General features: G+C 69.8%; 55 protein-coding genes (1 of these 55 only partly in view). 46 read left to right on the plus strand and 9 right to left on the minus strand.

All coding sequences use genetic code 11. The features are described from left to right. Positions 1–90: 90 nt before the first annotated feature. The 4 genes from INT51_RS05140 to INT51_RS05155 all read right to left on the minus strand — a co-directional run bounded on the left by INT51_RS05140 (position 91) and on the right by INT51_RS05155 (position 4,286). Entirely contained in the window at positions 91–1,107 is a 1,017-nt protein-coding gene (locus INT51_RS05140; RefSeq protein WP_193104144.1) for an ATP-binding cassette domain-containing protein, read from the minus strand. Continuing rightward, positions 1,104–1,985: an ABC transporter permease gene (locus tag INT51_RS05145; RefSeq protein WP_304502081.1), complete on the minus strand. Its 882-nt coding sequence runs from the start codon at positions 1,983–1,985 to the stop codon at positions 1,104–1,106. The genes INT51_RS05140 and INT51_RS05145 overlap by 4 nt, the downstream gene beginning before the upstream one ends. Then, positions 1,978–2,772, minus strand: coding sequence for an ABC-2 family transporter protein (locus INT51_RS05150; protein WP_193104145.1), 795 nt, complete (start codon positions 2,770–2,772; stop codon positions 1,978–1,980). The genes INT51_RS05145 and INT51_RS05150 overlap by 8 nt, the downstream gene beginning before the upstream one ends. A 134-nt stretch (positions 2,773–2,906) precedes the next feature. Beyond that, entirely contained in the window at positions 2,907–4,286 is a 1,380-nt protein-coding gene (locus INT51_RS05155; protein ID WP_226831999.1) for a DUF222 domain-containing protein, read from the minus strand. Between the two features lie 680 nt (positions 4,287–4,966). Between INT51_RS05155 and INT51_RS05160 the strand changes: the two genes are divergently transcribed. The 7 genes from INT51_RS05160 (at position 4,967) to INT51_RS05190 (ending at position 11,836) form a co-directional block, all read left to right on the plus strand. After that, positions 4,967–5,698 (plus strand): HAD family hydrolase, encoded by a 732-nt coding sequence (locus INT51_RS05160; RefSeq protein ID WP_304502082.1) that lies wholly within the window; start codon positions 4,967–4,969, stop codon positions 5,696–5,698. A 280-nt stretch (positions 5,699–5,978) separates the two neighbouring features. Further along, positions 5,979–7,244, plus strand: coding sequence for a dicarboxylate/amino acid:cation symporter (locus INT51_RS05165; protein WP_193104147.1), 1,266 nt, complete (start codon positions 5,979–5,981; stop codon positions 7,242–7,244). A 76-nt stretch (positions 7,245–7,320) separates the two neighbouring features. Beyond that, positions 7,321–7,749, plus strand: coding sequence for a helix-turn-helix transcriptional regulator (locus INT51_RS05170; RefSeq protein ID WP_193104148.1), 429 nt, complete (start codon positions 7,321–7,323; stop codon positions 7,747–7,749). Continuing rightward, entirely contained in the window at positions 7,746–8,657 is a 912-nt protein-coding gene (locus INT51_RS05175; protein ID WP_193104149.1) for a cation diffusion facilitator family transporter, read from the plus strand. The genes INT51_RS05170 and INT51_RS05175 overlap by 4 nt, the downstream gene beginning before the upstream one ends. Positions 8,658–8,698: 41 nt before the next feature. After that, a complete protein-coding gene (locus INT51_RS05180) occupies positions 8,699–9,472 on the plus strand; it encodes an SDR family oxidoreductase (protein ID WP_193104150.1) in 774 nt (257 codons plus the stop codon). Continuing rightward, positions 9,472–11,418: an ABC transporter ATP-binding protein gene (locus INT51_RS05185; RefSeq protein WP_193104151.1), complete on the plus strand. Its 1,947-nt coding sequence runs from the start codon at positions 9,472–9,474 to the stop codon at positions 11,416–11,418. The genes INT51_RS05180 and INT51_RS05185 overlap by 1 nt, the downstream gene beginning before the upstream one ends. Before the next feature lie 193 nt (positions 11,419–11,611). Further along, positions 11,612–11,836: a hypothetical protein gene (locus INT51_RS05190; RefSeq protein ID WP_193104152.1), complete on the plus strand. Its 225-nt coding sequence runs from the start codon at positions 11,612–11,614 to the stop codon at positions 11,834–11,836. A 121-nt stretch (positions 11,837–11,957) separates the two neighbouring features. Here the strand turns inward: INT51_RS05190 and INT51_RS05195 are convergent, their stop codons facing one another. Both INT51_RS05195 and INT51_RS05200 read right to left on the minus strand, forming a co-directional pair. Further along, entirely contained in the window at positions 11,958–12,230 is a 273-nt protein-coding gene (locus tag INT51_RS05195; RefSeq protein ID WP_193104153.1) for a 2Fe-2S iron-sulfur cluster binding domain-containing protein, read from the minus strand. A 129-nt stretch (positions 12,231–12,359) separates the two neighbouring features. Continuing rightward, a complete protein-coding gene (locus INT51_RS05200; RefSeq protein ID WP_193104154.1) occupies positions 12,360–12,668 on the minus strand; it encodes a hypothetical protein in 309 nt (102 codons plus the stop codon). A gap of 422 nt (positions 12,669–13,090) precedes the next feature. On the opposite strand from INT51_RS05200, the gene ileS reads away from it, so the two are divergent. The 3 genes from ileS to INT51_RS05215 all read left to right on the plus strand — a co-directional run bounded on the left by ileS (position 13,091) and on the right by INT51_RS05215 (position 18,637). Next, on the plus strand, positions 13,091–16,387 hold the full coding sequence (ileS, locus tag INT51_RS05205) for an isoleucine--tRNA ligase (RefSeq protein WP_193104155.1): 3,297 nt from the start codon (positions 13,091–13,093) through the stop codon (positions 16,385–16,387). A gap of 224 nt (positions 16,388–16,611) precedes the next feature. Next, positions 16,612–18,093: an S-layer homology domain-containing protein gene (locus tag INT51_RS22115; RefSeq protein ID WP_226832000.1), complete on the plus strand. Its 1,482-nt coding sequence runs from the start codon at positions 16,612–16,614 to the stop codon at positions 18,091–18,093. Between the two features lie 103 nt (positions 18,094–18,196). Beyond that, on the plus strand, positions 18,197–18,637 hold the full coding sequence (locus tag INT51_RS05215; RefSeq protein WP_193104156.1) for a hypothetical protein: 441 nt from the start codon (positions 18,197–18,199) through the stop codon (positions 18,635–18,637). A gap of 88 nt (positions 18,638–18,725) precedes the next feature. Here the strand turns inward: INT51_RS05215 and INT51_RS05220 are convergent, their stop codons facing one another. Together INT51_RS05220 and INT51_RS05225 are read right to left on the minus strand one after the other, a co-directional pair. Further along, entirely contained in the window at positions 18,726–20,312 is a 1,587-nt protein-coding gene (locus INT51_RS05220; RefSeq protein ID WP_193104157.1) for a WXG100 family type VII secretion target, read from the minus strand. Beyond that, on the minus strand, positions 20,309–21,079 hold the full coding sequence (locus tag INT51_RS05225) for a hypothetical protein (RefSeq protein ID WP_193104158.1): 771 nt from the start codon (positions 21,077–21,079) through the stop codon (positions 20,309–20,311). Before INT51_RS05225 ends, INT51_RS05220 begins: the two co-directional genes overlap by 4 nt. 216 nt (positions 21,080–21,295) lie before the next feature. Between INT51_RS05225 and INT51_RS05230 the strand changes: the two genes are divergently transcribed. The 26 genes from INT51_RS05230 to INT51_RS05355 all read left to right on the plus strand — a co-directional run bounded on the left by INT51_RS05230 (position 21,296) and on the right by INT51_RS05355 (position 47,249). Continuing rightward, positions 21,296–22,645, plus strand: a complete 1,350-nt coding sequence (locus INT51_RS05230) for a folylpolyglutamate synthase/dihydrofolate synthase family protein (RefSeq protein ID WP_193104383.1) — start codon at positions 21,296–21,298, stop codon at positions 22,643–22,645. A gap of 2 nt (positions 22,646–22,647) precedes the next feature. Then, the gene (locus INT51_RS05235) at positions 22,648–23,067 is read left to right on the plus strand and encodes a DUF4233 domain-containing protein (RefSeq protein ID WP_193104159.1); all 420 of its coding nucleotides are present in this window, start codon (positions 22,648–22,650) and stop codon (positions 23,065–23,067) included. A gap of 64 nt (positions 23,068–23,131) precedes the next feature. Beyond that, the gene (ndk, locus tag INT51_RS05240) at positions 23,132–23,557 is read left to right on the plus strand and encodes a nucleoside-diphosphate kinase (protein ID WP_193104160.1); all 426 of its coding nucleotides are present in this window, start codon (positions 23,132–23,134) and stop codon (positions 23,555–23,557) included. Between the two features lie 82 nt (positions 23,558–23,639). After that, complete coding sequence (locus INT51_RS05245; RefSeq protein ID WP_193104161.1) at positions 23,640–23,810, plus strand: hypothetical protein; 171 nt, start codon at positions 23,640–23,642, stop codon at positions 23,808–23,810. 113 nt (positions 23,811–23,923) lie between these two features. After that, positions 23,924–25,525, plus strand: a complete 1,602-nt coding sequence (ftsY, locus tag INT51_RS05250; RefSeq protein WP_193104162.1) for a signal recognition particle-docking protein FtsY — start codon at positions 23,924–23,926, stop codon at positions 25,523–25,525. A 238-nt stretch (positions 25,526–25,763) separates the two neighbouring features. Then, positions 25,764–27,170 (plus strand): ammonium transporter, encoded by a 1,407-nt coding sequence (locus INT51_RS05255; RefSeq protein WP_226832015.1) that lies wholly within the window; start codon positions 25,764–25,766, stop codon positions 27,168–27,170. Continuing rightward, positions 27,167–27,505, plus strand: a complete 339-nt coding sequence (locus tag INT51_RS05260; RefSeq protein ID WP_193104163.1) for a P-II family nitrogen regulator — start codon at positions 27,167–27,169, stop codon at positions 27,503–27,505. The genes INT51_RS05255 and INT51_RS05260 overlap by 4 nt, the downstream gene beginning before the upstream one ends. Then, complete coding sequence (locus INT51_RS05265) at positions 27,495–29,840, plus strand: HD domain-containing protein (RefSeq protein WP_193104164.1); 2,346 nt, start codon at positions 27,495–27,497, stop codon at positions 29,838–29,840. Before INT51_RS05260 ends, INT51_RS05265 begins: the two co-directional genes overlap by 11 nt. 273 nt (positions 29,841–30,113) lie before the next feature. Then, positions 30,114–31,712, plus strand: coding sequence for a signal recognition particle protein (gene ffh / locus INT51_RS05270; protein WP_193104165.1), 1,599 nt, complete (start codon positions 30,114–30,116; stop codon positions 31,710–31,712). 1,171 nt (positions 31,713–32,883) lie between these two features. After that, positions 32,884–33,195, plus strand: a complete 312-nt coding sequence (locus INT51_RS05275) for a DUF559 domain-containing protein (protein ID WP_193104166.1) — start codon at positions 32,884–32,886, stop codon at positions 33,193–33,195. A 347-nt stretch (positions 33,196–33,542) separates the two neighbouring features. Beyond that, positions 33,543–34,670, plus strand: a complete 1,128-nt coding sequence (locus INT51_RS05280; protein ID WP_193104167.1) for an amidohydrolase family protein — start codon at positions 33,543–33,545, stop codon at positions 34,668–34,670. Positions 34,671–34,765: 95 nt separating this feature from the next. After that, positions 34,766–36,136: an Nramp family divalent metal transporter gene (locus INT51_RS05285; protein ID WP_193104168.1), complete on the plus strand. Its 1,371-nt coding sequence runs from the start codon at positions 34,766–34,768 to the stop codon at positions 36,134–36,136. 267 nt (positions 36,137–36,403) lie between these two features. Further along, a complete protein-coding gene (gene rpsP / locus INT51_RS05290; protein ID WP_193104169.1) occupies positions 36,404–36,889 on the plus strand; it encodes a 30S ribosomal protein S16 in 486 nt (161 codons plus the stop codon). 1 nt (position 36,890) lies between these two features. Further along, on the plus strand, positions 36,891–37,133 hold the full coding sequence (locus tag INT51_RS05295; protein WP_193104170.1) for a KH domain-containing protein: 243 nt from the start codon (positions 36,891–36,893) through the stop codon (positions 37,131–37,133). A gap of 37 nt (positions 37,134–37,170) precedes the next feature. Continuing rightward, complete coding sequence (locus tag INT51_RS05300; protein WP_226832001.1) at positions 37,171–38,091, plus strand: hypothetical protein; 921 nt, start codon at positions 37,171–37,173, stop codon at positions 38,089–38,091. Further along, positions 38,088–38,675, plus strand: coding sequence for a ribosome maturation factor RimM (gene rimM, locus INT51_RS05305; protein ID WP_193104171.1), 588 nt, complete (start codon positions 38,088–38,090; stop codon positions 38,673–38,675). Before INT51_RS05300 ends, rimM begins: the two co-directional genes overlap by 4 nt. After that, a complete protein-coding gene (trmD, locus tag INT51_RS05310) occupies positions 38,662–39,432 on the plus strand; it encodes a tRNA (guanosine(37)-N1)-methyltransferase TrmD (RefSeq protein ID WP_304502084.1) in 771 nt (256 codons plus the stop codon). Before rimM ends, trmD begins: the two co-directional genes overlap by 14 nt. A 349-nt stretch (positions 39,433–39,781) precedes the next feature. Then, the gene (gene rplS, locus INT51_RS05315; RefSeq protein WP_193104172.1) at positions 39,782–40,129 is read left to right on the plus strand and encodes a 50S ribosomal protein L19; all 348 of its coding nucleotides are present in this window, start codon (positions 39,782–39,784) and stop codon (positions 40,127–40,129) included. 7 nt (positions 40,130–40,136) lie between these two features. Then, the gene (lepB, locus tag INT51_RS05320; RefSeq protein WP_193104173.1) at positions 40,137–40,715 is read left to right on the plus strand and encodes a signal peptidase I; all 579 of its coding nucleotides are present in this window, start codon (positions 40,137–40,139) and stop codon (positions 40,713–40,715) included. Between the two features lie 30 nt (positions 40,716–40,745). Beyond that, a complete protein-coding gene (lepB, locus tag INT51_RS05325; RefSeq protein ID WP_193104174.1) occupies positions 40,746–41,519 on the plus strand; it encodes a signal peptidase I in 774 nt (257 codons plus the stop codon). Further along, positions 41,516–42,277: a ribonuclease HII gene (locus INT51_RS05330; protein WP_193104175.1), complete on the plus strand. Its 762-nt coding sequence runs from the start codon at positions 41,516–41,518 to the stop codon at positions 42,275–42,277. Before lepB (INT51_RS05325) ends, INT51_RS05330 begins: the two co-directional genes overlap by 4 nt. After that, positions 42,274–42,576 carry a DUF2469 domain-containing protein gene (locus INT51_RS05335; RefSeq protein WP_076810501.1) on the plus strand — a complete coding sequence of 101 codons (303 nt, stop codon included), beginning with the start codon at positions 42,274–42,276 and terminating at the stop codon, positions 42,574–42,576. The genes INT51_RS05330 and INT51_RS05335 overlap by 4 nt, the downstream gene beginning before the upstream one ends. A 426-nt stretch (positions 42,577–43,002) precedes the next feature. Next, positions 43,003–43,356 carry a YraN family protein gene (locus INT51_RS05340; RefSeq protein WP_193104176.1) on the plus strand — a complete coding sequence of 118 codons (354 nt, stop codon included), beginning with the start codon at positions 43,003–43,005 and terminating at the stop codon, positions 43,354–43,356. Continuing rightward, a complete protein-coding gene (locus INT51_RS05345; protein ID WP_193104177.1) occupies positions 43,356–44,906 on the plus strand; it encodes a YifB family Mg chelatase-like AAA ATPase in 1,551 nt (516 codons plus the stop codon). Before INT51_RS05340 ends, INT51_RS05345 begins: the two co-directional genes overlap by 1 nt. Then, positions 44,903–46,159, plus strand: coding sequence for a DNA-processing protein DprA (dprA, locus tag INT51_RS05350; RefSeq protein ID WP_193104178.1), 1,257 nt, complete (start codon positions 44,903–44,905; stop codon positions 46,157–46,159). Before INT51_RS05345 ends, dprA begins: the two co-directional genes overlap by 4 nt. Before the next feature lie 40 nt (positions 46,160–46,199). Beyond that, entirely contained in the window at positions 46,200–47,249 is a 1,050-nt protein-coding gene (locus tag INT51_RS05355) for a tyrosine recombinase XerC (protein ID WP_193104179.1), read from the plus strand. A gap of 94 nt (positions 47,250–47,343) precedes the next feature. Here the strand turns inward: INT51_RS05355 and INT51_RS05360 are convergent, their stop codons facing one another. Beyond that, positions 47,344–48,090, minus strand: coding sequence for a murein hydrolase activator EnvC (locus INT51_RS05360; protein WP_193104180.1), 747 nt, complete (start codon positions 48,088–48,090; stop codon positions 47,344–47,346). Positions 48,091–48,502: 412 nt separating this feature from the next. Between INT51_RS05360 and rpsB the strand changes: the two genes are divergently transcribed. From rpsB to INT51_RS05410, 10 genes are all read left to right on the plus strand, one after another. After that, entirely contained in the window at positions 48,503–49,507 is a 1,005-nt protein-coding gene (gene rpsB, locus INT51_RS05365) for a 30S ribosomal protein S2 (protein ID WP_193104181.1), read from the plus strand. 109 nt (positions 49,508–49,616) lie between these two features. Then, positions 49,617–50,441: a translation elongation factor Ts gene (gene tsf / locus INT51_RS05370; protein ID WP_193104182.1), complete on the plus strand. Its 825-nt coding sequence runs from the start codon at positions 49,617–49,619 to the stop codon at positions 50,439–50,441. A 134-nt stretch (positions 50,442–50,575) separates the two neighbouring features. Beyond that, the gene (gene pyrH, locus INT51_RS05375; RefSeq protein ID WP_193104183.1) at positions 50,576–51,331 is read left to right on the plus strand and encodes a UMP kinase; all 756 of its coding nucleotides are present in this window, start codon (positions 50,576–50,578) and stop codon (positions 51,329–51,331) included. 150 nt (positions 51,332–51,481) lie between these two features. Beyond that, entirely contained in the window at positions 51,482–52,048 is a 567-nt protein-coding gene (frr, locus tag INT51_RS05380; RefSeq protein WP_193104184.1) for a ribosome recycling factor, read from the plus strand. 28 nt (positions 52,049–52,076) lie between these two features. Then, a complete protein-coding gene (locus tag INT51_RS05385) occupies positions 52,077–52,982 on the plus strand; it encodes a phosphatidate cytidylyltransferase (RefSeq protein ID WP_304502085.1) in 906 nt (301 codons plus the stop codon). Then, on the plus strand, positions 52,979–54,262 hold the full coding sequence (gene rlmN / locus INT51_RS05390) for a 23S rRNA (adenine(2503)-C(2))-methyltransferase RlmN (RefSeq protein WP_193104185.1): 1,284 nt from the start codon (positions 52,979–52,981) through the stop codon (positions 54,260–54,262). Before INT51_RS05385 ends, rlmN begins: the two co-directional genes overlap by 4 nt. A gap of 10 nt (positions 54,263–54,272) precedes the next feature. Beyond that, positions 54,273–54,485, plus strand: coding sequence for a hypothetical protein (locus INT51_RS05395; RefSeq protein WP_193104186.1), 213 nt, complete (start codon positions 54,273–54,275; stop codon positions 54,483–54,485). Then, the gene (locus INT51_RS05400) at positions 54,482–55,030 is read left to right on the plus strand and encodes a DivIVA domain-containing protein (protein ID WP_193104187.1); all 549 of its coding nucleotides are present in this window, start codon (positions 54,482–54,484) and stop codon (positions 55,028–55,030) included. The genes INT51_RS05395 and INT51_RS05400 overlap by 4 nt, the downstream gene beginning before the upstream one ends. Continuing rightward, the gene (dxr, locus tag INT51_RS05405; RefSeq protein WP_193104188.1) at positions 55,027–56,232 is read left to right on the plus strand and encodes a 1-deoxy-D-xylulose-5-phosphate reductoisomerase; all 1,206 of its coding nucleotides are present in this window, start codon (positions 55,027–55,029) and stop codon (positions 56,230–56,232) included. The genes INT51_RS05400 and dxr overlap by 4 nt, the downstream gene beginning before the upstream one ends. Continuing rightward, positions 56,229–57,414, plus strand: the 5' portion of a protein-coding gene (locus INT51_RS05410; protein WP_193104189.1) for an RIP metalloprotease. 164 nt of this gene lie beyond the right edge of the window; the window shows 1,186 of its 1,350 coding nt (coding positions 1–1,186); it begins with the start codon at positions 56,229–56,231; its stop codon lies beyond the right edge, outside the window. Before dxr ends, INT51_RS05410 begins: the two co-directional genes overlap by 4 nt.

A 57,414-nucleotide genomic window follows, 5' to 3' on the forward strand; every position in this document is an offset into this window, starting at 1 on the left:
TGGCTCCGTGGCTCCGTGGCTCCGTGGCTCCGTGGCTCCGTGGCTCCGTGGCTCCACCGGCCCACCGGCCCGTCGTCCCGTCGGCAGGGCTCAGGCGCGTCCTCCATGCGAGTAGATCTGCCGTACTAGGTCCTCGATGGCGGGCTCGGTCAAGGACAGGTCCCGCACCTCGCTCTGGGCGTTGATCAGGGAGAGCAGGGCAGGCACGGTCAGCTCGGCGCCGGAGAACCTGATCCGGTGCCGGATCCCTCCGGCCTCCACTGCCGCCGTCTCGGCAGAGCTGGGCAGGGTCAGCGCAGTGGACGGCTCGGCGAGGTCGACGATCAGCTCGCGTGGCGCCCCGAGGTGCTCGCGGAAGGAATCCAGCGCCCCGTCATAGGCGATGGTGCCGTCGTTGACCACCACGATCCGTTCGCACAGACGCTCGACGTCACCCATGTCGTGCGTGGTCAGGAACAGTGTCGTACCGCGTTCGGCGCGATCGGTGCGCAAGAAATGCCGCAACCCCTCCTTGGAGACCATGTCCAGCCCGATCGTCGGCTCATCCAACACCACCAGCTGGGGGGAGTGCAGAAGCGCTGCCGCCACCTCACCGCGCATGCGCTGTCCCAACGAGAGCTGCCGCACCGGGCGACCCAGGAAACCGCTCAGGTCCAGTCCGTCCACCAGACGCTCCAGCCGCGCCTCCCGCTGTCGGTCCGTGAGGCGATGCATCGCGCCGAGGATGGTGTAGCTGTCGCGCAGGGGCAGATCCCACCACAGCTGGGAGCGCTGACCGAAGACGACCCCGATCTCCCGCGCCAGGTGTCGCCGTTCGGGCACGGGGTCCCGGCCGAGTACGCGCACGTCCCCCGACGTGGGCTGCAGGATCCCGGTCATCATCTTGATGGTCGTGGACTTGCCGGCGCCGTTCGCGCCGACGAAGCCCACGGACTCCCCGCGGTCAATCCGAAGACTGATGTCGTCGACAGCACGGACCACCTGGCGGCGGCGTCGACGCGAGCCGGGCACAGGGGCACGGACCACGTAGTCCCGGCGCAGGGAGGTCAGGGCGAGTGCCGGGCCGAGTGCTCCGGGGGTCGCGGGGAGAGATTCTGTCGTGGTCATCCACCGGCTCCTGTGTATCTGCGGACCCCCGTGCGCCAGAGCAGCCCGGCGATGATCCAGGCCAGGACCGCTGCGGGCAGTCCCATCCAGCCGGCCCACGAGGGGATCAGCAGCGGACCGGGCAGATCGAGCAGCGCGAGGGTGGGGGCGTAGGCGATCAGCGTCGCCGGGATCACGAAGGTGAAGAAGGCGCGCATGGGCAGCGCGAAGACGGCACCCGGGGTGGTGGCGACGTAGTTGCCGCCGTAGGTGAAGGCGTTGGCGAACTCCCGGCCGTCCACGAGCCAGAACTGCAGAGCGCCGGCCATGGTGAACAGCGCGCCGAACAGCAGCGCCCCGGCGAACGGGGCCAGGGCTGCCAGGACCAGCGTGGCCGGCGTGGGCTGGAACCCGGAGATCCCGAGCGCAGTCACATACATCGCCAGACCGACGATGATTCGGCCGATGCGCCGCAACGACAGATCCAGGCTCGAGATCTGCAGGAGCAGGGGGACCGGCCGGATCAGCAGGGTCTCGAGCTTGCCGGACCTGATGGACGAGGAGAGCCCGTCGATCTCCCCGAAGAACAGGTCCCCGATTCCGAACGCGAGCGCTCCGAGCCCGTAGACCACGGCTACCTGCGCCAGCGTCATCCCACCCAGGGTGCTGACCTGCGAGAGGATCACCCACAGCTCGAGAAACTCGGTACCCACGATCAGGACCTGCCCCAGGACGTCCGTCACGAAACTGGTGCGGAACGTGGCCTGGGAACGGATTCGGGAGCCGTAGAGGGTCGCGACCATACGGGCCGTCGAGACCGGACGGTCCGCGGAGTCGGCTCGACGCGGGCGTACTGGCCGCGCGGTGCGCGCGGGCCCGGTGCGGGAGGAGTCAGCCACCTTGGACCTCCACACTGCGCACGCCGACGCGGAGCATCAGCTGGGCCGCGAGAGCGAGCACTCCGAGCCACGCGAGCTGCGTCCCCAGCAGGGGGAGCGCCTCGAGGGGTGGGACCCGGCCCGAGAGGGTGTCGATCGGAGTCTGGATCATCGAGGGGAACGGGGTGGCGCGGGCGATCGTGAGCAGCCAGTCCGGGAACCACAGGATCGGGATCAGGAATCCCGAGAGCAGATTCATCAGCGCGTTGTAGACGATCGTCAGGCCACGGGTCTCCAGCAGCCAGAACGCGGCGAGGTTCACCATCATGTCCGCGAGGAAGGCGACCGTGATGGCCAGCAGCAAGGAGACGGCGCCCAGGAGGTAGGACACCGGGTTCTCGGGCAGCGCGAGGCCGGTGACGATCGCTCCCACCAGCAGGGGCGGGATGCCGCGGCCCAGCAGCAGGAAGCTCGAGCGACCCAGCTTCTGTGCGTAGTAGAGGCCGAGGAACGAGGTGGGGCGCAGCAGGTCGATGGCCACGTCGCCCTGGTGGACGCGCTGGGACACCTCGCGGGTGCCGAAGGCCTCGATCGGGGCGAGCAGCGCCTGCCCGAGCCATACGTAGGTCGCCGCCTGGGCGACGGTGTACCCGCTGAGCTCTCCGCCCGCGGTGGTGATGGCCGCGAACATGATGGAGGCGCGGATGAAGCCGAAGATCGTGTTGGTGAAGATCCCGGCGGCCGTCGCCATCCGGTAGGTCGAGTACTGGCGGAAGGATGCCGAAGCGATCGACCAGTACGTAGGCACTCGCGCGAGCTTAGTGGTCTGTGGGGCCGGCCACAAGGATTCGTCGAGATACCTGGCGGCCGACGCCGGCAGAACGGCGCCGGGCGTGGGTCAGCGCCGACGTGACCAGGGTGGTGGGAACATGCGGAGCCGTGTCAGAACGGAGGGTCGTCTTCGGCGGTGAGGTCTGGGAGGGGCAGCGCGTCGTCGAGAGCGGGGTCCTCGGGCCCGCCCTCGAGGAGGAACTGTTCGAGGTAGCCGGATCGCTGGAGGGCATCGAGCTCGAGGGTCCACTGGTAGCGGTCCCACGATTCCTGGAGGGCGGTGGCGACGATCGGTGTCACCAGGTCCCGCCGGGACGCGACGGCGATCCGGGCGCGTGCGACTGTGCCGATGGTCCAGGTGGTGGATCCGTCGGCGGTGCGTTCGGGGTCGATGATCCGCCGGGTCTTGTCATCGTGGTGGCCCCAGTCCAGGCGGTGGAGGTTCGCGATGCTGGTCGGTCCACCCCGTTCAGGATGAGCGTGGTCGAACTCTTCGATGTGGTCGTTCTCCGCATCGCTGCTCGTGGTTCTCGTACAGGTCGGGACCGCGCAGACGGGGTCCCGCACTCTGAGGTGTTCGACCATGGCGGCGGTGGGTCGGTACTGATCGGCAGGCAGGGGGAGGAACTCTCCACTGGTGGGGTCGGTCAGGACGCGGTGCCAGACCTCCTCGCCGGCGGCGAGCCGACGTGCCATATCGGCGGGCAGGGGGATGATCCCGTCGTACGTGGCGGGTGCGTCGGACAGTCCCATCAAGGTCAGGACGGGTACGACCACGTTGACCCGGTGCGCCGGTGCGGGCACCTCGACCCCGGCGGTGTCGAGCAGGGTGCGATGGATGATCGCGTACCGCAGCTCGGCCAAAGTCATCGTGGTGTGGTGGCGGGCCACATCTCCGTCGAGGTCGAAAGGGATCGGCGACCCATCTTCCAGGGCGTGGCGCTGCTGGGCCTGCACCGACTTCGCGGCGGCGTCGAGCCGCGCGGCGAGGGAGTGGATCTCGGGGATCGGACCGGTGATTCGCAGGCAGGCTGTGCCGTCATCGTCGGGGGAATGCTCAAGGGCGACGTCGCGGGTGTCTTCGGGGAGAGGCCGGGCCCCGTCGATGTCATACCAGGCGCGCAGCAGACGCAACTCATCGAAGAACCGGTCCGCAGGAATCGACGCAAGGTCCCAGGCGGAGACGAGTTCATCGATTTCTGTCCGTTGGAAAGGCGTGAGGTTGCGAACTTCTTTGACGAGTTTATCGAACCATTCGCTGGGCATATCCCCGCACGCGAGTCGCTCGAACGTCGCGGGGAGCTCATCGACCGCGAGGTGAGCATCGCGCAGCAGATAGGTGGCTTTCGGTGTGGTGGTGCGCAGGGCGATGGCGACTGCGAGGTCTGCTGCCGCACGGTCGTCGGCCTGGTCGGGATCCTCGTGATCCACCCAGAAGGCGGCGGCCTGAGCCAGGAGGGCGGCGCGCGCCCGGGAGGCATCCCGTTGCATCTCCAGCAGGCGCCCCGCCGCGACTGCATCTGCAGATCTCGACTCGAGCTTGCCCCGCCTCACCAGTGACTTCTCTGTCAGAGGGGAGCGGGCGCGCACCGGCCGACGAGGTGGCCGTTGTGGCGATCCGCTCGTGTCGGGGCGGCCTGATCCGACGGCGGAGTCGGTGCGGCTGGACGGAGCGGCGCCGTCCGCGCTCGACGAAGAGGGCCCGGAGGGTGTGGACGAAGTGGGGCTCTGGACCCTGGAGGATGCGGAGGGCGTCGTGGCAGGGTTGCTCACCGTCATGGCATCCACCTCCTCGTCGAGAGCTCGTGCGGGTGTCACGCCGAATTGCGCCAGAACACCACTGGCGCTTGTCATCGAACGTCCATCCGATTGCTCCTCTCAGTTTAGAGCAAGCATTCGTCCAGAACAAGGGTTCGGTCGAAACTGAAGGGAAATGTGGATAACTTCGAGTGGGGAGGGAAGAGTTCGCCGGATGGCGGTGGACGCCCGCGTCTGGGGCGTGCGCGGAGGACGGCGCGGATGGGGTGCAGGCGCCCGGAAGCCGAAGGGCGCCGCGGGCAGGTGCGGCGAAAGTGCGCGCCAGCGGCGAGGAGTCACGTGCGATGCACCGACCGCACCCGCGCGCTCTGCTCGGCAGGCCGGCGTCCAGTCGCCGACGATAGGGTCGTGTTGTGACCGTGCCTGCGAAAACCATGCCTGCTCCCGCGTTTCGGGCGGTCTTGCTCGACTGGCGGGGGACGCTTGTCGTCGCGCCGACCTACCGATGGCTCGTCGTGACGGCCCTGACGCGGCTGGGTCGGCGCGCGGGCGATGCGGACGTGGAGCGGGTGTTGGTCGCGCTGGGGGGTGTCGACAGTGCCCGGGTCGACTCGTCGCAGATCGATGCAAACGTCGTAGAGCACCGTGCGGCGTACGCGGAGTGGTTCCGGGCCGCGGGGCTTGACGGCGAGTTGGCGGCGGCGCTCTATGCCGTCGAGTCGGACATCTTTCTCAACGCGTTCGCGCAGGATGTCGAGCCTTTGCTCGTGGGGCTTGCGTCCGCCGGCGTGCGCGTCGGTGTGGTGAGCGACATCCACGTCGATCTGCGACCGGCGTTCGCGGCCCACCAACTGCCCGACGGCCGCTCGTGGGCAGACCTCGTCCATACCTGGACGCTCTCGTTCGAGTTGGGGGTCGCGAAGCCGGACCCGGCGATCTTCCGGGCCGCCCTCGACGGGCTCGATATGCCCGCATCTGACGTCCTGATGGTCGGAGATCGGGGCGGTTGGGACGGCGCCGCGGTCGACGTGGGTATGACGACGCTGCTACTGCCACCGCTCACGGATCCGACGGACGAGCGGCTGCAACGAGTGCTGGACCTCGTGCTCGCTGGCGGTCCTCGGGCCGGTCACGGACGCGACTGAAGGATGTGTCGCTCGGGCATCGGCCCTGGCCCCACTGCACACAACGACCGGTCGGGATTGGGTCGTGGGATCGGCTCCGCCGGTTGTCCCGAACGGATGCACACGCTTGCCCTTGTTCGACGGAAGCAGCGGCTCGATCCGAGCTCACTGCTCGTCAGAGTGCACCTGATACCGCGAAGACGATGTCACCCACACAGGCTCCCGCGAGCCCCACCCCGAATCAGGGAGACGCGCCCTAGTCTGTCCCGGTCCCCACCCCCGCACATGAACCGGACATCCTATGAACACCGTCGTTGACCACGTGCCCGCAGAGCGAGCGGCCGACGCCGCCGGCCCTCGTCGCCCCCGATTCGGCCTGCTGCCGCGCATCGTCGTCGCCATCGTGCTGGGCATTCTGCTGGGGCTGGTGATGCCCGAGGCGATCGCCCGCGTCTTCACCACGTTCAACGGGCTGTTCTCCGGGTTCCTCGGCTTCCTCATCCCGCTGATCATCGTGGGCCTGGTGACGCCGGCGATCGGCGAGCTCGGCCGCGGAGCCGGGAAGATGCTGGCCGCCACTGCCGGGATCGCCTACCTCTCGACGGTCCTGTGCGGCCTGTTCGCACTGGTCCTCTCCCTGCTTCTGCTGCCGCGGATGCTGGGCGGCGCGAGCATCGACTCACTGGAGAACCCCGAGGACTCTGCGATCGCCCCGTACTTCGAGCTCGCGATCCCGCCGGTGTTCGACGTGATGACGGCGCTGATCCTCTCGTTCTGCCTGGGCATCGGCCTGACGCTGGTGACGAAGGGGGCCCTGCAGGAGTCCTTCGTGCAGTTGCGCACCATCATCGTGCGCATCATCGAGGCGATCATCATCCCGCTGCTGCCGCTGTACATCTTCGGCATGTTCCTGGGGCTGACCATGAACGGCCAGATCTGGACCGTGATCGGCACCTTCCTCACCGTCATCCTGCTCGTGTTCGGGATGACCGTGGTGGTGCTGCTGGGCCAGTACGCCGTGGCCGGCTGGGCGATGGGACGCAACCCGCTCAAGATGCTGTGGACCATGGTCCCGGCGTACGCGACGGCACTGGGCACCAGCTCGTCGGCGGCGACCATCCCGGTCACCACCGAGTGCACCAAGCGCAACGGGATCCCGGATGCGATCGCGGACTTCGTGGTCCCGCTCGGTGCGACGATCCACCTCTCCGGTTCCACCTTGAAGATCACCACCTTCGCCGTGGCCATCATGATCGTCACCGGCATGGAGCTGAACGTCGGCGCGCTGGTGGGCTTCGTGTTCATGCTGGGCGTGGTGATGATCGCGGCACCCGGCGTCCCGGGCGGTGCGATCATGGCGGCGGCCGGGGTGCTGTCCTCCCTGCTCGGCTTCGGCGAGGCCGCCGTCGGTCTCATGATCGCGGCGTACATCGCCATCGACTCCTTCGGCACGGCCACCAACGTCACCGGCGATGGGGCCATCGCCGCCGTCATGACCAAGCTGTCCAAGGGTCGGGTCTCGGGGGACCTGAAGGTGCAGGGTCACCCGCACGTCCAGGGAGTCTGACCGAACGTCCACGGCGTCTGATCGGGTGGGGCCGGCAGGGCTGGCGGGGCGCCCAGTTCCATGTCACCATGAACATATGCGCAGACGTTCAGATGTTGTAGCCGGTGCCACAGAGCAGGGGGGCGAAGCCGGCGAGCCCAGGCCCGAGGAGATCCGTCGCCGCATCCCGGCCGCGGCCGACGTCACCGACCTCGCGGACATCTTCTCCCTGCTCGGAGACCCGGGCCGGTTGCGACTGCTGCTCGCGCTGCGCGACGGCGAGGTCAGCGTGGGCGAGCTGTCCGCTGCCACCGGGCAGTCGGATTCCGCGGTCTCCCATGCCCTGCAGCTGCTGCGCGCCCATCGCATCGTCGCCGTGCGCCGTGCGGGCCGTCGGGCCTACTACCGACTCGACGATCCGCACGTGCGGCTGCTGCTGGACGTCACCCTCCATCACGCCGAGCACAGCGAGATGGAGCATCCGGAGAAGACTCCCGAGGCGGCTCCTGCCGAGGTGACCTCATGACGCACTCCCATGGCTCCGGAGGCGCCACCGGGCACGCGGGCGCCATCCACCGCTGGCGCCTGCTCGTCGCAGTGGTGCTGATCGGCGTGTTCTTCGTCGTCGAGCTGGTCACCGGGCTCCTCATCGGCTCCCTGGCCCTGATCTCGGACGCCGGGCACATGGCCGCCGACGTCGTCACCCTCGCCGCCGCGCTCGCCGCGACACTCCTGGCCACGCGACCGGACAGCTCAGGCCGACGTACCTTCGGCAACTACCGCCTCGAGGTGTTCGCTGCACTTCTGGCGGTCCTGATCATGCTCGGCGTCGCCACCGGTGTGGTGATCGGAGGGATCGGACGCCTGGGGCGGGAGGTCCACGTCGAGACCGGACCGATGCTCGTCGTCGGCGTGCTCGGACTCGTCGTGAACCTCATCGTGCTGGGCATGCTGCGCGGCGGCGCAGGGGAGAGCCTGAACATCAAGGGCGCCTACCTCGAGGTCATGGCCGACACCATCGGCTCAGTCGGGGTGATCGCCGCCGCGATCCTGATCCGCGTCACCGGTGCCGGCTGGATCGACACCGCGGTCGCGCTCGCCGTGGGGGTCTTCATCGCCGTGCGCGCGGTGTTCCTGGCCAAGGAGGTGCTCGGAGTTCTCGGCCAGGCCGCCCCCGCGGGCATCGACCCGGACCAGGTTCGCGCGGACCTCGCGGCGATCGACGGGGTCCAGGACGCGCATGACCTCCACGTGTGGACCCTGACCTCGGGGATGGAGGTCGCCACCGTGCACCTCGTCATCGAGCCTGCCAGGGACCCGCACCCGGTGCTCGACGCCGCCCAGGAGCTGCTGACCACCCGTCATGGCATCGCCCACGCCACCGTCCAGACCGAGCCGACCGACCACCACGGGTGCCTCGAGATCGGCTGGTAGGCACCTCGATACCGTGCCTGCGCCCCGCGTACCCTGAGGTCATGACTGCTTCGAATGCTTCCCGGCTCACCGCCGTCGTCACCGGCGCCTCCTCGGGCATCGGTCGCGCCTCGGCCGCACGACTCGTCGCCGACGGCTGGCGCGTGCTCGCCGTCGCGCGACGCCTCGACCGGCTCCAGGCGCTTGCCGAGGAGACCGGCTGCGAGGTGCTCGAGGTGGACGTCACCTCGGACGAGTCGGTCGACGGCCTCGTGGCGCGGGTCGAGGAGCTGTTCGGCGGGTCGGTGAACGCGGTGGTCCACGTCGCCGGCGGGGCGCTCGGCATCGAGCCCGCCGCCGATGCCGATCTCGACAAATGGCAGCGCATGTACGACATCAACGTGCTCGGGGCCGTGCGCGTCACCCGCGCCCTGCTGCCGGCCGTACGGGAGAGCGATCGCGGTGATCTTCTGTTCGTCACCTCCGTCGCGGCGCAGGAGGCCTACCCCGGGGGATCCGGCTACAACGCAGCCAAGGCGGGGGAGCACATGCTCGCCGCCGCCCTGCGCCTCGAGCTCAACGGGGAGAAGATCCGCGTCATCGAGGTGGCCCCCGGCATGGTCCGCACCGAGGAGTTCTCCCTGGTGCGCCTCGAAGACCCGGCCGCCGCCGAGAAGGTCTACGACGGTGTCCAGGAGCCGCTGACCGCCGAGGACTGCGCCGACGTCATCTCCTATGCCCTGAACGCTCCGCACCACGTGAATCTGGACCTGGTCACTGTCCGGCCCCTCGCACAGGCCGCCGCGCACCGGGTCGCTCGCCACCAGGGAGTCTGATGACCCACGCGGGTATGGGAGGCCCCGGCGGCGGCATGGGCATGGGCGGCGGGGGCCGTGTGCCTCAGGACGACAGCGCACCTCCTCCGGGCCAGCGCCCCGACCTGCGTCGCGTGTTCGCGCTGTTCCGCCCCTACCGCGGCACGCTCCTGAGCGTCCTGCTCCTGATCGCGATCGGCGCCGCCACCGGCGTCGTCTCCCCGTTCCTGATCCGTGAGATCGTCGACGTCGCCCTGCCTGAGCAGCGCGCCGACGTGCTGGCCTGGACCGTCGGCGGCCTGATCGCCGTCACCATCGTCTCCAGCGCTCTCGGCGTCACCCAGGCGATGCTGTCCACCCGCGTCGGCCAGGCGGTCATGCACGACCTGCGGGTCTCGGTGTACTCGCACCTGCAGCGCATGGGCCTGGGCTTCTTCACCCGCACCCGCACCGGCGAGATCCAGTCCCGCATCTTCTCCGACATCGGATCCATGCAGGCCGTGGTGACCAGTGTGATGACGCAGATCGTGTCCTCCGCGGCCGGCGTGCTCATGGCCTTGGTCGCGATGGCCGCCCTCGATTGGCGGCTGACCCTGTTCTCCCTGATCGCGCTGCCGTTGGCGGTATGGATGAACCGCCGCGTGGGCCGCAGGCGCCGGGAGATCGTGCGCACCCGTCAGGAGAAGGCCGCCGACATGTCGGCGGGTATCCAGGAGTCGCTCTCGGTGTCCGGGATCCTGCTGGGCCTGACCATGGGCCGCTCCCAGGCGCTCACCGATGCCTTCACCACCGACTCCCGAGGACTCGCCGATCTCGAGGTGCGCTCGGAGATGGCCGGACGGTGGCACATGGCCGTGTTCACCACGCTCATGGCCCTGTTCCCGGCATTGACCTATCTGCTGGGCGGGCATCTGCTGTTCTCCGGGACCGGCGTCACGATCGGCACCCTCGTCGCCTTCATCGCCCTGCAGTCCGGCCTGTTCCCGCAGATCAACGGCCTACTGCGGGTCGCCACGCAGGTCAACAGCTCACTGGCCCTGTTCGCGCGGGTCTTCGAGTACCTCGACGCACCGATCACCATCCAGGACGCCCCCGACGCTCTCGCACCGGACGCTGCGAACGTGCGCGGCGAACTCCGATTCGAGGACGTCACCTTCACCTACCCCGGGGCCGACGCCCCCGCCCTGCGCGGAGTGGATCTCGTGGTCCGTGCCGGCGAGCACACCGCCCTGGTCGGGGCCACCGGATCCGGCAAGACCAGCACCGGCTACCTCATGGCTCGTCTGTACGACCCGGATTCCGGGCGGATCACGCTGGACGGCCACGATCTGCGCGAGATCACCATGGAGTCCCTCGCCGAGAGCCTCGGCGTGGTCACCCAGGAGACCTACCTGCTGCACGCCACGATCGCCGACAACCTGCGCTTCGCCCGCCCCGACGCGAGCGACGAGGACCTCGAGGATGCGTGTCGGATCGCCCAGATCCACGAGCACATCGCGGCCCTTCCCGAGGGGTACGCGACCGTGGTGGGGGAGCGCGGCTACCGGTTCTCCGGCGGCGAGAAGCAGCGACTCGCCCTTGCTCGCACGATCCTGCGCGATCCGCCCGTGCTGCTGCTGGACGAGGCGACCAGTGCCCTCGACGTCGCGACCGAGCGGGCCATGTCCGGGGCGCTGGACGCCGTCGCCCGGGGGCGCACCACGGTCTTGATCGCCCATCGTCTCTCGACGATCCGCGGCGCGGACCAGATCCTCGTCATGGCTCACGGGAACATCGTCGAACGCGGGACGTACGCGGAGCTGATCGCTCGCGGCGGCGTGTTCGCGGATCTCGCAGCGCAGGATGCCTCGCGCGACTCCGCACGGTCCCCGGGGAGCCCGCCCGAAAGGACGGACAGCGCCGTCGACGGGCGGGATGACCAGCGCCAGGAGAGGGCCTCGGGCCCTGCAGCGGGCCTGCGGCCCTGAGCGGCTGAGCAGGTCGAGGCCTTTCGGCGCACGACCGGATGTACGACCACACGACCGGATGTACGACCAAAGGTGGAGACGGATCTCCACCTCCCGCACGATGTGCGCACGCGGCGGCCGGGAGATGATCGGATAACCGGTCGGCGATATCGCCGATCGGGCACCGGAGCACCCGAGCGGACAGGACGTCACCATGACGACGATGCACCCCGACAGCTCCTCGCGCCGGCACCGCGAGGGCAAGCCTGCCGTCGGCCGCCCGGTGCTGTTCGTGGTCCTGCTCGCGATCGCCGCGATCGGCGTGCTGGGACTGCTCGTCGCCGGTCCGAGCATCGCTGTGCCGCTCGCGCTCGTCACCGCCGCTGGCCTGATGGGGCTGGTCGCGTTCGCCTGGGCCGTGGCCGGGCCGCGCCTCTGAGGGACGTGCAGCCGCTCACCGCGTCGTGAGCGTCGAAGGGCGGTGGCCGTGAGCCGTTGCCGGGCCACGGGCATATGCCGACCTGTGGGCGTCGGGTGAACTCAGATGTCGCCGGGCGACGTCAGATGTCGATCTCGATCTCGCCCTCGCCGCGGGAGACGCACGTGATCATCTGATCCTCGTGCTCGTCGTCCATGAGGAACTCGTCCATGTGCTCGACCTGCCCGGAGACCAGGGGCACCACGCAGGTGCCGCACACACCGCCCTCGCAGGAGTAGTCCATCGGGATGTCGGCGTCGAGCAGGGCCTGCAGGAGGGACTGCCCCTCCTCGACCTCGACCGTGATCCCGGACTTGAGGCACTTTGCGGTGAAGGGCTCTCCGAACAGCGACATCCTCGCTCCTTCTGCGTCGACCGCCCGAGTGGGGCGGAACCGTGGGGCCTCAAGTTTCCCATGACCTCGCGCTGAGGCGGGGGTGAGGGATGCCTCACCGGGAGTGAGACGGGTCCGACGGGAGAACGCTCAGAGGCCGGAGCTCTCCTCCTCGGAACGCGGTGGGGTGACCGCTACGGGGGAGGCGCCGTCCAGCGGAGAGATCCAGGCCTTGTCCTCCGCAGCAGCGGTCTCGAGATCAGAGGGACTCAGAGCGAGAGCGGCGGGACCGAAGCTCAACACCAGCAGAGCGCTGGCACCCAGGGTCGCGGCTCCCGCGGTGGTCCGTTCCCGCAGGCCACGGTGCTCGGCAACGGGCTCCTCACCGAGAGGTTGCCTGCGCTGCTGGACGGACAGCTCCGCCGACGCGCAGGACGCTGCGCTGATCTCGTCCTCCATAGTGGTTCCTCCTTCGGGAACTGCCGGCGATCTGCCGATGGACCCATCTCAGGGCGTGAAGCTGTGCCGGTGCTGTGCACGGAGGCGAGGTTCCCTGTGATCTGGCCGGTGCAGGCAGGAAACGTGTGGTCCGGGCCGCGGGCGGCGGCGTACACTGACCGCCATCGGCATCGACCCGGCCATCACCGGAGAGCCGCGGGAAGAACCGCCCACCGTCCGCTTGCGGGCGCGGGCCCAGTAGAACCCGCCGGGACCAGCCCGTCACCGCTGAGGAACAAGGGGACGCCCCCGCGACGGCCGAGCCGCTGCGGATCCGGCGTCAACCGGGGTGGTACCGCGCCACCGGCCTCCGGGCCGGAAGCGTCCTCGGACATCGTGATGTCCCAGCCCCCGCCCCCTGTTCTTCTTCGGAGGTCCATCCCATGGTCTACCCGGTCAGCGGAGACCCGCTCGTCCCCTCGCCGAACCTGCCCGCGCTCGAGAACACCATCCAGGAGTTCTGGCGCCAGGACGACACCTTCCGCGCCTCGATCGCCCAGCGCGAGGGCGCCGAGGAGTTCGTCTTCTACGACGGCCCTCCCTTCGCCAACGGCCTGCCCCACTACGGTCACCTGCTGACCGGCTTCGTCAAGGACGTCATCCCGCGCTTCCGCACCATGTGCGGGAACAAGGTGGACCGCCGCTTCGGCTGGGACACCCACGGGCTGCCGGCCGAGCTCGAAGCGATGCGCGAGCTCGGGATGACGGAGAAGGCGGAGATCGAGGAGATGGGCGTCCAGGCGTTCAACAACGCCGCCCGCAACTCGGTGCTGAAGTACACCAAGGAGTGGGAGGACTACGTCACCCGCCAGGCCCGCTGGGTCGACTTCGAGAATGACTACAAGACCCTCGACGTCACCTTCATGGAGTCGGTGCTGTGGGCCTTCAAGACCCTGTACGACAAGGACCGCGCCTATGAGGGCTACTACGTGCTGCCCTACTGCTGGAACGACCAGACGCCGCTGAGCTCCCACGAGCTGCGCATGGACGATGACGTCTATCAGGATCGCCAGGACCAGACCGTCACGGTCACCTTCCCCTTCACCGGGGACAAGGCCCGCGAGCTGGGCCTTGCGGGCGTCAACGCCCTCGCCTGGACGACGACCCCCTGGACCCTGCCCACCAACTTCTCCCTCGCCGTCGGGCCGGAGCTCGAGTACGCGGTGATCCCCGCCGGGCCGCTGGGTACGGCCGACGGCGCCGCCGAGGGTCAGGGTCGCTACCTGATGGCGACGGCGCTGGTCGGCTCCTACGCCAAGGAGCTCGGGTACGCCAGCGGTGAGGACGCACTCGCCGCCCTCGAGGAACGCGTCTACGCCGGGTCCGAGCTCGAGCACGTCGCCTACGAGCCGCTGTGGACGGTCTACTCCGAGGACCGCTCGACGTGGGGCACGCAGAACGCGTGGATCGTGACCGTGGCCGACTATGTCTCCACCGATGACGGCACCGGCGTGGTCCATCAGGCCACCGCCTACGGCGAGGTCGACCAGCAGGTCAACGCCGAGTACGGCATCCCCGTCATCGTCTCCGTCGACGACGGTGCGCAGTTCTTGGACTACTTCGCCGGCACGGAGCTCGACGAGATCGCCGGGGTGCAGGTGTTCGAGGCGAACCGGCCGATCATCCGCAACCTCCAGCGCGCCGGGCGCCTCGTGCGCGAAGCCAGCTACGTGCACTCGTACCCGCACTGCTGGCGCTGCCGCAACCCCCTGATCTACAAGGCCGTCAGCTCCTGGTACGTGAAGGTCGCCGACCAGCGCGAGCGCATGCTCGAGCTCAACGAGCAGATCGACTGGGTGCCCGGAAACGTCAAGGACGGTCAGTTCGGCCGCTGGCTCGAGGGCGCTCGCGACTGGGCGATCTCCCGCAGCCGCTACTTCGGCACGCCCATCCCGGTGTGGAAGAGCGATGATGCGAACTACCCGCGGATCGACGTGTACGGCTCCCTCGCGGAGCTCGAGGACGCCTTCGGGCAGCTCCCGCTCGACGAGCACGGCGAGGTCAACCTCCACCGCCCCTACATCGACGACCTCACCCGGCCCAACCCCGACGACCCGACCGGGCGCTCCACCATGCGCCGCGTCGAGGAAGTCTTCGATGTCTGGTTCGACTCCGGCTCCATGCCGTACGCGCAGGTGCACTACCCGTTCGAGAACACCGAATGGTTCGAGTCCCATAACCCGGCGGACTTCATCGTCGAGTACGTCGGCCAGACCCGTGGCTGGTTCTACATGATGCACGTGCTCTCCACCGCGCTGTTCGATCGTCCCGCCTTCACCTCGGTGATCTGCCACGGCATCGTCCTCGGTGAGGACGGGCAGAAGATGTCCAAGTCGCTGCGCAACTACCCCGACGTGCGGGAGATGTTCGACAAGTACGGGGCCGACGCCATGCGCTGGTTCCTCATGAGCTCGCCGATCCTGCGCGGCGGCAACCTCGTGGTCGACGAGCCGAAGATCCGCGACGCCACGCGCCACGTGGTGCTGCCGCTGTGGAACGTCTGGTACTTCCTGGGGCTGTACTCCAACGCCGCGGGGGAGAAGGACTCCGAGGGGCGGCCGACGGGCTACCGCGGCCGCACCCGCTACGACTCCGACGACGTCATGGACCAGTACCTGCTGGCTCGCACCGGTGACCTCGTGCGCGACGTGCGCGAGCAGTTGACCGCGCTCGCGATCGCGGACGCTTCCGAGCTGATCCAGGACTACCTGGACATGCTCACCAACTGGTACGTGCGCCGCTCCCGCGACCGCTTCTGGGAGGGCGATGAGCAGGCCATCGACGTGCTCTCCACCTGCCTGGAAACGCTGTGCCAGGTGGCGGCCCCGCTGCTTCCCATGGTCACCGAGGAGATCTGGAAGCAGCTCACCGGCGGCCGCTCCGTGCACCTCACGGACTGGCCCGACGACACCCTGTTCCCGCGCGACGCGGCACTGGTCACCCAGATGGACGACGTGCGCCACGTGGCGAGCGTCGGCAACTCCCTGCGCAAGAAGGAGCAGCTGCGCGCGCGCCTACCGCTCGCGGAGCTCACCGTGGTCCACCACGACCCGGCATCACTGGAGGCCTTCGCCTCGATCGTCTCCGACGAGCTCAACGTCAAGGCCGTGCGGCTGCTGGACGTGGCGAGCGAGGAGGCCCAGGGCATGGGCGTCGAACAGCGCCTGAGCGTCAACGCCCGTGCCGCCGGGCCGCGCCTCGGCAAGCAGGTCCAGACCGTCATCAAGGGCGCCAAGAGCGGCGACTGGTTGCTCGACGACGCCGGCGTGGTGACCTCCGGGGGTATCGAGCTGGTGGAGGGGGAGTACTCCCTGGACCTCGTCGCCGGGGAGTCCTCCGCGATGGAGGGGCGCTCCGTGGGTGTGCTGCGTGGTGGCGACTTCCTCGCTCTGGACACCCGGGTGAGCCCGGAGCTCGAGGCCGAGGGCACGGCCCGTGATGTCGTGCGCGCCATCCAGGCCGCCCGCCGTCAGGCAGGGCTCGAGGTCTCCGACCGGATCCGCCTCACTGTGGACGGCGACGAGCCTGTCACCACGGCGGTCGCCACCCATCGCGAGCTGGTGGCCGGTGAAGTGCTGGCGGTGGATCTGGCCGTGCCCGCAGCGCCGGGCGCGCAGGCGCACACCGCGAGTGAGAAGGTCTCTGGAGGCACCGTGACGGTCTCCGTCGTGAAGGCCTGATCACGAGCCGCCCGGGGAGGTGGCAGCGTTCGAGGGGATGAGCGGCGGGGCGACGCGAGAGCGGCGCCCCGCCGCTTTCACGAGGGCTTCGGGGCTGACCGCGCGGGCCTGCGACATCGTGGACGTTGCAACTTGGCATCACCTGGTCATCGCCGGGTTCCCGGCTTTGGTCGCCGCTAGGATCAAGACGGATCGGGTCCGCGATCCCCGAACTGGAGATGCTGATGGTCGCCCCACCGTTCTTCCCCACCTCGTCCGCCTCCGGCCCCTCCGGGCGGCTCGCTCGTCCGGCCTCCCGGTCTGCTCCCACCTCGCGCCTCGCACTGCTCGTCCTCGCCCTCGCCCTGCTGGCAGGAAGCGTGCTCCTCGGCGCCCCGGGCGCGCGGGCCGAGACGCCGCCGCCCGGGCTCGGCGGCTTCCTCCCCGGCAACCTCATCACCGATGCGCGGATGTTCGACGGCGACGCGATGACCCGCGCTCAGGTCGACACCTTCCTCGACGACAAGGGCAGCGCATGCCGCCTCGGTCCCGACGGCGCCCCGTGCCTCAAGGACCTCACGATGAACACCCCGCAGCGGCCCGCCACCGCCTACTGCGAGGCGATCCCCGCGGTCAGCTCCGCCAGCGCCGGCCGCATCATCACCGACGTGTCCCGGGCCTGCGACGTGAGCCCGCGGGTGTTCCTGGTGATGCTGCAGAAGGAACAGGGACTGGTCACCACCACCTCGCCCACGCAGAAGAAGCTCGATGAGGCGCTGGGGTTCCGGTGCCCGGATTTCCTGGGCTGCGACCCCGCGCACGCCGGTTTCGCGCAGCAGGTCTACAACGCCGGCTCCCGGCTCCAGGAGTACGGCGACCCCGGCCAGGGGTTCCGCTACCAGACGGGTCGCACGTACACCATGCAGTACAGCCCGTACCCCTTCTGCGGGGGCGGCACCGTGACGCTCGCCAACCGGGCGACCGCCGCGCTGTACAACTACACGCCGTACACCCCCACCCAGACCACCCTCGACGCCGGCTCCGCCGCGGTCGCCGACGACGTGTGCGCCACCTACGGCAACCGCAACTTCTTCCGCCTCTACTCGCAGTGGTTCGGCACGCCGAACGGGAGCAGCGCGTCCCGGTACCCGGTCGCCGCCCCGATGGGGCAGACCCCCTCGGCCCCGTTCACGGACGTCACCTACGGGAATTCGATCTTCTTCACCGAGATCGCGTGGATGAAGTTCACGGATCGCTCGACCGGCTGGCCGGACGGCACCTACCGCCCGCTCACGCCCATCGCCCGCGACGCCATGGTCGCCTTCCTCTACCGCTCCGCCGGCTCTCCGGACTTCACGCCCCCGGCCACCTCTCCCTTCCGGGACGTGAGCCGTTCGTCGTCGATCTTCTACAAGGAGATCACCTGGGCGTATTCCGAAGGGATCACCACCGGGTGGGCGGACGGCACCTTCCGCCCGCTGGAGGCCGTCAACCGCGACGCCATGGCGGCGTTCCTGTACCGCGCCGACGGATCCCCGGCGTACAGCCCGCCGTCGAGGTCGCCGCTGCGGGACGTCACCCGCAGCTCCTCGATCTTCTACGACGAGATCAATTGGGCCTACGACGCCGGGATCACCACCGGATGGCCGGACGACACGTACCGGCCGCTGACGGCGATCAACCGCGATGCGATGGCCGCCTTCGTGTATCGGATGGAGATCGACTGATCACTGGGGCGGGCGCGCCGGCGGCGTTGTGCACGAGCGCGCACGGACGATGCACGGGGATGACATGCTTCTGCCAGAGCATCGGCACGAGGAGTGGAGCATCGTGAACAGACGGGGACTACTGGGGGGCGTCGCCGCGCTGGCGACCGTGGCCCTGAGCAGCTGCGGCAACGGCCTCAACGACCTCGCCGAGAACGCTGCCGAGGCCGCGAACGGCGTCGACGGGATCGCGTCAGCGCAGCTCGAGCTGTCTCGCGGAGCCAATTTCGAGCGTCTCCTGCACGGCACACTCTCCCTCGACGCGGCGGATCGGGGCGCCGGCCTCACCGTGTACGACGAGGCGATGCGGCAGATCGTCACCGTCATCCATGACGAGGTCGATGCAGAGACGGCCACCGGGCTCCGGGTGGGTGGTGTCGCGGCCGCGCTGGCCGGTGGCGACGAGATGACGCCCCTGGACCTCGACCCCGATATGCCGACATCGGATCCCCGGCTCGACCGGGTGACCGCGGGCGCGTTCTACGGCAAGTACGGGCTGAGCTGACCGCACTGCGCGAAACCGGTCGGTCTGACCTGGCCAACGGTGCTCGCCACCGTGCTGCGCAGCCCTCGCCGTCACCAGGACACCGAACTCAGGGCTCGCCGCGCCCGACGGTCACCACCTGCGACCGGGAGACGTACGTGCCGTCGCCCAGGTACACCCCGGTCAGATCGTTCTGCAGAGCCGCCAGCGTCGGATCGCTCGCGGTGTTCCTCGCGACCGTGCCCGCATACCCGCCCTCGGGCCCGCCTTCCAGCCCCACCGAGTCGTGGTTCGACTCGAGCACCGTGACGGGGTCGAGGGAGGCGACCGGATAGCCGGGCAGCGCGACCTCGTGCCGGTTGGGTGCGCCGAGCGTCCCTCCGTCGACCTGGGCACCGCCCAGGTCGAGCCCGGCGATCAGATCCCCGCTGATCCCGCCGCCCGTGTCGATCCCGACCTCGTGGTTCACGTTCACGGAGTGGGTCGACCCCTGGGCGGGAACCACCGTCTGCACCGGGGAGCCGACCGAGAAGGTGTGGGTCACGTCGAAGGTTCCCGGCCCGCCGGACGAGCTGTTGAAGCTGGGATCGGCCGCGAGATGGTTCGCCACGATCCCGCCCTGGGAATGGCCGACGATCATGACGTTCGACCCCGCAGGCACCTCGGCCGCCGCCATCGCGGCCCGCACATCGTCCATCGCGGCCGGGTGCTGACCGGCGACCAGCCGCAGGTTCGATCCCCAGTCACGGGAGTTGCCCTGGCCGCCGTAGGCGTCGGAGCCGGAGAGGACATCGGCACCCTCGGTCGGTGGCACCTGCACGATGTACACGGGCTCGGCGCCCTCCGCGCCGCGGACCTCCTGGATACCGATCTGTCCGTTCTCCAGACCTGCGCCGGAAGGGTTGCCCAGCCGCAGGGCATCGTTCTGCACGATCAGGTCCTGCAGGGTCTGCGGGCTCTGCGACGGCCCCGGCCCGGCGACGACGGAGTCCACGATGCCGCCGGGACGGTCATCGAGCCAGGGGGTGTCCTCGCCCGTGACCGCCTCGTACGTGCCCACCCCCGCCGAACCGAGGGTCAGCACGCCGGCGGCGCCGAGCTCGGCGATGGTCGGCACGCGCTCGCCGGTCGCCCAGTCTTCGAGGATCCCCCCGAGATGGTCGGTGTCGCGCTGGAACTGGCCGATGCCCTCAGTGTTGGCACCGAGGGCATCCAGACCCTCCTCGAGGAGGTCGACCCCGGTATCGACACCCGAGCCGATCGCGTCCGATACCAGACCGGCGAGATCGGACACGGCCCCTTCGGCCGGATTCTCGAGCCAGTTCGGGATCCACGGGTTGTCGTCATCTCGGTAGCCACCGCGGGAGTCCGAGGCGTCCGCGGCAGGGAGGGTGTTCGGGGCCTGCGCCGGCCCGGAGGCAGCATGGTCGCTGTCCGAGGCGACGTCCTGCTGATCCGCCTCGCCGTGACCTCGGCCGCTCAGCTCGGCGAGGTCCTCTCGCAGTGCGACCAGTTGGGCGGAGGCCATGTCGTCCCAGCAGCCTCGGAGCTCGTCCGCGTCCGGGCCGATCCACGCCACCCCGTGCACAGCGGCATCGAGACGGTCCCTCAGGGCGTCGACCTCCCCGGACGATGCCCGCAGCCGCTCGGCATGGGCGCGCACCTGCTCGGTGTCCATCCCCTGGAAGGCGGTCATCGGGCACCGCTCCGTGCGGCGCAGGCCGCGGCGAAACGCACCCCCTCCTCGAGGATCGGCAGCGCGGTGCCGAGCACATCGCCGTCGTCGACCGGATGGACCAGAGGCAGCGGAGCGTCGGCGGCGTCCATCCGGTAGAGGCCGCGCTCTCCGCGCGCCCAGAGTCGCGACCAGGTCACCGGTTCTTCGGTGACCGTGCCGGACGGATCGTGCAGCGTGAGCGAGAGGGACAGCCGCGGACCGCTCGCGGTGAGGGCGTCGCGCAGTCGTTCGTCCGGGCCGGCCGCGAGAGCGAAAGCTTCCTCGGGGGAGGACCCGGCGCGCAGGGACCGATGGACGTGAGCGATCTGTGCCGGGGTGAGGCGAAGCCCGTCGGAGGTCCGTTCGAGGTTCAGGTGCGGTGCGTGCTGGTCGACGCCGGCGTCGGCGAGCAGCTCGCTGATGACTGCGGGCACCTGGTCGACGGGGATCGCCAGCCACTGCGAGGGGTCGTCGTCGCGGGAGGACTCCAGGGTTGCCTCGGCGGGCGCCACGGCGATGCGCAGCCGACGGGTCGATCCCTCGTGGGCGGCCGCCACCACGAGCAGAGCCGGAGCGGTGAACTGCCGGACGACGAGGTCCGCGTCGCCCTCGGCCGGAGCGCTGAGCGGCGCCGGCAGCAGGTCGGGCACCAGGGCCCGGTACACGGGATTCCAGTCATGGGGCGGGGCGGAGCTCTCGGCGGCCCACCGGGCGGCCTGCTCCACTCGGGCGGTCAGCGGTGACATGGCCGTTCTCCTCGCGCATTCGGGCCGGGTCCACCGGCGCAGGTGATGCCCCTGAGACTAGGAGCGGGGAGGTCGCGGGCCCATGGGGACAACTCCCCATGTGGATGAGCACATCGTGGGGAGGAACGATTCCCCAGCGCCCCCTCGTACACTGATCAGCGCCCCCTCGCCCGCCACATCTCAGGAGCCGCTGTGCCCCGTTCGTCCCGTCCGGCCATGACGCCCGAGCTGCGTGAGGTCTATGCAGCCCTCCTCGAGCGCGCCCCGGAGAACCGGATCGAACCGGATCTGTCGCGCATCACCCGCGTGATGGACCTGATGGGCAATCCCCAGCAGTCGTACCGGTCGATCCGTATCGCCGGCACCAACGGCAAGACGACCACTGCGCGCATCCTCGAGCGGATCCTGCGCGAGACCGGGCTGCGCACCGGGCGCACCACCAGCCCGCACCTGCACTCGCCCGTCGAGCGGATCGCGATCGACGGCGTCCCCATCGACGAGGAGGGCTTCCTCCAGGCCTACCGCGACGTGGAGCCGTTCGCGGCGATCGTGGACGCGGAGACGGAGGCCGCCGGGGGAGTGCGGCTGACCTACTTCGAGTACCTCACGGCGATGTCCTTCCAGGCTTTCGCCTCCGCCCCGGTGGACGTGGCCGTGGTCGAGACCGGCCTGGGCGGCACTTGGGACGCCACCGGCGTCGTCGATCCGGACGTCACCGTCGTCACTCCCATCTCGATGGACCATCAGGACTATCTGGGGGACACGATCGCTCAGATCGCGGGGGAGAAGGCCGGGATCCTCACCGCCGATGCCACCGCGATCATCGCCTCGCAGCCCTACGAGGACGCCGCCGACGTGCTGCGCGAACGCATCACCGAGCTCGGCGCCGAGGCCGCGATCGAGGACCAGCAGATCGGTGTCCTCTCCCGGACCCCCGGCGTCGGCGGCCAGATGCTGACCCTGCAGGGCATCGCCGGCCGCTACGAGGATGTCTTCCTCTCCCTCCTGGGCGAGCACCAGGCCCGCAACGCGCTGCTCGCCGTCGCCGCCACCGAGGCGCTGCTCGGGGACGGCGGCGCCGCCTTGGACGGCGACCTGCTCGGCGCCGCGCTGTCCACGGTCACCTCGCCCGGCCGCGCCGAGGTCGTCCGCCAGTCGCCGACCATCATCCTGGACGCCGCGCACAACCCGGCCGGGGCCCTGACGCTGGTGGAGACCGTCCGCGAGAACTTCCGCTTCACCCGGACCGTCGGCCTGGTCGGCATCCTCGAGGAGAAGGACGCCGAGGAGATCCTCGCGGTGCTCGAGCCCCTGCTGGATCACGTGATCATCACCCAGTCCTCCTCCCCGCGCGCGATCGCCACCGACGTACTCGCGGACCTCGCCCGCGACGTGTTCGAGGACGAGGACCGGGTGATCGAGCAGGGCAGCCTGCCCGATGCGATCCAGGCCGCCGTGAACCTCTCCGAGACCGAGGGCGACCAGTTCGGCGGGGTCGTGGTCGCCGGATCCGTGACGCTCGTCGCCGAGGTGCGGGACCTGCTCGGCGTCGCGCAGGAGGACTGATCATGTCGATGGACCTCACGCCGTCCCCGCGCCCGCACGGCGCCCAGCGGATGTTCTCGGCGACGACCTTGGTGGTCGAGGCCTTCGTCGTGTTCTTCGCCGTGCTCGTGGCCCATCAGCTGGTGCCGGGGGACCGCGTCGTCTCCTGGGTCTGGGGGATCGCGACGGCTCTCGCCCTGGTGCTGTGCTCGGGACTGCTGAAGCGCGGCGCCTGGCCGTACTGGTTCGGCATGGCGCTGCAGATCCCCGTGATCCTGCTCGGGATCCAGGTCAGCGCGATGTGGGTGGTCGGCATCGCCTTGGCGGCGCTGTTCGTCTATGGCGCCGTGAAGGGGCATCAGCTGGATCGTGAGAAGGATGCCGTCGACGCCCGGGTATGGGCCCAGCGCAGCGGGGAGACGGCGCCGGGCACCGACGGCTGAACCACCGCCACCGCTGCGACGCGCGGGTTCGGATCATGACCGTGGTCGTGGGTACCCTGGTGGCATGACCGCACAGCGCACCCTTGTCCTGCTCAAGCCCGACGCCGTCCAGCGCGGCCTGCGTGGAGAGATCATCCGCCGCCTCGAGACCAAGGGATACGAGATTCTCGCCCTGGCCCAGCGCACCGCCACCTCCGAGGAGCTCACCGCGCACTACGCCGAGCACGAGGGCAAGCCCTTCTACCCCGGCCTCGTGGAGTACATGGGTGCCGGCCCGCTCGTCGCGATCATCGCCGAGGGCGAGAGCGTCATCGCGGGATTCCGTTCCCTCGCCGGTGCCACGAACCCGACCGAGGCGATGCCCGGCACCATCCGCGGAGATCTCGCTCGCGAGTGGGACCTCCCGGTCATCCAGAACCTCGTGCACGGCTCCGACTCGGAGGAGTCCGCGGCCCGCGAGATCGGCATCTGGTTCCCCGAGCTGGGCTGAGCCTGCGGGCTCTGCCCCGGCGTGAGGCGCGCCGCATGGCGCGATACAGCGTATCCACCGACGTGGCGTGCACAATGTGAGCATGCAACTGCCCCTCGTGACGATCCTCTTCCTGGGCCTCGCCGTCCTGGTGGCGCTCGGGATCCTCTTCTTCGTCGCCGCGCCGCATCTTCGCGCGCGCGATCGCGACGATCGCGACGACGAGGAGCATACGGCGCGGGACCGTCGCCACACCTCCCGCACCGGTCGGTGAGCCGTCGCTCGTCCACCGGCGGAGGTCAGAGTCCAGAGCGCACCCCGTCAGCGGCCTAGACTGGCTGTTGGCCGCACCGCATCGTCGGCTTCCCCGACCCCGGAGGTGACCCCGTGGATCCCAATGACATCCTTGCCCTGATCGCCGGAGGCGGCGGCGGCATCCTCGTCATCGGCGCAGGCGCCTGGGCATTCTTGCGCAGCCGCGGCAAGAAGAAGTCCTCTGACGACACCACCGCGCAGAGCGATTCCGAGACCACCACGGGCACCGCGACCCCGCGAACGTCCACGTCGGTCAAGGATCGCCCGGCCAAGGATCGCCCGGCGGCACCCAGCTGGGCCGATACCCTCTCCGCCCCGTCGAAGAAGCCCGTCGAGCGAAGTCCTGAACAGGCAGGGTCGACCGGGTCGACCCTCGAGGAGGATGCAGCCTCCGCGCCCCAGGATGCTGCGAGCCAGGATTCCGCGACGCCGCAGCAGGCCGGGACAGCAGCAGTGCCCACCGGGACAGAGCCGGCGCGGACCGCCGATCCGGCGCAGACGACCGACCCGGCGCAGACGACAGACGTTCCTGCGCAGGCCCCGGAATCCCAGACCTCGGAGACCCCCGGTGCGCCGACCGCACAGGATGCCGAAGCACCAGGTGAAACCTCCGTGGCTCCGACAGCTCAGGGTCCCTCCACCGGAGGTGAAGATTCCGGTGTCGACGTGTCCGACCTCGAGGAGTCCGACGCGGAGTCCGGCGCGCGCGTGCTGGACACGCCCGAGGCCCCCGCGGACCGCATGGTGCGCCTGCGCGAGCGCCTCTCCCGCTCCGGCGCTCTCGGCCGCGGCATCCTCGGCCTCCTCACGCGGGGCAGCGGCGTCGACGAGGACACCTGGGACGAGATCGAGGAGACCCTGCTCCTGGCCGATCTCGGCCCCGACGCCACCGACGAGATGCTCGAGAACCTGCGCCGTCGAATCCAGGTGCTCGGCACCGACGATCCGGCCGCCGTGCGCGAAGTACTCCGCGAGGAGCTGCTGAACCTCATCGATCCGGAGTTCGACCGTCGCCTCTCGGCCAGCCGGCGCGATGCCCCCGACGGCACGGAAGTCCCCTCGGTCATCCTCATGGTCGGAGTCAACGGCACCGGCAAGACCACCACCGTCGGCAAGCTCGCCCGCGTCCTGGTCGCCGCCGATCGCGCCGTCGTCCTCGGGGCGGCGGACACTTTCCGCGCCGCCGCCGCGGAACAGCTCGAGACCTGGGGGTCCCGCGTCGGCGTCGAGACCGTGCGCTCGGACCACGACGGCGCGGATCCGGCCGCCGTCGCCTTCGATGCCGTCAAGGAAGGCATCGGGCAGGAGGCCGACGTGGTCATCATCGACACCGCCGGCCGCCTGCAGAACAAGAAGGGCCTGATGGACGAACTCGGCAAGGTGCGCCGCGTGGCCGAGAAGGGCCTGCACGGAGATGGCATCGCCGAGGTGCTGCTGGTCATCGATGCGACCACGGGCCAGAACGGCATGCAGCAGGCGCGCGTGTTCTCCGAGGCCGTCAACATCACCGGCATCGTCCTGACCAAGCTCGACGGCACCGCGAAGGGCGGCATCGTCGTCAACGTGCAGCGTGAGCTCGGAGTCCCGGTCAAGATGGTCGGTCTCGGGGAGGGCGTGGACGACCTCACCCCGTTCGACCCCCACGGCTTCGTCGACGCCCTTCTGGGCGACTGAACCAGCACCTCCCGGCTCTCCTCCCCGTCCCCCCGTTCACCGTGCCGTGAGACGGGGCGAGTCGTTCTCGGACCCGTCCACCCGACGGGACGGTGGGTCACGGATTGATCACGGCGGCGTATCGGCGTAGGCGAGAGAGCGCGACGACCGCACGATGTGGACCACGACCTGCCAGGTCGTGCGGGCCCCGATCGCCGCGGCGATCCCGGGCCCGGCCCCACTCCTGTACGGAGCCGAGATGGAGCCCTTCACCCTCGACACGGGCGCGACCGCCTGGATCCTCGTCAGTGCTGCCCTGGTGCTGCTCATGACTCCCGGTCTGTCCCTCTTCTACGGCGGCATGGTGCGCGCACGCACCGTGCTGAACATGATGCTGATGTCCTTCAGCGCCATGGCAGTGGTCGCGATCGCCTGGACACTCGTCGGCTATTCCCTCGCCTTCGGCACCGACGTCGGCGGACTGTTCGGACATCCCCTGGAGCACTTCGGACTGGCCGGCACCGACGAGCAGTCGATCCTGGCCGGCAGCGGCGTCCCGTTCCTGGTCGCCGCCGGGTTCCAGATGACCTTCGCGATCATCTCCACGGCGTTGATCTCCGGTGCCATCGCCGACCGCGTCAAGCTCGGCACCTGGATGGTCTTCGCCCTGGTGTGGGTGGTCATCGTCTACGCGCCGCTGGCCCACATGGTGTGGGGCGGGGGACTGCTCAGCGGCGACGGGCCCTTCGCGGCGATCGCCGAGCCGGTCGACTTCGCCGGCGGCACCGTGGTGCACATCAACGCCGGCATCGCCGGGTTGGTCCTCGCCCTCATCGTCGGGGCCCGCAAGGGCTTCGGCACGCAGCCGATGAAGCCGCACAACCTCCCGCTGGTGATGCTGGGCGCGGCCCTGCTGTGGTTCGGCTGGTTCGGCTTCAACGCCGGCTCCGCCGGGACGGCCGACGCCACCGCGGGTCTGGCCTGGGTGAACACCACGGTGGCCACTGCCGGAGCAATGCTCGGCTGGGCGCTGGTCGAACGGATCCGTGACAAGCACGTCACCTCACTGGGCATGGCCTCCGGGGTCGTCGCGGGCCTGGTCGCGATCACCCCGGCCGCCGCCGCTCTGTCCCCGCTGACCGCGATCGTCCTCGGCCTCGCCGCCGGCCTCGCCTGCGCTCTCGCCGTCGGGCTGAAGTACCGCTTCGGGATCGACGACTCGCTCGACGTGGTCGGAGTCCACCTGGTCGGCGGTCTCGTCGGCACCATCGGCATCGGCTTCCTGGCTGGCGACGGGGGCCTGCTGCTGGGCGGCGGAGCGAGTCTCCTGATCGTCCAGGTTCTGGTGGCAGTGGCCGCGATGGTCATCTCCGGCGTTCTCACCGCCGTGATCGGCCTGGCCCTGAAATACACGATGGGCTGGAGGATCAGCGAGGCCGACGAGCGCGCCGGCATCGACATCGCCCACCACGCCGAGGCCGGATACGATCTCGCCGGGGCCCTTGCCACCCGTCGGGAGCGTTCGCCCGCACCGATGCCTTCTCCGTTCCCGGTGGCTGGGGACCTGACGGAGCCCCGCAACCCGGCCCCGATCGCAGGCACCTCGACCTCGACCGACATGTCGGCCGAGGACCACCGGCCAGTCACCACAGGAGAGCCCCGATGAAGCTCATCACCGCGATCATCCAGCCCCACGCCCTGCAGGCCGTCACCGATTCCCTGCGCGAGTACGGGGTCAGCGGGCTCACGATCACCGAGGTTGCCGGCTACGGCCGTCAGCGCGGGCACACCGAGGTCTACCGGGGAGCGGAATACACGATCGACACGATCCCGAAGATCAAGGTCGAAGTGCTGGCCGAGGCTGCCGACGAGGCAGCGATCGTCGACCTGGTCGTCGCGGCGTCCCGCAGCGGGCGCATCGGGGACGGCAAGGTCTGGTCCATCGACGTCGGCACCGTCGTGCGGGTCCGCACCGGTGAACGGGACGCCGATGCCCTCTGAGGGGCTTCCAGCACGTCGGATCACGCAGGTGCTCCACGACGGCTTCGCGGACCCCACCGCCGGCCCTCGCCGCAGACTCGACCAGGCCGCCCTCGTGGACGGCTGGCTGACCGAGCTGTGGGAGGGGGCCGGCGGGCCCGCATCCGGCGCGGCACTGGCCGCGATCGGTTCTCTGGGCCGTCGCGATCTCGGCCCGGGCAGCGACCTCGACCTGGTGCTCCTGCTCGAGCCCGAAGCGTTGGATGCATCGCAGTCGGAGCGTCTCGCGAGCGCCCTGTGGTATCCGATCTGGGATTCCGGCACCTCTCTCGACCACGCCGTGCGCAGCCCGGAGGAGTGCGAGGAAGTGGCCCGAGAGGATCTGCGGGCCGCGATCTCCCTGCTGGACCTGCGACCGGTCGCCGGTGATGCCGAGCTCGTCGAGGGCGCTGCCCGTCGGGTGCGAGCCCAGTGGCGGCGCCAGGCACGTCGGCGCGTCGGGGACCTCGTGGAGCTCGCCACCGACCGTTCCCACCGCTACGGTTCCCTCGCCCACTCGACCGAGCCGAACCTCAAATCCGACCGCGGAGGGCTGCGGGACGTGACCGTGATCCGGGCCCTCGCCGAGAGCTGGCTCGCCGATCACGATCACGAGGTCGTCGATGCGGCCGCCCGCACCCTGGGAGACGCCCGTGATGCCCTGCAGGCGGTCACCGGCTCCTCCGGTACCCGACTGGGGCGCCCCGACCAGGACGCCGTCGCGGCCCTGACCGGCCACGCGACGGCGGACGATCACCATGCCGTGCTCGCGGAATCCGCCCGCGCCGTGAGCTGGGAGCTGCACCGCACGGTCCGCGCCGCAGAAGCGGCCATCGCCCCCGGCGGCATCTCGACGCGCGGCGCCGGCACCGATCGTCGGCCCGCCCTGTCCCGGCTGCCGCACGGCGTGCTCGTGCAGTCCGCCGAAGTCTCCGTCGACCCGACCTCTCGGGACCTGCTGCGCGACATGGCCGCCGTCCGGCATGCAGCGGCCACCGGCCTGCCCCTGGCCGACGCCACGCTCGATCGCCTGGCCACCGGCGGCAGCGCGCCCTTGCTGCCCGCCCAGCGCGACGTGCTCGTCGACGCGCTGGCCGGGGATCACCTGGTGGACACCTACGAGGCGCTCGACGTGAAGGGTGTCTTCGCCCGGTGGATCCCCGGCTGGGCCGAGATCCGCAACCGACCGCAGCGCTCCGCAGTGCACCGTTTCACCGTGGACCGTCACCTGGTCGAGACCGTCCGTGAGGCCCAGCGCTTCCTGGCCCGCGTGAACCGGCCCGACCTGCTCCTGGTCGCGGCCCTGCTGCACGACCTCGGCAAGCGACCCGGGCAGCGCGACCACGCCGCCGAGGGTGCCCCCCTCGCGCAGACCGCGGCCCGTCATCTCGGTTTCACCATGGCCGATGCCCGCACCATCGGTCTCCTGGTGCGGGAGCACCTCACGCTGATCGGCCTCGCCACCGGCCGCGACCTCGCCGACCCAGCCACCCTGCGTGACCTGCTGCACGCGGTGGACCACGACGCCGACACGCTCGAGATCCTGAGGGCCCTCACCGAGGCCGACGCGATCGCCGCCGGGCCTGCCGCCTGGTCCACCTGGCGCGCCGACCTCGTCGACCACCTCACCGACATGGCTCGCGACGCCCTCACCGGCACCACCCCCGCTCCGAGGGTCGCGCTCACCCCGCAGCGCTCGGTGCAGGAGGCGGTGCTCGCCGCGGTCCAACGCAGCGACAGCGCCCAGGTGATCTATCCGGCACCCACCGAGAGCGAGCCGATCTCCCAGATCTGCGTCGGGGCGCCCGACGGATCCGGCGTGTTCGCGGCCATGGCGAGAGTGCTGGTGCGGATGCACCTGGACGTGCACAGCGCGGTCGTGGTCACGATGGACGGCGTCGCCGTGAACACCTGGTGGGTCGCCGCCGCGTCGTCGGACCTCCCGCACCCCTCCGTGCTGCGCAGCGCCCTGGATCGCGAACTCGCCCACCGCGACCGGGCCGACGCCCGGGTGCTCGAGCTGCCACCCCCGCCGCCACCGCGCACCACCGAGGACGCCCCGGTCGTGACCCTCCTGCCCGGCGCCTCCCGCGAGGCCACCGTGGTGCAGGTCAACGCCCGCAACCGTCCCAGTCTGCTGGCCGACGTCGCCGAGGTGATCACCGTGCACCATCTGCAACTGCGCAGCGCCCACGTGATGACCCTGGGCCAGCGTGCCGTGGACGTGCTCTACCTGACCGACCAGCACGCCCGCCCGCTCGATCCACCGTCGGTGGGCCGGATCGTCGCCGCCCTGATGGACACCGCCGCAACCTGATCCCGGGATGGCCGCTGCGTCCTGTCCGCCTCGGTCGCGTCCGGCTCAGTCCCAGCAGGCACTGCCCCAGCAGGCTCCGTCCCGGCAGGCCCTGCCCCAGCAGGCTCCGTCCTGCCGGAACGGTCACAGCCCGGTCCCGTCCGGCACCGTCGTCCCCCTGTCCCGGTCGGGCGGCGTGGCGGTTCTCTCCTGTGGCGCCGACCCTGCACCCTGGGGAGTTCAAGGCTGGCGCACTACACTGGTGCGGTCCATACGACCAAGGGGAAGCGCTTCGTGTTCAACAACCTCTCCGATCGCATCACAGCGTCGCTGAAAGGTCTGCGCGGCCATGGCCGCCTCACCGAAGCGGACGTCGACAAGACGATCCGCGAGATTCGTCGAGCCCTGCTCGACGCCGACGTCGCCGTCTCGGTGGTGCGCGACTTCACCGGCCGTGTGCGCGAGCGAGCGCTGGGTGAAGAGGTCTCCAAGGCCCTCAACCCGGCCCAGCAGATCGTCAAGATCGTCAACGACGAACTGGTCGAGGTCCTCGGCGGGGCCACCGGCGAACTGCATTGGTCGAAGAACCCGCCCACGGTGATCATGCTGGCGGGCCTGCAGGGTGCCGGCAAGACCACTCTGGCCGGCAAGCTCGCCAAGTGGATGAAGTCCGAGGGGCACACCCCGCTGCTGGTCGCTGCGGATCTTCAGCGACCCAACGCCGTGAACCAGCTCCAGATCGTCGGCGAACGGGCCGGAGTGCCGGTGTTCGCGCCCGAGCCGGGCAACGGCGTCGGCGACCCGGTGCTGGTCGCGATGAACGGTGTCTCCACCGCCCAGTTCCAGCAGCACGACGTGGTCATCGTCGATACCGCCGGCCGTCTCGGCATCGACGAGGAGATGATGCAGCAGGCGCGGGACATCCGCGACGCCATCACCCCCCAGGAGACCCTGTTCGTCGTCGACGCCATGATCGGCCAGGACGCGGCGCGGGTGGCCGAGGCCTTCCGCGACGGGGTCGGCTTCACCGGTGTCGTGCTCGCCAAGCTCGACGGCGACGCCCGCGGCGGCGCCGCCCTGTCGATCACCGGCGTCACCCAGCGCCCGATCCTGTTCGCCTCCACCGGTGAGAACGTCGACGACTTCGAGCGTTTCCACCCGGACCGCATGGCCAACCGCATCCTGGACATGGGTGACGTGCTCACCCTCATCGAGCAGGCCGAGAAGGCCTTCGATCAGGAAGAAGCAGAGAAGGCGGCCGCGAAGCTCGCCTCCGGCGAGGACTTCACCCTCGACGACTTCCTGGCACAGATGCAGCAGCTCAAGAGCATGGGCAACATCAAGAAGATGCTCGGGATGCTGCCGAACATGGGGCAGTATCGCGAGGCGCTGGAGAACTTCGATGAATCGGAGATCGGCCGCGTCGAGGCGATCATCCGCTCGATGACGCCGCAGGAGCGCAACGACCCCAAGGTCCTCAACGGGTCGCGCCGCACCCGGATCGCGCGCGGTTCGGGCACCACCGTGCAGCAGATCAACCAACTGCTCGAGCGATTCAAGCAGGCTCAGACGATGATGAAGACCATGGGCCAAGGCATGGCCGGTGGCGGCGGCGGTGGGATGCCCGGCATGCCCGGCGGCCCCGGCATGGGCATGGGCAAGAAGTCGCGCGGCAAGCAGGTTGCCCAGAAACAGGGCAAGAAGTCCAAGTCGAAGAACCCCGCCAAGGCTGCCCGCGAGCAGGCCGAGGCCGCGAAGAAGGCCGCTGCCGGCGAGGGCAAGGGCCAAGGCGGTTCCGCCTTCGGCGGCGCCGCGCAGGGTACGCCCGACGTCGCCGACTTCGACCCCAGCCAGCTGCCGCCGGAGATGCAGAAGCTGCTCGGCGGGAAGTGAGGCGACGGGCAGCTGCGGCTCCCGCCAGCCGGCCGCGCGGGCGCTCCTCAGCCCGGCCCGGCCCCGGTCCGCGCTACCTGCGGGTCGCGCCGAACGTCGACCCCCGCTGGTCGCGCCGGACGTCGACCCCCGCTGGTCGTGTCGGACGTCGACCCCCGCTGGTCGCGTCGGACGTCGGGCATCCGAGATCCGGCGCCCGGGATCCGGTGCTCCACCCGAGTTGATCGACGAGAACTTCCATTTTCTGGAAGATTTCGTCGATCAACTCGGTAGATCGGGGTGGTGAGAGGCCGTACTGGGCGTTTCGCAGAACAACTGCTCCACCGATCCTCGCCGCCATCGGCTTTGCTCCTGCCTCTGCCTCTGCCTCCGGTTCCTGGCCTCCCGGCTCGTGGTTCGTGACTCCCGGCCCCCAGCTCCTGGTTCGTGACTCCTGGTTCGTGGCTCCTCCGTCTTCGCCGTAGCACGAACGCGCCGGCAGTTCCGTTCCTCCCCAAGCGGCGTTATCCACAGCGCCGCAACTGGGGCGGATCTGGCTCTGAGGATTCGCCTACGGTCCAATGCCATGGCACTGCGACCACAGGATCTTGACGCGGGATCGATCTACTCGAGCGCGTGGCTCCGGCGGGAGCGCATGCATCCGCGATGCCTTGCGTCATCACAGATGACTCGTGTCCTGCCCGGCTTCTACACCCGTTCCGATGCTCCGGCTGACCTGCGGGCCATAGCTCTGACTGTTCAGAACTCCGTCTGCCCGGGAGCTGTGATCAGCCACGAGACGGCCGCCGAGCTCTTTGAATTCCCCCTTCCACCTGAGCTCAGCCGAGAGGGTGGAGCGTCGGTGCATTGCCGGGCCGAAAAGGGAACATCCGCTCGAGCGTCCGCACTGCTCACGGTGCACATCCGGAGTGGAGCGCCGGTGATCCGACGACATGGCGTCGTGATGTCCCATCCGGTGATCGCCCTCCAGGAGATCGCGCCGAGAATGTCATTCGGCGAGCTCGTGGCGTGTGTCGACGCTCTCGCCGCGACTCGTTTCGGAACGGCTTATCGCATACCCCTCAGTGAGATCAGGACACTCGTCGAAAGCAGGAAGGGCCGTGGCGCGTCGGCGCTGACGGAGGCAGCGACCCATGCTCGAGAGCGCGTGTGGTCCCCGAGGGAGACGACCATGCGACTGATGGTCCGCGGCCACGGGTACCCGGAGCCGTCGTTGAACCATGAGATCAGGGACCCTGCCACCGGGATCGTCTACTACATCGACCTCGCCTACCCGCAGTGGAGGGTCGCGATCGAGTACGACGGCGACGAGCATCGGACAGACAAGAGCCGATGGGAGAGTGACCTGCACAAGAACGACGTGCTGCACGCAGAGGGATGGGCCGTGCTGAGAGCATCTGCCGCAGACCTTCATCGCCCTCAGGACTTCTTCCTGCGCCTTGAGAGCGCGATTCGGGATTCTGCGAGGCGGGCGGTCGCCTGACCATCGAGGTACGACGCGTCGGTGATGCCGAGAAGGACCAACCTGTGCCTTGTGCCTTGTGCCTTGTGCCTTGTGCTCAGCGCCCAGTGTGTACAGAGTTGATCGACGAGAACTTCCAGATAGTGGAAGTTTTCGTCGATCAACTCTGGTGAGCGGGGGAGCGGGGAGAGGGGGAACGTTGAGAGCGCTGAGGTCGGCCGGGCTTGACTCGGCTGGGCCGGGCTGGGCCGGGCTGGGACGGGCTGGGCTGGGACGGGATGGGCTGGGACGGGATGGGCTGGCCCGGAGGTGCGCAGTGGCGGGGTGCCCGGGCAGCGCGGGACCCGCGGCCTCGTTAGGCTCGGACCATGAGCACCGATGCGCCCGAGAGCTCCCCGTCCCCGGTCCTGCACCTGAGGGGCCCGATCCTTCTGGGCGCCGAGCAGGAGATCACCGGCGCCTGGGTCGTCGGTGGCCGGATCCGTCATGAGCGCCCCGAGCTTCCGGCCGGGACCGAGATCCGTGAACTCGACGGCTTCGTGGTCCCCGGTCTCGCGGATCTGCACTGCCATCTCGGCATCGGGGACGACGGTGCCGGCACCACCCTGGCCACCGCCCGCGACCAGGCACTCACCGATCGCGACACCGGGGTGCTCCTCGTCCGCGACGCCGGATCGATCATCGACACCTCGTCGCTGCAGCATCACAGCGATCTCCCGCGCCTCATCCGCTGCGGGCGTCACCTCGCCCGGACCCGCCGCTACCTGCGCGGATACGCCCACGAGCTCGAGCCGGAGGAACTTCCTGCCGCGGTCACGGCCGAGGCCCGGCGCAGCGACGGCTGGGTCAAGCTGGTCGGTGACTGGATCGACCGCGACGCCGGCTACCTCACCCCGTGCTGGGACGGGGAGGACTTCGCGGCGGCCGCCCTCGCCGCGCATGAGGCCGGTGCCCGCATCACCACGCACACCTTCGATGAGGAGACTCTGCCGCTCGCCCTGGATGCCGGCTTCGACTGCCTCGAACACGCCACCGGGCTGACCGACGAGACCATCGCCCGCACCGCCGAGGCGGCCGTCCCCGTCGTCACCACCTTGGTCAACGTGGGCGAGTTCGAGTCCTACGCCGCCCAGGGGGAGACCAAGTTCCCCGCCTACGCGACGCACATGCGCCGACTGCGGGAAGCGCGCTACGACCGTACCGGCAACGCCCGGGACGCCGGGGTCGAGCTTCTGGTCGGCACCGACGCCGGGGGAGTGCTCGGCCACGGCATCATCCACGACGAGCTCGACGAACTGGCCCGGGCAGGGCTGAGCGCCACCGAGATCCTCCAGTCCGCGGCCTGGGGGCCGCGGGCCTTCCTGGGCGTCCCAGGGCTGGAGGACGGCGCCCCGGCGGACCTCCTCCTCGTGTCCGAGGATCCCCGTCAGGATCACCGCGCGCTGCGGGAGCGCAGCCACATCGTGCTGGATGGGGTCGTCGTCCTCGGGCGCTGACCATCGACGAGCCCCTCGGCGGCGTTGACGCACGGGGACGTTGACGCACGGGGACTCGGCGGGCCGAGCGCTCGCGTGACCCGTACCCTTTCCTCATGGATTCTCGGCCTGCACCGGGTGACGACGCCCGAGCCACGACCCCGCCCACCACCGACGGGGCCGGCGCCCCGGACCTCGAGGCAGCCGACGACGGCGCCCCACCCCGCTGGAAGCTGATCGGCCCGGGTCTGCTCGTCGCCGCGACCGGCATCGGCGCCGGCGACCTGGTCGCCACCCTGGTCGCGGGGTCCCGATTCGGGTATGCGCTCCTGTGGGCCGCCGTCGCGGGCGTGATCATCAAGATCTTCCTCGTCGAGGGCGCCGGCCGCTGGACCCTCGCCACCGGTCACTCGATCTTCGAAGGGTGGCGGCGGCTGGGGCGCTGGACCTCCTTCTACTTCGGTCCGTACATCGTCATCTGGGGCTTCGTGTACGGCGCGACGGCCATGTCGGCCTCCGCGCTGCCGCTGGTCGCCCTCGTCCCCCAGCTGCCGGTCATCGGTGACATCGAGTGGATCGCGCAGATCCCGTTGATCGTCTATGCGATCCTCACCGGACTGATCGGGGCCGCGCTGGTGTGGTTCGGTCACTACCGTCGGCTCGAGCTGCTCGTCGCGGTCCTGGTCGGGGTCATGTTCGTGACCGTCGTCGGCGCCGCGGTCGTCACGGTTCCGAACCTCGGGCAGATCGCGACGGGTCTGGTCCCGCGGATCCCCGAGGGAGGGCTCCTCTACACGCTGAGCATCGCGGGCGGCGTGGGCGGGACCATCACCCTGGCCGCCTACGGGTACTGGCTCACGGAGAAGGGCTGGTCCACCCCGCGCTGGATGAAGGTCATGCGTCTGGACAACGCGATGGCCTACGTGCTCTCCGGGATCTTCGTGATCGCGATGATGGTCGTCGGCGCCGAGCTGCTGTACTCCTCGGGCCTCGCGATCGGGGAGGGCGAGCAGGGGCTCGTCGATCTCGCGGACGTGCTCGCGGACCGCTACGGCGAGGCCATGAGCTACGTCTTCCTGATCGGCTTCTGGGCCTCGTCGTTCTCCTCGGTCCTCGGAGTCTGGAACGGGGTCTCGATCATGTTCGCCGACTTCCTCGGGGCGGCCCGCAAACTGCCCGAGGGTCATCGCGATCGCGGGATCGGCGGGCGCTACTACCGCTTCTACGTCCTCTGGCTGACCTTCCCGCCGATGCTCCTGCTCCTGCTCGGCAAGCCGGTGCAGGTGATCGTGGCCTATGGCGTGCTCGGCTCCCTGTTCATGCCGTTCCTTGCCCTGACCCTGCTGTTCCTGCTGAACTCGCGGCACGTGCCTGCGCCCTGGCGCAACGGGTGGGTGCTGAACCTGGTGCTCGCCGTGGTGGCGATGCTGTTCCTCGTCCTCGGCGTGAACCAGTTGATCGGTGCGATCGCGGGTCTCGGCGGTTGAGGCCCCGGGCCGTTCATCGGTGCCCAGGGGTGCGACGATCGGCGTCGTCGTCGCCGCTGTTCCCCTCTCGCAAGGGCAGCTGTGCCCCGGGGCACACCGGCACGGGTGGTGCGCCGGTCCGGATCCCTGGCATAATAATTGCCTGTATGCGCTCAGGCCGGCCCTCTACCTGCCTGAGCACGACACCCCGAGAACCGTCAGCGCCCGCATCACCCCACAGGCTGCGGCGGGACTCACCCGATCATCCCTGAAGGAGAGTCCACCCACGTGGCTGTCAAGATCCGACTGAAGCGCATGGGCAAGATCCGTGCACCGTTCTACCGCATCGTCGTCGCCGACTCGCGCAAGAAGCGCGACGGCGCCGTGATCGAGGAGATCGGCCTGTACCACCCGACCGAGGACCCCTCGGTCATCGAGGTCGAGTCCGAGCGTGCGCAGTACTGGCTCGGTGTGGGCGCACAGCCCACCGAGCAGGTCGCTGCCCTCCTCAAGATCACCGGTGACTGGCAGAAGGCCAAGGGTGAGAGCGACGCCGTCGGCTCCCTGAAGACCGCCGAGACCCGCAAGACCGCCGACGAGCTCATCGCCGACGCCGACAAGGCCGCGGTCGAGTCCCGCGCCGGGGCGAAGAAGGCCAAGGACGCCGAGGCGACCGCCGCCGAGGAGCCCGCCGTCGAGGCCGGTTCCGAGGAAGCGCCCGCCGAGGGCGAGACCACCGAGGACGCCGAAGCCGCCACGACCGACAAGGCTTGAGATGAGCGCCCGCGCCGAAGCCCTCGACCACCTCGTTCGCGGCATCGTCGATGATCCCGAGGCCGTGGGCGTGACCGAGAAGGACACTCGTCGCGGCCCGCTGCTCGAGGTCCGGGTCGGCGCCGCCGATCTGGGCCGCGTCATCGGCCGGTCCGGTCGCACCGCCCGTGCCCTGCGCACGGTCACCGCGGCCCTCTCGGATGATGACGTGCGCGTCGACATCGTCGACGTCGACCGGCGCTGAGGTGCCCCGTACGACCTCACGGAGCGGCACTGCTGGCATGAATGACGTGCCCCAGCAGTGCCGCTCCTGGCATGCACGGGCCCTGTCCGGTCCGGCCCGCGTCCGCGCCTCAGTCGCCCTGCTGGGCACCGTTCTGGTGCTGGCGGGATGCACCACCGCTGCGGGAGACCCCGAGCAGACGACCGGGCCCGAGGTCGCACGAACGGCCGAGTCCACCACCCCTGAACCAGCCCTCGCCGCCGCCTGCGAAGAGTTCTGGGACGACCCGGACTACACCGCGCCGTTGTCCCGCGTGATTCTGGACCGCGCCGCCACCGCTCCGGATGCGGGACCGTCGGACCCCTTCTTCTACGCCATGACCGGCGATGATATCGAGGCAGTCTTCGACAGCGCCCCGGAGGGTGCACAGCAGGCCGCGACGGAGCTGGCCGACTGGTTCCGCAGCGAACCCGAGCAGGGGGCGGAGGCCGATCGCGACGGCTTCCGTGCCGCCTGGGAAGGCATGGCCGGCGCCTGTGCGGATGCCTCGGTCGCTGCTGCCTGGGCGCAGCAGTCCGGCGAGGACGGCACCAAGCCTGCGGCCCTGACCTGCGCCGATGTGTTCGACACCCCGGGCACTCTGACCCATTTCGGTAACGCCAACGTCCTGACCTCGAACATGTTCAAGCTCGTCGGTCTCAGTGCGCGCACCGTTCCTTCGGATCGCAGCGCGGACGTGCAGGCCACGGCCGATCTGCTGGCCGGCGAGATCGCCGCGACCGATGACGACGACGTCCGCGCGGCCCTCGAACAGGTGCGCGCCCCCTTCCAGGACGCCCTGGACGGCGATGCCGCGTCCGAGGGGCTGCGCGAACCCCTGACCCAGCTCGGCACGGCGTGCGACGCCGTCGGGTACTCCTCGCCCGACCCCGGGGAGATCGAGAGCGGCGACGCCGCAGAAGAGGGAGGACTGGTATGAGCACTCTGGACGTCATCGTCGCCACGATCGGCAAGGCGCACGGGCTGCGCGGGGAGGTCGCGCTGAATCTGCGCACCGACCAGCCCGAGGAGCGGTTCCAGCCCGGCGTGGCCTTCGAGGTCGACACCCCCGCGGGACCACGGACCCTCACCGTGCTCGGCACGCGAGCGCAGCAGGACCGCTGGTACGTGACGTTCGACGAGGTCGCTGACCGCACGGACGCCGAATCGCTGCGGGGCGTGGAGCTCGCTCTGGCCGTGGACGCCACCGAGGAGGCCGACGAGGACCCTGACGCCTGGTACCCCTCCCAGCTCAAGGGCCTGGCGGTGCGCCACGTCGACGGTCGCGACCTCGGTACCGTCCTCGGCGTCGACCACTACCCGGCCCAGGATCTGCTGGTGGTGCGCACGCCGGACCAGAGGCGGGTGCAGCTGCCGCTGGTCGAGCAGCTCGTGCCCGAGGTGGACGTCGCGGCAGGCGTCGTCATCGCGAACCCTCCCGGCGGGCTCTTCGACGAACTCCCCGAGGACGAGCGGGGCCCCGAACCCGAGACCTCCGCACCCTCGTCGCGTGAGCAGCGCTGAGACCCCGATGCGCCTCGACGTCCTCACCATCTTCCCGGAGTACCTGGCCCCGCTCGAGCTGTCCCTGATCGGGAAGGCCCGTCGCGACGGGCTCGTCGATCTCCAGGTCCACGACCTGCGCACCTGGACCCACGACCGTCATCGCACCGTCGATGATTCCCCGCTGGGCGGGGGAGCGGGGATGGTCATGAAGCCCGAGCCCTGGGCGGAGGCCTTCGCCGCGGTGCGCGCCGCCGGCCAGGAGGAGCTCGGGGCCGACGTCGAACCCCTGGTCGTGTTCCCCAATCCAGCTGGCGCCCCGTTCGCCCAGGCCACCGCTCAGGAATGGTCCCAGTGCGAGTGGATCATCTTCGCCTGTGGCAGGTACGAGGGCATCGACGAACGCGTCTACGAGCATCTCGCCGACACCGGCTACGAGATCGCGCTGGCCTCCCTCGGCGACTACGTCCTCAACGGGGGAGAGGTCGCGGTCCTGGCGATCACCGAAGCCGTGGTGCGGCTGGTTCCCGGGGTCGTCGGCAACGCCGAGAGCCTCGTCGAGGAATCCCACTCCGACGGACTGCTCGAATACCCGCTCTACACCCGCCCTGCGACCTGGACCGACCCCGTCGGCGTCGTCCGCGAGGCACCGCCGATCCTGCTCTCGGGCGACCACGCGAAGATCGCCGCCTGGCGCCGGGAGCAATCCGTGCAGCGCACGGGAGACCGTCGGCCGGATCTGCTCGGGACACCCGACTCCGCGGGCACCGCGTCCTGAAGCTGGGGCCGCCGGGGGCCAGAGGACCCCGCACACCGGACCCCGTGACGGATCCGACACTCTGAGCTCGCGCTGACCAGGGTGATCGTGGGAGCTGGGGCTTGCCGCGCTCACGACGCGCTGGCAGAATGACCCCTTGTGCACACCGCGCGTGCCTCTGCCTCAGGGGAGGGACGCACCAAGCGGTCGGGCAGGTCCGTGGCGATGGGAGTTGCTGCCAGAGGCCCAGCACACCGGCACGAGGAGCCTGCTCCTCGCCGGATCGACAGTTCATGACGGGCGACCCGGTCACCCCGGGAAGACCCACGAACGAAGCTGTCCGACCTGAGGCGGAGGGCTGGAGATACAGATGCAGAAGCTCGATGAGCTCGACAAGGCGTCCCTGCGCGAAGACGTCCCCGATTTCCGCGCCGGCGACAACATCAAGGTGCACGTGAAGGTCATCGAGGGCAACCGCTCTCGTATCCAGATCTTCCAGGGCTACGTCATCGGCCGTCAGGGCCACGGCGTCGGCGAGACGTTCCGCGTTCGCAAGATCTCCTTCGGCGTCGGCGTGGAGCGCGTGTTCCCCGTCCACGCTCCGACCGTCGACAAGATCGAGGTCATCACCCGCGGCGACGTGCGCCGCGCGAAGCTGTACTACCTGCGCAAGCTCACGGGCAAGAAGGCCCGCATCAAGGAGAAGCGCAACTTCTGATCCGGGAATGACCCGCGACACCGCGAACAGACGGCGGCGGCCCCACCCTGTGGTGGCCGCCGCCGTCTGTGTCGTGCTGCTCCTGATCGGCGCCGGGGCCGTGCGGTACTTCGTGATCCAGCCGTTCCGCGTGCCCTCTGCCTCGATGGAGCCTGCGCTGACGGTGGGTGACGTGATCCTGGCGGATCGTTCCGAGCGCGGCAGCGCCGAGCGCGGCGAGATCGTCGTCTTCGACGGCACCGGGTACTTCGCCCCCTCGGCGGCGGACGGCGATCGGTACTGGGTCAAACGCGTCGTCGCCCTCGGCGGAGACCGGGTGCGATGCTGCGATTCCGGCGGCTCCCTCACGATCGACGGCGTCCCGCTGGAGGAGCCGTACCTGGCCGACGGCACCGTTGCCAGCACGATCGAGTTCGACCTGGAAGTTCCCGAGGGCCGCATGTTCGTGCTCGGTGACAACCGTGTCGATTCCACGGACTCTCGGCATCTGCTCGGCTCGCCCGGTGGCGGGATGATCCCGGTGGACCGTGTCGTAGGCGACGTCGACCTCATCGTGTGGCCTCTCACTCGTCGCGGTGAGCTGTGATCCGCAGATTGTGCGGATAAGATCGCCGCGATGAACGCGTCCGATGAAACCCGCCCTGCAGTGTCCGAGCCCGAGGACGCCCTATCCGGCGAGGACGCCTCCGGTGGGCACCGCGACGCGCAGCGGGCCCCTCGTCGCCAGCGCATGCCGCTCTGGCTGGACACCATGGTCACCATGGCCGTGGCACTGGTCATCGCCGTGCTGGTCAAGACGTTCCTGATCCAGCCGTTCTACATCCCCTCCGCCTCGATGAACCCCACGCTGCTCCAGGACGACAAGATCCTGGTGTCCAAGCTGACGCCCGGCGTGTTCGATCTGCACCGCGGCGACGTCATCGTCTTCGAGGACCCCGACAACTGGATCCCGGGCGACGCCACCGAGAACCCCACCCCGCGAGTGCGGGTGATGATGGTGCTCAGCATGGTCGGGCTCGCCCCGGACCCGTCGCAGGACCACCTGGTCAAACGATTGATCGGCCTTCCCGGCGACCATGTCGTCTGCGCGGATCAGGGCGCTGCCCTCGAGGTCAATGGTGTTGCGCTCGAGGAGCCGTACATCAACTCTGGGACGTCTGCATGCCAGGCCGCGTTCGATGTCACCGTGCCCGAGGACAGGGTCTGGGTGATGGGCGACAACCGGCATGCCTCCGCGGACTCCGCGTGGCACGAGTCCCAGGGTGAGAACGGGTTCGTCCCCGAAGCCAATATCACCGGGAAGGCCGAGGTCATCTTCTGGCCCGCCGGCCGCTGGACCGGCCTCGGCGAGGGCCGCGATGCCTTCGCCGACGTGCTCGATCAGCCGTGACCGGCGCGGCACCCACCCTCGACGTCGAGCTCGCCCTGGCGGCCCGCTGCGGGCCGGGACGACGCATCGTCGTCGGGATCGACGAGGTCGGTCGCGGGGCCCTGGCCGGCCCCGTCGCGATCGGCGCCTGCGCCCTCGAGGTCATCGACGGACGCGCCGGGACCCTGCCCGAGGGTGTGCGGGACTCCAAGAAGCTCACCGCGCGTCGCCGGGAGGCACTGGTCGATCCGATCCTGGAATCGGTGCACGCCGGCGCCGTGGGCTGGGCGAGCGCGGCAGAAGTCGATGAGATCGGCATCATCGGCGCCCTGACCCGCGCTGCGCTGCGCGCCCTCGACGGCCTCGACATCCCGATCGACGCGATCCTCCTGGACGGGAACGTCGATGTGCTCTCTGCGGAGCTGGTCGCGACCGGCCGGGCCACCCCGCTGGTCGAGCTGCGGGTCGCCGCCGATCGCGACTGTGCCAGCGTGGCCGCCGCCAGCATCCTCGCGAAGGTGGCCCGGGACGCACGGATGGTCGAGTTCGATGAGCTGGCTCCCGAGTACTGCTGGGCGTCCAACAAGGGGTACGGCTCGGCCGTGCACCGGGAGGCGATCGATCGTCTGGGTGCGCATGAGCATCACCGTCGCAGCTGGCGACTGGGGTCCGCTCCGGCCCCGCTCCCGGCCCTGCCCACGGCATCCGGCCCCGCTGGCGTACTGTGGGGCGACCAGTGGCATCCCCATCAGGACCAGCAGAAGGAGGAGCGTCGGTGAGCGCGCAGGATCTCGAGAATTACGAGTCCGACCTCGAACTCCAGCTTTTCCGCGAGTACCGCGACGTGGTCAGCCTGTTCACCTACGTGGTCGAGACAGAACGTCGCTTCTATCTCGCCAATCAGGTCGACCTGCAGGTCCGTTCCGGCGGCGGTGAGGTCTTCTACGAGCTGCGCCTGGCCGACGTGTGGGTCTGGGACATCTACCGCTCCAACCGCTTCGTGCGATCGGTGCGCGTGGTGACGTTCAAGGACGTCAACATCGAAGAGCTCAACAAGCCTGACATCTCGCTGCCCTGAGCGGCGGCCGGCTGCAGCCGTCTGTCAGCGCCTCCGCTGACGGTGGTGCACCGCACTGCGGCTCGCGCTCGGGTCAGCGCATGACGCCGCCGATCATCGTTCCTCCCCAGAGGGTGCTTGTCCCCAACGCCGGCACGCGCCGTGCGCTGAAGCGGGCGCCGAGCCAGGCTGACGGGCATGAACTCCCTCGCCTCCGCCCCGCCACCCACGTCAGACGGTGACCTGCGCCCACGCCCTCCGACCGCGGCCGCGACCACCGAGAGAACCGATCCACCACGGAGGGCCGAGGCAGCGAGTACGACATCGGGTGAGCCCGTCGCCGACGACGTCGCCGGCTCTGCAGCCCGCCCGCGCATTCCCGGCCCCGCGGCCGATCCGCCTGTCGCCGGCCCCTCGGCTCCACCCCGGCAGCGCCGGGTCGCAGAGATGTCCACGACTGAGCTGGGCCGGGCGGGGGAGGACCTCGCCGCCGAGCACCTGGTCGCCTGTGGCTGGCAGATCATCGAGCGCAACCTGCGGCTGAACCAAGGGGAGCTGGACATCGTCGCCCTCGCCCACACCACGCTCGTCTTCGTCGAGGTCAAGACGCGACGCACATTCGTCACCGGGGTTCCACAGGCCGCCGTGACCCCCGCCAAACTGCGTCGCCTGCGACGTCTCGCCGGGGAGTACCTCATGGAGCGCTCCACCCCGCACCGGGATGTCCGTATCGATGTGGTCGCCGTCCACGCACACCTCGACGGCACGTTCTCCCTCGAGCACCTCGAAGCGGTCTCCTGATGGGGCATGCGCGCACGCTCTCGATCAGTCTCACCGGCCTCGACGGAACCTTGGTCGAAGTGGAGGCCGACGTCTCCCCGGGGCTGCCCGCCTTCTCCCTCGTGGGCCTGCCGGATTCTTCGATGCTGCAGGCCAGGGAGAGGGTCCGGGCAGCCGCAGCCCGCAGCGGTGTTCGTCTTGCTCCCCGTCGCATCACCGTGAACATGACGCCTGCGTGGCAGCCCAAGCATGGCTCCGGGTTCGACCTCGCCATCGCCATGGCGGTCGTGGACGCGCAAGGCGATCTGCTGGTCCATCTCCCGGGAGACACCGTCGTGCTGGGCGAGCTGGGACTGGATGGCCGTGTCCGCCCGATCCCCGGGGTGCTTCCGGCTCTGCTGGCAGCCCGCTCCTTGGGGATCAACCGGGCCATCGTTCCCGAGCAGAACCTGCCGGAGGCACGGCTGGTCGACGGGGTCGAGGTTGACGGTGCCGCGGACCTGACCGGCGTCCTGCATCGTTTCGGCGCCGACGTCCCTCCCTCGCCGGAGCGCCAGCTGCTGGACCTGGCGCGCCCGAGCGATGAGGGCGAGCGCACCCATGCGTCGGGCTCACCGCCGGCGGACTTCGCAGATGTCGTCGGGCAGGCCCAGGCCCGTCGCGCCGCCGAGGTCTCTGCCGCGGGTGGGCACCACCTGCTGCTGATGGGCCCGCCGGGCGCGGGCAAGACGATGATCGCCTCGCGCATCCCGGGAATCCTCCCCGAGCTCGCTGTCGAGGAGTCCTTGACGGTCTCCGCGATCCATTCCCTCGCCGGCCGCTTCGACGCCCACGACGGGCTGCGCCGCTCGGCACCGTTCGAAAGCCCCCATCACACGGCGACCACTGCCGCCGTCGTGGGCGGAGGCTCCGGGCTTGCACGGCCCGGCGCGATCTCCCGGGCCCATGCCGGAGTGCTCTTCCTCGATGAGGCCCCTGAGTTCCCCTCCCGCGTGCTCGAGGCGTTGCGCGAGCCGCTGGAGACCGGGGACATCACCCTCCACAGGGCTCGGGGAGTCACCCGTTACCCGGCGCGATTCCAACTCGTGCTCGCGGCCAATCCCTGCCCGTGCGGGATGTCCTGGGGCAAGGGCGCCGACTGCACCTGCACTCCGTTGCAGCGTCGCCGCTACCTGGCCAGATTGTCCGGACCGGTCCTTGATCGCATCGACATGCGGGTCCACGTGGGCCCGGTGAACATTCACCTCAGCAACGATCATGACGCCGAACCCAGCGCGGTCATCGCCCAGCGCGTGCTCGCAGCTCGACAGCGGCAGCGCCGACGCTTCGAGAATCATCCCTGGACGCTCAACGCGCAGCTGCCCGGCCCGCGACTACGACGCGATTTCGCCCCCGAACCGTCCGAGCGCCGTCTGCTCGACCACGCCGTCGCCCAGGGTCGCCTCACCCTGCGCGGGCACGACCGAGTCCTGCGACTGGCCTGGACCCTTGCCGACCTCGACGGGGCCGACCGCCCTGGCGCCGACCACATCGGCCATGCCCTCACCTTGCGCGAAGGAGAACCGCGATGACGACCTGGACCACTCCGGCGGAACCCACAGACCCGGAAGGCTCCGGCCAGCACCGCGACCGGGCACGCCGCAGGGACGATCGCATCGCCCGCATCACCTGGTCCCTGATCGCCGAGCCCGCGGATTCGATCGCTCTGCTGGCGCGCAACGAGCTGGGCGCCGCGGGCGCTCTGACGCTCGCCCGCGAGGGCACCGAGACCGAACTGCTGGCACGGCTCGGTGGTGACCTTCCGACGGATGTCGCCGAACCTGGCTCCGGGACGCATCGTCTGCGGGCCCGCCGCGCTTTGGCCCGCTGGCGCGCGCGGCTGCACGGGCTCGATATCGATGCCGTCCTGGACGACGCTGATCGACGGCGGATTCGGGTCCTCACTCCCGATGACCAGGAATGGCCCGTGCTGCTCGACGATCTGCAGGAGACCAGCCCTCATTGCCTGTGGATCCACGGCCCTGGTCGCCTGGACGAATTAGCGGCCGGCAGGACTGCTGCGATCGTCGGCTCCCGCGCGTCGACCCCCTACGGGGAGGACGCTGCCGCGTCCTTCGGAGCGGACTTCGCAGCGCGCGGCGGCACCGTGGTCTCCGGCGGCGCCTACGGGATCGATGCCGCCGCCCATCGGGGTGCTCTCGCGGCCGACGGAGGTGCCACGATCGGCGTTCTCGCGGGCGGACTCGACCGGCTGTACCCGCGCGGGAACACGGAGCTGCTCGAACGGATCCGCGAGCGCCACCTGCTGCTCAGCGAGGCGCCGCCGGGGACGGCGCCCACCCGATGGCGGTTCCTGGCCCGCAATCGCCTGATCGCTGCGCTCTCGCAGATAGTGGTGGTCGTCGAAGCGTCCTGGCGATCCGGAGCACTGTCCACCGCCCGCCTGGCCGACCAGCTCTCGCGGCCGGTCGGAGCTGTCCCGGGCCCGATCACCTCCGCGGCGAGCGCTGGGTGCCACCGGCTGATCCGCGAGCGAGGAGCGGTGATGATCACCGAATCGAGCGACCTGCTCGACCTGCTGCCGGGCGGGCCCGCCGCAGCGGAAGGGAGCTTCGCGGTACAGGACGAACTGGACCTGCTCAGCCCCGCCGACCGACGAGTCCTGGACGCCGTGCCACCGCGCTCCCGTCTCGGCATCGAGCAGATCGCCCGCGAGATCGGATTCGAGCCCCTCGAGGTCGAGTCCGCGCTGGCTCGCCTGGCACTGCTGGGTCTCGTGGAGAGGGCAGGGGAGCGGTTCCGACGCGCCCGTCCCGATCGCTGACACCCGGCCAGGGGAAGCCTCATGGGCGACACTGGGTCGTATGAGCAACGATCCGCGAGGCGCCGACGAGGCGGTCGTGCATGCCTTCGCCGAGCATCTCCGTCTCGAACGGGGGCGCTCGGAGCACACGGTGCGTGCCTATCACCGTGAAGCCGCCGATCTGCTCGAGCACCTGCGCGTGATCGAGCGCATCGAGCCATCCGAGCTCGATGTCGCTGCACTGCGCTCGTGGCTGGCGGCGCGATCGGAGACCGGTGCGGGAGCGAGCACCCTCGCCCGCTCTGCGGCTGCGGCCCGGACCTTCACCACCTGGCTCGCCGCCACGGGACGGATTCCGCACGACGTCGGAGGACGGCTGAAGGCCCCGCGGCGCGGCCGCCACCTGCCCACGGTGCTCTCCGGTGACCAGGCCGCAGACCTGCTCGATACGGCAGCCAGGCCGGAACACCGCCACCAGCAGGAACCCCGCGACGGGCAGGACAGCCTCCCCGGCGCCGCTGCGCAGCCTGAGAGCAGCGCGGGGCGTCCTGCAGAGGCCGAGCATGCGGCCGATCCCGTCGCGCGCGCGGTGCTGCTGCGTGATGCCGCCGTGCTCGAGCTGCTCTATTCCTCCGGCCTGCGGGTCTCCGAGCTGGTCGCCCTGAATCGCACCGGTATCGACCGTGCACAGCGCACCGTCCGGGTGCGCGGCAAGGGGGACAAGGAACGGATCGTCCCGGTCGGTGTTCCCGCGCTGGACGCCGTGGAGCAGTGGGAGGTATGGGGGCGGCCCGTCCTCGCAGACCGCAGTGCGAGTTCTGCCACGAACAAGGGTGAGGCCCTGTTCCTGGGCGTGCGAGGAGGCCGGCTCGGCGATCGCGCGGTGCGCACCGTGATCGACCGCTATGCGACCCGGGCCGGTATCGCCAAGCACGTCTCCCCGCACACCTTGCGCCACAGCGCCGCCACCCATCTCGTCGAAGGCGGAGCCGACCTGCGCAGCGTGCAGGACTTCCTCGGGCATTCCTCGCTCGCCACCACGCAGATCTACACGCACGTCAGCGCCGACCGGCTGCGGCGAACGATCGACCAGGCCCACCCGCGGGCCTGAGCGGCCAGATCCACTCGCGGACCCAGATTGTGCGCCGATCCCGTGCTGTTCCTGTTCACGACGGACGACGGACGACGGACGACGGACGACGGACTCAGGGCGATAGGGCGAACCGTCCGCCGGGACGCGCTCCTGCTGGCCGCGGGCGCGACCAGGACAGCGCAGGCTCCATGATCGGCACCGTCGACGCCGCGGGCCGCTCATCGCCCGCCGCGCCGGCCCCGCCGGAGGCACCGGACGTGCCGGACTGCGCAGCTGCCGGGATCTCGACCGTCCTCTCTCCACTGCCTTCGCCCCACGGCAGCAGCACGCTGGGACCTCGTGCTCCGAGCAGCAGCATCGGGTCGAGATAGCCCTGCCCGCGCCGCGCTCCCAGATGCAGGCACACCTGACCGGAGCAGTGCGAGGACTCGCCGGCGGCGATTGTGCCCAGCACCTCGCCTGCCTGCACCGTCTGCCCTTCCTCGACCGTTCCAGTCACCGGTTCGTAGGTCGAGATCAGTCCGTCGGCATGCAGCACGGAGACCACACCGCGACCGGCCACAGCACCGCTGAACCTCACCGTTCCCGCCTCCACGGCGTGGACCGGCGCACTCGACCCCGGCGCTGCGACGTCGATGCCGCGGTGGCCCGGCCCGTAGGGGCTATCGGGGGCGTCGAAGGCACCGACCACCGAGTGAGGAGGCGGGAGGGGCCATTGCCAGCGTGCGTCATCGGCGCGAGCCGTGCCGGGAATCGCGAACGCCACGACCAGGCACAGCACGAGAAGGACGATGCGGAGCACCCGACGGACGGGTCGCCGGTCGGCGCACGGCCGCTCGGGAGCGGGAGACGAAGTCATGCCCTGCATCCTCGCCCCAGCCGAGGCCCGGCGTCCGGGACGACGCCCGCACGGTGGACGAACGGCCCGTGGGGAGGAACGGTCAGACGGTGCCGGGGACCGGCACCGGTGCGCGACACACCCCGGCGTGACGCATGCCGCGCTATCTGGCGCGGCGACGTCGGATAGACTGTTTCCCAGCATCCGGACCATCCGGATGACTTCGCGTGCCCACCAGGGCTCGTCGGCCAACGGTCCTCGGCCGCTCCGCACCTCGCGTGCGGGACACCACCGGGGCGGCCGGCACCCCGGGCACCAGGCCTCGCACCGACCGGTGTCGGGGAGCAACCGAGAATGAAGGTCCTGCGCGATGACCACGGACGCCCACGGGCGAGTCGTGCGAGCCCAGGCCTAGAAAACAGAGGACACCATCATGGCAGTCGTCACCATGCGCCAGCTCCTGGAGAGCGGCGTCCACTTCGGTCACCAGACCCGTCGTTGGAACCCGAAGGTCCGTCGCTTCATCTTCACCGAGCGCAACGGCATCTACATCGTCGACCTGATGCAGACCCTGTCGTACATCGACAAGGCCTACGAGTTCGTCAGGCAGACCGTGTCCCACGGCGGCACCGTGCTGTTCGTCGGCACCAAGAAGCAGGCTCAGGAGTCCATCCAGGAGCAGGCCACCCGCGTGGGCATGCCCTACGTGAATCAGCGTTGGCTGGGTGGCATGCTCACCAACCTGCAGACCGTCTCCCAGCGTGTGAACCGCCTCAAGGAGCTCGAGCAGATCGACTTCGAGGATGTGGCCGCCTCCGGCCGCACCAAGAAGGAACTGCTGATGATGCGCCGCGAGAAGGACAAGCTGGAGCGGACCCTGGGCGGCATCCGCGATATGGCGAAGGCACCCTCCGCCGTGTGGATCGTGGACACGAACAAGGAGCACCTGGCCGTCGATGAGGCGCAGAAGCTCAACATCCCGGTCGTCGCGATCCTGGACACGAACTGCGATCCCGACGAGGTCACGTACCCGATCCCCGGCAACGATGACGCGATCCGCTCCGTCACGCTGCTGACCCGGGTCATCGCCGACGCGGTGGCCGCTGGTCTGCAGGAGCGCCACGCCAAGGCATCCGGTTCCGAGGGTGGAGAGAAGAACGTCTCCGCAGTCGCCGCGGAGCCGCTGGCCGAGTGGGAGCAGGAGCTGCTCAAGCAGTCCGAGGTCCAGCAGCAGGATGCACCGGCCGAGCAGTCGGTCGCCGCTGAGGGCACCACCGAGGCCGCTGCCGAGGAGACCCCGGCTGTGGAGACCCAGACCGAGGAGACCCCCGCTGTGGAGACCTCCGAGGAGACCGCCGCTGTGGAGACCTCCGAGGAGACCCCCGCCGAGGAGGCCCCCGCCGCGGAGACCTCCACCGAGGCCCCCACCGCCGAGTGATCACCGGGCCCGAGGACGACAGCGTCGTTCTCGGGCCCGTGCACGGGGACGGCGATGTGGATCGCCGTCCCCGTCACCTCCGTAAGCAGCTCCGACAAGGAAGAGGAACATGGCTAACTACACGGCCGCAGACATCAAGGAGATCCGCGAGACCACCGGCGCGGGCATGCTCGACGTCAAGAAGGCTCTCGACGAGGCCGATGGTGACAAGGCCAAGGCCGTCGAGCTGATCCGGGTCAAGGGACTCAAGGGCATCGCCAAGCGCGAGGGACGCACCGCCTCCGAGGGCCTCATCGCCGTCGACGTGCGCGACTCCGAGGGCGGTCAGACCGGCACCCTGGTCGAGCTCAACTCCGAGACCGACTTCGTGGCCAAGAACGACAAGTTCGTCGCCCTGGGCGACGAGGCCGTGGCCGCGGCCGTCGAGTCCGGTGCCGACGAGCCCGAGGAGTTGGCTGCCACCGCTTTCGGCGAGGCACTGACCAACGCCGGCGCCACCATGGGCGAGAAGATCCTGGTGCGTCGCATCGGTCGCGTCTCCGGTGACGCCGTCACCACCTACATGCACCGCACCAACAAGGACCTGCCCCCGCAGGTCGGCGTGCTCGTCGCCTCCGACAAGGCCGGTGCCGAGGTCGCACGCGACGTGGCGATGCACATCGCCGCGTTCTCCCCGACCTACCTCAGCCGCGAAGAGGTCCCCGAGGACATCGTCGAGAACGAGCGTCGCATCGCCGAGGAGACCGCGAAGAACGAGGGCAAGCCCGAGAAGGCCATCTCCAAGATCATCGAGGGTCGCCTCAACGGCTACTTCAAGGAGAACGTCCTGCTCGACCAGGCGTTCGCCAAGGATCCGAAGCAGAGCGTCGGCAAGATCGTCGAGGCGGTCGGTGGCACGCTCACCGGTTTCGTCCGCTTCCGCGTCGGAGGCTGACACCCCGGGAGCAGGGCCCGAGTGCCCCGCTCCCGTTGGTCGCGCGTGAGCGTGGCCACCGACCTGCGGCCCCGCACCATCGGTGCGGGGCCGCACCGGTATCATCGCCGAGGACCCAGCGCGGAAGGACCGACATGACCCAGACGTTCACGTCACCGATTCCTGTTCTCCCGAAGAGACAGGACGGACGTCGCGTCCTCCTGAAGCTCTCCGGTGAAGCCTTCGGAGGAGGCGCCGTCGGCGTCGACCCCGATGTCGTCTCCCGCGTTGCCGGTGAGATCGCCGAGGGAGTTGCCCAGGGCGTCGAGTGCGCCATCGTCGTCGGCGGAGGAAACTTCTTCCGCGGGGCGGAACTGTCCCAGCGCGGGATGGACCGTCGCCGCGCCGACTACATGGGCATGCTCGGCACTGTCATGAACTGCCTCGCCCTGCAGGACTTCCTCGAGCAGCGAGGCATCTCCACCCGCGTGCAGACCGCCATCGAGATGGGCCAGGTCGCCGAGCCGTACATCCCGCTGCGCGCCGTGCGCCACCTCGAGAAGGGCCGCGTCGTCATCTTCGGCGCCGGCGCCGGCATGCCGTACTTCTCGACGGACACCGTCGCGGTCCAGCGCGCCCTGGAGATCGGCTGCGAAGAGGTCCTCATGGCCAAGAACGGGGTCGACGGTGTCTACGATTCCGACCCCCGCACGAACCCGGACGCCAAGAAGCTGGAGCACATCACCTACAACGAGGCCCTCCAGAAGGGCCTCAAGGTCGTCGACTCCACCGCCTTCAGCCTGTGCATGGACAACGCCCAGCAGATGATGGTGTTCGGCCTCGACGCTCCCGGGAACATCACCCGGGCAATGCGCGGGGACCGCATCGGCACCGTCGTCACGTACGACTGATCGGGGCGCGGCGCGCCGCTCGGGGCCACCCCCGTCGGCGCACCCGTCCGCACCGGCGCGGCCCCTGGCCGCGCCCCACATCCCCGCCCGCCCGGGCTTGACGGTGCGGGACAATGGACGCCAACACCCATCGAGAACCGAGGAGCACCAGTGAGCGACGACACCGCCAGCATCCTGAAGGACGCCCAGGCCAAGATGTCCAAGTCCGTCGAGGTCACCAAGGAGGAATTCACCTCCATCCGCACCGGTCGCGCCAATGCCGCGATGTTCCAGGGCATCACGGTCGAGTACTACGGTGCGCCCACTCCGCTGAACCAGCTCGCCTCGCTGCAGTTCCCCGAGGCCCGCACCATCATCGTCACTCCCTTCGACAAGGGCGTGATGACGCAGGTCGAGTCGGCGCTGCGGTCCTCGGATCTGGGCGTGAACCCCACCAACAACGGCGACAACCTCCGTGTCGTGCTGCCGGCCCTCACCGAGGAGCGCCGCAAGGAGTATGTGAAGCTCGCCAAGGCCAAGGCGGAGGACGGCCGCGTCGCGGTGCGCGGCTCCCGCGGCCACGCGAAGAAGGCCCTCGAGAAGCTGGTCAAGGACAAGGAGATCGGCGAGGACGAGGGCGCTCGTGCCGAGAAGGAGCTCGAGTCCGTGACCAAGAAGTACATCGAGCAGATCGACGAGGCGTTCGGCGTCAAGGAGACGGAGCTGGAGACGATCTGACAACCCGCTCGACGTCTCGACGCACCCTGTGAGCACCGACCCGGATCACTTGCGACACCCGACCGCCTCGACCCTCGTCGAGACGGCCGCCGGTGCGGTCGAACCGACCCCGGTGCACGCCAAGCGGCGAGGGGCGGGACGCAACCTGCCGGCAGCCATCGCTGTCGGTCTGGCTCTCGGAGCAGTGGTGCTCGGTGCGCTGTTCCTGCTCCCGCAGGCATTCCCGGTGCTGGTCGCGATCGTCATGGTGCTCGCAGTCCTCGAGCTGACCCGCGCGCTGGCCCACGGCGGGCTGCGGGTTCCGGCGGTGCCCCTGCTCGTCGGCGTGACGGGCATGGCGGTCTCCACCGCCGTCTTCGACGTGGAGGGCCTGCTGGTCTCCACCGCCGTCGCGGTCTGCGTGCTGATCCTGTGGCGGGTCTCCGAATCGATGGGCCTGACGGCGCTGCGTGACGTGGCCGGGGGCGTGTTCTGCCTGGCCTGGGTGGCGTTCCTCGGGTGCTTCACCCTGCTGCTGTTCGGCCAGGATCAGGGTCCCCTGCTGGTTCTGCTGGCCGTGCTCGGCCCGGTGGGCAATGACATCGGTGGGTACGTCGCCGGAGTCCTGTTCGGCTCCCACCCGATGGCCCCGAGCGTCAGCCCCAAGAAGAGCTGGGAGGGCTTCGCCGGCTCGATGGTGCTGGGCACCGCCGCGGTCACCTCCGTGGGCGTGCTCGCGCTGGACCTCCCCTGGTGGGCGGGCGTGATCCTCGGCGTCGTCCTGGTGATCGTCTCCACCTGCGGAGACCTCTCCGAATCGCTGCTGAAGCGGGATCTGGGGATCAAGGACATGGGACATCTGCTACCCGGCCACGGGGGAGTGCTGGATCGGGTGGACTCGATCCTGCTCGCCGCCCCCACCACCTACATCATGCTGGAGGTCCTGCTGCCATGAACAGCTCCACCGAACGATCCGAGACGACCCCGCCCGCCGGGGCCGTCGACCTTCCCGACCTCTCCCGAGAGGCCGTGCCCGGCGAGGAGATCGCCCTCGCGCCCGGGCAGCTGCAGCTGCGGCCCGCGCGCCGCGGCAAGGCGCCGTCGCACCTGGCGGACCTCACCCTGGCCGAGCGCATCGCCGCGGTCGAGGAGATGGGGCTGCCGGGCTTCCGGGCCAAGCAGCTCTCCGTGCACTACTTCGAGCATTTCACCACGAACCCCGACGACCTCACGGACCTTCCCAAGGACCGCCGCGAGGAGCTCGTCTCCCGCTTCTTCCCCGAACTGCTGACGCTCGTCTCCCGGCAGTCCGCGGACCACGGCGCCACCCAGAAGTTCCTGTGGAAGCTGTTCGACGGGCCGATGGTCGAATCGGTGCTCATGCGCTACAGCGACCGCGTGACCCTTTGCATCTCCTCTGAAGCGGGCTGCGGGATGAACTGCCCCTTCTGCGCCACCGGCCAGATGGGACTGACCCGCAACCTCTCCGCCGCCGAGATCCTCGAGCAGGTGCGCATCGCCAACCAGATGCTCGCCGCCGGTGAGCTGCCCGGGGGCACCGGGCGCGTCTCCAACATCGTGTTCATGGGGATGGGGGAGCCGCTGGCGAACTACCGTCCCGTGGCGACCGTGTGCCGGCGCCTGAACGCTCCGGCGCCCGAGGGCTTCGGTGTGGGCGCGCGTCACATCACGGTCTCGACCGTGGGTCTGGCCCCTGCGGTGCGCAAGCTGACGCGGGAGAAGATCCCGCTCACGCTCGCCGTCTCCCTGCACGCCCCGGACGACGCGCTGCGCAATGAGCTGGTGCCGATCAATACTCGCTTCGACGTCGACGAGATCCTCGACGCCGCCTACGAGTACTTCGAGACCACCGGGCGCCGGGTGAGCATCGAATACGCGTTGATCCGCGACATCAACGACCAGGCGCACCGCGCCCAGCTGCTGGCCGACCGGCTGATCGCCAAGGGCGGTGCCCACTGGATCCACGTCAACCCGATCCCGCTGAACCCCGTCAAGGGCTCGAAGTGGACCGCCTCGGACCCGTTCGTGGAGAAGCAGTTCGTGCAGACCCTGCGCGACAACGGCATCTCGGCGACCATCCGCGACACTCGCGGCTCCGACATCGACGGCGCGTGCGGCCAGCTGGCCGCGGAGGTCCTCGAGACCGACGAGCATCGCGAGGACCGCGAGGCGCGCATCGAGCGCGTCGAGGCCGTCGCAGCCGGGGGCGAGTGAGCCGGCGCCGATGAAGGTCACGTCCACGACAGTGCAGCTCGCCGAGGCCCATGCCTTCCCCGAGGTCGACGCCTCTCTCGACACCCTCGAGCGTGCGGGGGTGCGCCAGGTCGGGACCCTCGCCGCGCAGGACCTGCTGCGCGCGCCGCACGCCTCCCCGCACCCCACTGCCCGCGCCGCTACAGTGGGACACCGACAGCACCGAGGAAGGATCCACTGGTGAGCACATCGTTCGAGCGTGTCTCTCGCTTCAGCGTCGGATACGACATGCACGAGGTCGACGAGTTCCTCGCCCGTGCCCGCACCGCCTATGAGGGTCGTGAAGCCGGTTTCAGCGGCGCCGACATCACCTCGGCCAGTTTCGGGACCGAGCGCGGCGGGTACGACATGCGCGTCGTCGACGAGGCGCTGGACCGTCTTTCCGACGCCTTCGCGCTGCAGTCCCGGGACGACGCCATCGCCGCGAAGGGCGAAGGGGTCTGGGTCGCGCAGCTCACCGAGCGCGCGGAGACCCTCAAGGAGCGCTTGGAGCGACCCGCCGGGGACCGTTTCGCGCCGGCCGCCCAGGGCGAACCGTCCTACGACCGGACCGACGTCGACGCCCTGTGCGATCAACTGGTCGCCTACTTCACGGACGGGCTGCCGATGAGCGTCGACGATGTGCGGCGTGCCGCGTTCCGTCGGCGCCGCGGCTCCGAGGGGTACCGCGAGGCCGTGGTCGACGTCTATCTCGACCACGTCGCGGACGTGATGGCCTCCGTGCCGTGACCGGTACCGCCGAGCGCCGGCTGGTTCTGCTGGGCGCCACCGGGTCCATCGGCGCCCAGAGCCTCGAGGTCCTGGCCCGGTACCCGGGCATCGCCCGGCTGCATGGGCTCGCCGTCGGGGGATCACGACCGCAGCAGGTCGCGGAGCAGGTGCTGGTCCATCGGCCCGAGAGACTCGTGGTCGCCGATCCCGGGCACGCCGAGACCATCGAGCGCACCGTCACCGTCGCCTGCGCCGACGCGGGTATCGCCACGCCGCGCATCGACGCGGGCCAGAACGCCGTGATCGACCTCGCCGGCTCCCTCGGCGATCACGACGTGGTGCTCAACGCCATTACCGGCTCCGTCGGTCTGCTGCCCACCCTCGCCGCGCTCACCTCCGGTGCCCGACTCGCACTGGCCAACAAGGAATCACTCGTCGTCGGCGGCCACCTCGTCACCGCGGCGGCGGCGCCGGGCCAGATCCTGCCGGTCGATTCGGAGCACACGGCGATCGCGCAGGCACTGGCAGGGGTCCGCCCGGATCAGGTCTCGCGCCTGGTGGTCACCGCCTCCGGGGGGCCGTTCCGGGGGCGCACCCGGGAACAGCTCGCGACCGTGACGCCCGAACAGGCGCTCGCGCACCCCACCTGGGCGATGGGCCGCGTGATCACCACGAATTCTGCGACGCTGGTCAACAAGGCCCTCGAGGTCATCGAGGCCTGCTTCCAGTTCGACCTGCCCGAGGACCGCGTCGACGTGGTCGTCCACCCGCAGTCGATCGTCCATTCGATGGTGACCCTCGTCGACGGCTCCACGATCGCGCAGGCCAGCCCGCCCGATATGCGTCACGCCATCGGCTGGGCCCTCGCCCATCCCGAGAAGCTGCCCGGCCTCGCCGCCGCGCTCGACTTCTCCGCCGCCCAGTCCTGGACCTTCGAACCGGTCGACGAGGACACCTTCCCCGCGATCGCCATCGCACGCGCCTCCCACCGCGAGGGCGGGGGAGCGATGGCCGCATACAATGCCGCGAACGAGGAGGCGGTCGATGCCTTCTTCGCCGGCGACCTCAGCTTCCTCGGGATCACCGAGCTCATCCGCGAGGTGCTCGACCACCCGCGACGGCCGCGTGCCGATCTCACCGACGGTGTGGACGGGGTGCTCGCGGTGGAGACCTGGGCCCGCGGCGCCGCGCGCTCCCTGATCGGCGAACAGGGTCGATGAGCGCGCTGCTGTTCGTCCTCGGTGTCGTCGTCGTCGCCCTCGGCCTGGCGGTCTCGATCGCGCTGCACGAGATCGGCCACCTGCTCCCGGCCAAGCTGTTCGGGGTCCGTGTCACCCAGTACATGATCGGCTTCGGCCCGACGGTGCTCTCGCGCACCCGGGGTGAGACCGAGTACGGACTCAAGGCGATCCCGCTGGGTGGGTACATCCGCATGATCGGCATGTTCCCGCCGCACCGAGGCGAACCCGAAGGCACCATCCGAGAGGACTCCACCGGGTTCCTGCAGCAGATGTCGCAGATGTCCGAGGATGCCAAAGCGTACGAGACCTCCCAGTACGGCCCCGAGGACGCGCACCGGACGTTCGTCGCGCTCTCCGTACCCAAGAAGCTCGTGGTGATGCTCGGCGGGCCGGCCATGAACCTGCTGATCTCGATCGTGCTGATGACCGTGATGGTCACAGGCATCGGTCTGCCCGCGGTCACTCCGACCGTGCAGTCCGTCTCCGAATGCGTGCTCCCGGCCGACGCCCCCGCCGATACCACCTGCGAGGGCGAGCAGGAGGCGCCCGCCCTCGCCGCAGGGATCCGGCCCGGCGACACCCTGGTGGAGATCGACGGCCACGAGATCGAGACCTGGTCGGACGTGACGGTCGCGATCCGTGCCAGCGGAGACCGCGCCGTGCCGGTCGTCGTCGAGCGCGACGGCAAGGCCCGCGAGCTCGAGGCCACCCCGATCGTGGACGCCCGTCCGGTGCTCGACGAGGACGGCGCCGCCGTGTACGACGCGCAGGGGGACCTGGTGACTGAGCAGGTCGGTTTCCTCGGGATCTCGGGCACGCCCGACCTGGTGCCGCAGTCCCCGGCCGTGGTGCCGGAGATGGCCTGGTCGGCCTTCACCCAGACCGGGAGGCTCATCCTCACGCTGCCGGTGCGGCTGTACGAGGTCGGCCAAGCTGCCTTCGGCAGCGCCGAGCGCGACCCCAATGGCCCGCTCGGCGTGGTCGGGGTCTCCCGCCTCGCCGGGGAGATCGCCGCCGCGGACCAGCCCGGATTCGAACTGCGGGAGAAGGTCGGCACGATGATCTCGATGCTGGCCTCGCTGAACATGGCGCTGTTCGTGTTCAATCTGGTGCCGCTGATGCCCTTGGACGGCGGGCACGTGCTCGGCGCGCTGATCGAGG

The sequence above is a fragment of the Brachybacterium sp. FME24 genome (assembly GCF_014897705.1).
GTDB lineage: Bacteria > Actinomycetota > Actinomycetes > Actinomycetales > Dermabacteraceae > Brachybacterium.

Excerpts from the sequence above, each read along its gene's own strand:
- INT51_RS05140 (WP_193104144.1), bottom strand. The coding sequence starts at position 1,107 with ATGACCACGACAGAATCTCTCCCCGCGACCCCCGGAGCACTCGGCCCG.
- INT51_RS05155 (WP_226831999.1), bottom strand. The coding sequence starts at position 4,286 with ATGCAACGGGATGCCTCCCGGGCGCGCGCCGCCCTCCTGGCTCAGGCC.
- INT51_RS05165 (WP_193104147.1), top strand. The coding sequence starts at position 5,979 with ATGAACACCGTCGTTGACCACGTGCCCGCAGAGCGAGCGGCCGACGCC.
- INT51_RS05170 (WP_193104148.1), top strand. The coding sequence starts at position 7,321 with ATGCGCAGACGTTCAGATGTTGTAGCCGGTGCCACAGAGCAGGGGGGC.
- INT51_RS05175 (WP_193104149.1), top strand. The coding sequence starts at position 7,746 with ATGACGCACTCCCATGGCTCCGGAGGCGCCACCGGGCACGCGGGCGCC.
- INT51_RS05180 (WP_193104150.1), top strand. The coding sequence starts at position 8,699 with ATGACTGCTTCGAATGCTTCCCGGCTCACCGCCGTCGTCACCGGCGCC.
- INT51_RS05185 (WP_193104151.1), top strand. The coding sequence starts at position 9,472 with ATGACCCACGCGGGTATGGGAGGCCCCGGCGGCGGCATGGGCATGGGC.
- INT51_RS05190 (WP_193104152.1), top strand. The coding sequence starts at position 11,612 with ATGACGACGATGCACCCCGACAGCTCCTCGCGCCGGCACCGCGAGGGC.
- INT51_RS05195 (WP_193104153.1), bottom strand. The coding sequence starts at position 12,230 with ATGTCGCTGTTCGGAGAGCCCTTCACCGCAAAGTGCCTCAAGTCCGGG.
- INT51_RS05200 (WP_193104154.1), bottom strand. The coding sequence starts at position 12,668 with ATGGAGGACGAGATCAGCGCAGCGTCCTGCGCGTCGGCGGAGCTGTCC.
- ileS (WP_193104155.1), top strand. The coding sequence starts at position 13,091 with ATGGTCTACCCGGTCAGCGGAGACCCGCTCGTCCCCTCGCCGAACCTG.
- INT51_RS22115 (WP_226832000.1), top strand. The coding sequence starts at position 16,612 with ATGGTCGCCCCACCGTTCTTCCCCACCTCGTCCGCCTCCGGCCCCTCC.
- INT51_RS05220 (WP_193104157.1), bottom strand. The coding sequence starts at position 20,312 with ATGACCGCCTTCCAGGGGATGGACACCGAGCAGGTGCGCGCCCATGCC.
- INT51_RS05225 (WP_193104158.1), bottom strand. The coding sequence starts at position 21,079 with ATGTCACCGCTGACCGCCCGAGTGGAGCAGGCCGCCCGGTGGGCCGCC.
- INT51_RS05230 (WP_193104383.1), top strand. The coding sequence starts at position 21,296 with ATGACGCCCGAGCTGCGTGAGGTCTATGCAGCCCTCCTCGAGCGCGCC.
- INT51_RS05235 (WP_193104159.1), top strand. The coding sequence starts at position 22,648 with ATGTCGATGGACCTCACGCCGTCCCCGCGCCCGCACGGCGCCCAGCGG.
- ndk (WP_193104160.1), top strand. The coding sequence starts at position 23,132 with ATGACCGCACAGCGCACCCTTGTCCTGCTCAAGCCCGACGCCGTCCAG.
- INT51_RS05245 (WP_193104161.1), top strand. The coding sequence starts at position 23,640 with ATGCAACTGCCCCTCGTGACGATCCTCTTCCTGGGCCTCGCCGTCCTG.
- INT51_RS05255 (WP_226832015.1), top strand. The coding sequence starts at position 25,764 with ATGGAGCCCTTCACCCTCGACACGGGCGCGACCGCCTGGATCCTCGTC.
- INT51_RS05260 (WP_193104163.1), top strand. The coding sequence starts at position 27,167 with ATGAAGCTCATCACCGCGATCATCCAGCCCCACGCCCTGCAGGCCGTC.
- INT51_RS05265 (WP_193104164.1), top strand. The coding sequence starts at position 27,495 with ATGCCCTCTGAGGGGCTTCCAGCACGTCGGATCACGCAGGTGCTCCAC.
- INT51_RS05275 (WP_193104166.1), top strand. The coding sequence starts at position 32,884 with ATGCGACTGATGGTCCGCGGCCACGGGTACCCGGAGCCGTCGTTGAAC.
- INT51_RS05280 (WP_193104167.1), top strand. The coding sequence starts at position 33,543 with ATGAGCACCGATGCGCCCGAGAGCTCCCCGTCCCCGGTCCTGCACCTG.
- INT51_RS05285 (WP_193104168.1), top strand. The coding sequence starts at position 34,766 with ATGGATTCTCGGCCTGCACCGGGTGACGACGCCCGAGCCACGACCCCG.
- INT51_RS05295 (WP_193104170.1), top strand. The coding sequence starts at position 36,891 with ATGAGCGCCCGCGCCGAAGCCCTCGACCACCTCGTTCGCGGCATCGTC.
- INT51_RS05300 (WP_226832001.1), top strand. The coding sequence starts at position 37,171 with ATGAATGACGTGCCCCAGCAGTGCCGCTCCTGGCATGCACGGGCCCTG.
- rimM (WP_193104171.1), top strand. The coding sequence starts at position 38,088 with ATGAGCACTCTGGACGTCATCGTCGCCACGATCGGCAAGGCGCACGGG.
- rplS (WP_193104172.1), top strand. The coding sequence starts at position 39,782 with ATGCAGAAGCTCGATGAGCTCGACAAGGCGTCCCTGCGCGAAGACGTC.
- lepB (WP_193104173.1), top strand. The coding sequence starts at position 40,137 with ATGACCCGCGACACCGCGAACAGACGGCGGCGGCCCCACCCTGTGGTG.
- lepB (WP_193104174.1), top strand. The coding sequence starts at position 40,746 with ATGAACGCGTCCGATGAAACCCGCCCTGCAGTGTCCGAGCCCGAGGAC.
- INT51_RS05340 (WP_193104176.1), top strand. The coding sequence starts at position 43,003 with ATGTCCACGACTGAGCTGGGCCGGGCGGGGGAGGACCTCGCCGCCGAG.
- INT51_RS05345 (WP_193104177.1), top strand. The coding sequence starts at position 43,356 with ATGGGGCATGCGCGCACGCTCTCGATCAGTCTCACCGGCCTCGACGGA.
- dprA (WP_193104178.1), top strand. The coding sequence starts at position 44,903 with ATGACGACCTGGACCACTCCGGCGGAACCCACAGACCCGGAAGGCTCC.
- INT51_RS05355 (WP_193104179.1), top strand. The coding sequence starts at position 46,200 with ATGAGCAACGATCCGCGAGGCGCCGACGAGGCGGTCGTGCATGCCTTC.
- INT51_RS05360 (WP_193104180.1), bottom strand. The coding sequence starts at position 48,090 with ATGACTTCGTCTCCCGCTCCCGAGCGGCCGTGCGCCGACCGGCGACCC.
- rpsB (WP_193104181.1), top strand. The coding sequence starts at position 48,503 with ATGGCAGTCGTCACCATGCGCCAGCTCCTGGAGAGCGGCGTCCACTTC.
- tsf (WP_193104182.1), top strand. The coding sequence starts at position 49,617 with ATGGCTAACTACACGGCCGCAGACATCAAGGAGATCCGCGAGACCACC.
- pyrH (WP_193104183.1), top strand. The coding sequence starts at position 50,576 with ATGACCCAGACGTTCACGTCACCGATTCCTGTTCTCCCGAAGAGACAG.
- rlmN (WP_193104185.1), top strand. The coding sequence starts at position 52,979 with ATGAACAGCTCCACCGAACGATCCGAGACGACCCCGCCCGCCGGGGCC.
- INT51_RS05395 (WP_193104186.1), top strand. The coding sequence starts at position 54,273 with ATGAAGGTCACGTCCACGACAGTGCAGCTCGCCGAGGCCCATGCCTTC.